This is a genomic window from Streptomyces sp. NPDC094147, from assembly GCF_044764265.1.
In the GTDB taxonomy this organism is placed as follows: Bacteria; Actinomycetota; Actinomycetes; order Streptomycetales; family Streptomycetaceae; genus Streptomyces.
On record NZ_JBIWHT010000013.1, the window covers coordinates 115,151 to 172,038 of the forward strand.

A 56,888-nucleotide genomic window follows, 5' to 3' on the forward strand; every position below is an offset into this window, starting at 1 on the left:
CCGGACAGCCGGACAGCCGGACAGCCGGACAGCCGGACAGCCGGACAGCCGGACAGCCGGACAGCCGGACAGCCGGACAGCCGGACAGCCGGACAGGCTCACGGCGGCGCCCGTCTTCGGGCTCTCCCCCGAGTGGTTGCTGCACGACGGCATGCCCGTCGTGGACGCCATGGTTCTCTCGCACCCCGAGCAGCTGGACCGGTTGCGTGTCGCCTGTCCCGAGGCCGTTCCCGCCGCGGCGCTCGCGGGAGATCCCTGCTTCGACCGGATGCTGGCGGCCCGCCCGTACAGGGAGCGCTTCCGACGGGCGCTCGGCATGCGCCGGGGTCAGCGTCTGATTCTGCTGAACTCGACCTGGAACCCCGAGTCGCTCTTCGGCGACGGCGGCGCGGACGACGTCCTTCCGTCGCTGCTGCCCCGGCTCACCGCGGAACTGCCCGCCGATGAGTACCGGGTCGCCGCCGTGCTGCACCCCAACATCTGGCACGGCCACGGCCCCGGGCAGATCCGGGCCTGGCTCGACCGGGCGCTGCGCGGCGGGCTCACGCTCGTCGACCCCCTGCACGACTGGCGGCAGGCGCTGCTCGCGGCGGACGCGGTCATCGGCGACCACGGCTCGGTCAGCTACTACGCGGCTGCTCTGGGAACCCCCGTACTGCTCGGCGCGACCCCGCTGGACGGGCTCGACCCGAGCTCGCCGGTGGCCGAATTCGTACGGCACGCACCGCGGTTCGATCCGCATGCGCCGCTCGCCGCTCAACTGGACGACCTGGTAGCGAAGCACCGTCCGCTCCCGGGGCCGGCCCGTCTCACGACCTCCGCACCCGGCGGATCGGCGGTGCTGCTGCGCAGCCTCTTCTACCGGCTGATCGGCATCCCCGAGCCGCAGACGCCCGCACTCCTCGAACGCCTTCGGCTGCCCCCGTACCAACACCCGTCCCTCACCGCACCGTTGCGAGTCCTCACCCGGGTGAGGACCGACCCGGACGAGGTCTCCGTCACCCGGTACGCCGACCCGCGGTACGAGCCGGACGGTGACGGGTACGCCCACATTGCCGTCCACGAGGACACCCGCGACCCCGGTCAACTCGCCCTGGCCGACGTCCTGTTGCAGGACGGAGCAGCGGACGACCTCCGGTACGGAACACCCGCGCGGTGGACGGCGGAGGTGCTGGACCGCCACCCGCACGCGTCGCTCGCCGCGTACATCACGGGCCCTGGCGAATGCACGGCGCGCCTGCGCGGCGGGACGCCGATGCGCCTCGTCGGCGATCCGGAGGGGGCCGACCCGGCCGCCTCGGCCTCGGCCCTGCACGCCTGGCTGGCGGCGGGCCGGACCGTCGAGCAGGCAGCCCGACACGGGCTGGTCGTCCGTTCGGGAGACACCGTGCACCGGGTGACGGTCACCGGCTGACCGGTTTGCTGGTGGGATCAGGCGACCAGTTCGCTGATTTCGAAGAGGTGTCCGTCGGGGTCGCGGAAGAATGCCCGGATCTCGTAGCCGCGGTCCACGGGCGGAGTGAGGAAATGCGCCCCACGCGTCCGGAGGGTTTCATACGCGCCGCGGCAGTCGCGTACCCGAAAGATCAGCTCGGCGCTGACCCGGTCGGCGTCCTCGGGCGGCGCCATCGTCACGGTGGGCTTGTCCTCGGTCGGGCCACCAGCCGCGACCAGGAGCAGCCAGCCGCCCAGCAGGCTCAGCACGCACGCGGACTCGTACTCGCTGTGGACGTGCGCCCCCAGCACCTCCTCGTACCACTGCCGCGAAGCCGCGACGTCGGAAACGACGAGCAACCGAGTCATTTCCATGTCCTCAGCCGGGAACACGCTCACAGCGACGACACCTCCTCGGGACGGATCCCCGCCGCTCGGGGGTGGCCCTTCTCTCCCATCGTCGGGTTTTGTGCCCGTCGCGCCACCGGAGCCGCATGCGCCTGCCGAGTCGCCGGGGGTGCGAAGGAGAGCCAGTATGGGCAGGCGACCCGTGATCCACCGTCGTCCGTTCGATCCGTGGAGGTCCGATTCCGTCATGGCCGCAGACACAGCGCACGAGCCAGGACGTGGGCCCGTCAGAGTCCTCGTCTTCGGGGCCTCGCTGCGCGCCGATTCCCTCAACGGCCGCCTTGCCTCACTCGTCGCCCGGCTGGTGGAACGCGCGGACACGACAGTCGACCTCGCCCATATGCGGGAGTTCGCCATGCCGGTCTACGACGGGGACGTCGAGACGACCGAGGGACTGCCGCCGGGCGCACTGGCCCTGCACGGGCGCCTGGCGGCGTGCGACGCGTTCGTGATCTCCGCTCCCGAGTACAACGCGTCGGTGCCCGGGGTACTGAAGAACGCCGTCGACTGGGTCTCGCGTGTCCGGCCCCAGCCCTTCAAGGACAAGCACGCGCTGCTCGTCTCGGCCTCGCCCTCCATGGTCGGAGGGAACCGGGGACTGTGGGCGCTCCGGGTCCCGCTGGAACACCTCGGCACCCGCGTCTATCCCGACATGTTCAGTCTCGCCAAGGCACACGAGGGCTTCACCGAGAGTGGCGACTTGGCCGACTCCGGCCTCCAGGAGCGCCTGGCGGACGCGGTGGACTCCTTCCTGCGGCTGGTGGAGGCCGACACCCGTTACGTATGCCTGCGACGTCGCTGGTACGAGTTCCTGGGCGACGGCACGGACGCCCCGGTCACCCAGCGCACCCAGGACTGAGGTGGCGAGCGGACGCCGGAGCCGGTGGCGCTGCCGCGGGCGGGCGTCCCTACTTCAGCCGTTCGGGACGTCCCAAGTCGCAGGTCAGGGGCTTGGGACGGTGGTGGGACGGTGCGGGGGAGGGTCTGGTTGATGTTCGGAGGGCACTCCGCTGCATACGGTTGTACGGAGCGCTGGCCGACCACCAGCGGTCCACCCCCTCGTGCCTGGCCGCCGGCTGAGCAGCGGCGTGCGTACGGCCGAGCGGGAACACCTCACGCGACATCAAAGGGGAGTTGTCATGTCACGTCTGCGTTTCGCAGGAACCGCATCCGCCGCGCTGGCCGTGGTGGCCGGAGCGATGCTCTTTGCCGCGCCGTCGGCTAGTGCGGCGACCAACTGCCACACCTGGACCGCCAACAACGGAAACGGCATCGGCTGGTGCGACAGCGGCAACGGCCGCTGGAAGGTCCACGGCAGCTGTGCCAACGTCGGTGGCGTTCACACGGGCATGGAGGGCTCGGAGGGCGGCCGTTCCATGGGTCAGGAGTGGGCCTCGGTCCTGAACTGCTCGGCGGGCGGCGGCGGGGCCCTCGACATGTGGATCGAGACCTACGGCTGACACGTCTGGATCATCTGATGTGCAGGCCTTCGGGCCTCAGGGGGGCGCAGTCAATTGGCTGCGCCCCCTCAGTTCCCCGGACGGCGTGACATCCGTCCGCACACGGGCCCGACCCCCGCCGACTACTGCATCTCCCCCACGCACCGCTCCCGCAGCGCCCTCAGATGGATCAGGTGGTACTCCGCCTGCTCGTTCCGCAGGGCCTCCGTCGCCTCGTCGATCAGCGGCAGTGCATCCGAGGGGCGTCCGCTCGCGTCGTAGGTCTCGGCGAGGTCGGTGAGCGTGCGGGCCGTGTTGTAGGCCTCGCCCGTGCTCCGGAAGAAGGCGAGAGCGCTCTCCAGCCGGGTCTCGGCCTCCTCCCACTGCCCCAGGCCCCGCAGCGCGCGGCCCCGGTGGCGTTCCAACAGGGCGCGGGCGCGCGGCAGATCGCGGCTGCCTTCGCCGTCGGCGGTGATGCCGTCGAGGATGCGGTCCGCCGTCTCGAAGCAGTCGTACGCCTCCTGGAAGCGCCACTCGCGCAGGCGCAGCAGCCCGAGGGATTCGACGGCGGTGGCGTGGCCCCGGGTGTGTCCGGCGGCCCGTTCGGCGCGGGCGGCCGAGGTGAAAGCGCTCTCGGCCTCGGTGTACTGGCGGAGTTCGGTGAGGTTGAGGCCCAGCAGGGTGTGCATGCGGGCGGCCTCCCGGCTGTCGGGGTCACGGGCCTCGGTGGCTCGCACGCCGGCCCGCAGCGCGGGGAGCAGTTCGTCGTGGCAGCCCATCTTGAGCTGTACCGGCCACAGCGCCTGGTTCAGCCGGAAGACGGCGTCCGGATCGCCCAACTCCTCTGCGGCTTCGATGGATTGGAGCAGATTGCCGAGTTCGTCGTGCAGGGCCGTCAGCGCCTCGCCCGGGTCGGCGCAACGGTCCCGCTCCGGCGTCGGCTCCCTCGGTTCGCCCAGGCGCCAGCCCTGGCGGAGCGCGGCCGCGCTCGCGGGCTCCGCGAAGGTGACACACCACCGGATCGCGAGGCGCACGGCCTCCTCGGTGGCGGCCAGCCCGTCCTCGCGCAGGGCCTCCGTCGCGGCGTACTCGCGGATCAGGGGTCTGATGCAGTACCTGCCGCTGGTGGCGCTCTCCACGAGGCTGCTGTGGGCCAGCTCCGCCAGGAGGCGTTCGGCTTCCGGTTCGTCGAGGCCGAGCGCGGCCGCGGCCATCGGCACGCCGATGGCGGGCCAGTCGCGCTGGGCGAGCAGCCGCAGGGCACGCGCCGTGTCCGCGTCGAGGGCGCGGACGGAGTCGGCGACCGCCGTGCGGGCCGCGTCGCCGCCCGGGTGCGTCTCCTGCCGCCAGTGCCGCGCGGTCAGGCGGGCCGCGGCGGCGCGCAGCGCGAAGGGGGAACCGGCGCAGCGGGCGAGCACGGCGGGCAGCGCGGCCCGGTCCAGCGTCATGTTGCCCGCCTTGGCGACCTCGGCGAGCAGCCGCCGCGCGTCCTTGTCGGCGAGCGGCCCGACCGGGATGCCCACCGCGTCCAGGCCGGGCAGCGGATGCCGGGCCACCACGATGACGAACACGCCGGGCGCGGAGGTGAGTACGGGAAGGATCTGTGCGGCGGACCGGGCGTGGTCGAGGACGATGAGCAGCCGCCGGTCCGCCGTGCACGCGCGCAGCAGCGCCTGGCGGTCGTCGTGGCCGGGCGGGATCTCGGCGGCCGGGACGCCGAACTGCCCGAGCAGCAGGCGCAGTACGGTCGACGGGTCGGGGCCCGAGGGGAGGCCGGTGCCGCGGAGGTCGAGGTACAGCTGACCGTCGGGGAAGCGGCGCAGTTGGGTGCAGCCCCAGTGGAGGGCGAGGGCGCTGGTGCCGATGCCCTGCGGGCCGTGCAGCACGGCCACCCGGGGCCGGCCGTCCGCCTTGCGGAAGGCCTCGCGGCTCAGGGTCCTGCGCTCGCTGTCGCGGTCGGTGAAGAAGCGGGTGGAGGCGTGCAGGGCGGGCACCCGGCTGGGGTGGCCGGGGCGTGGGGCGGTGCGCGCGAAGGCGGTCCAGGCGCGGGCGAGGGCGGGGTCACGGCGTACGGCGTCGTGCACCTGCTGGGCGACGCCCTCCAGTTCGTCGCGTCCGCGCGGGGCGCGGACCTCGCCGCCGACGATGCGCCGGACCAGGCCGCCGGCCGTCTCCCAGGCCCATTTGCCCGCTTCGTTGGCGAGTCCCGAGCCGACCGCTCCGAGTACGGCGACGATGGCCGCCTCCGACGTGGGATCCAGCATGTCCCGCCCCCCGATTCGCCTACCGTCCCGCCTGCCGCGGCAACGCTAGCAACATCCTTTGCGGCAGGCCGTGTTGGCCGGGGTTTGGCCGAAACGGTTCGGTCCGGACGCCGCCGGAGAGGCGCTGGAGGGTGTCCGGCGGGTCCCGCTAGCCGGTCGGCACCACGCTGAGGTGGGCGCGGCCGCGCCGGGCCGGGGCTGGTTCGGTCTCGCGCAGCACCAGGGTCAGCCGGCGCAGCCCGGCCGACGCCAGCGTGCGCGGGGATTCGCAGACCAGTCGGCAGCCGCTGCGGCCGCGCTCCGGGTGGCGCACGTGCCGCAGCGCTCCGTCGTGGTGCACGGCGGCGTCGCCCACCATCCTGACCCAGTGCGGCAGGCCGAGGCGGAAGGCCGCGTCCATGATCGGGTCGTCGGCGATCTCGCGGCGGATGTCGCGCAGCCCGGGAGCGCTCTCGTCCTCGGCGTACGCCTCGGCGAACTGGGCCAGCATCGGCAGGCACCAGGCGGTCTCGTGCTCGGCGAGCACGTCGGCCGCGTCCGGGTGGAACAGGACGAAGCGCAGGAAGTTGTGGCCCGGCATGGCGGTGGGGTGCGGGCCGACGCCGCCGAAGAGCGCGTCGTACGCCGGATTGGCGTGGGCCACGCCCCAGCCCCGGTCGAGGACGACGGACGGGAAGGGCAGCGCGTCCGTCATCGCGAAGTAGTCGTGGACGTAGGCCGCGAGCTCGGGGTCGCCCGGCAGCTCCGGAGTGCCGGCTCTCACGGTCGTCGTGTCGTCGGCGGCCCGCTCCCCCGCGGCCGTCTGCTGTTCGGCGGACTCCTGGACCAGGGCGAACGGGCGCCCCACCACCAGGGCGTGCACTGCCGGAACCTTCGTCACCGAATCCTTCGCCACCGATTCTTCCGCCATCGAGTACGCGACTCCTCTTGCTGGCCCGCGAGTGCGGCGGCCGGCCTTCGGGCCCGCCTCGGGCTCGGAGGGCGATCTTCACCCCGCGTTGCGATCCTGATACCGCCGCTACGATGATGTCAAGCATTGTGGCATTCCGGCCCCCCTAAGCTTCAATTGCGCCACAGATGTGGCAAGTTCTGGTTGTTGTTGCCGGGACCCGCTAGCCTCCGGAGCATCCACTGTTGTGCCCACCGACCTCGCATGATCTAGGAGAACTACTGGTGACGGACGGCTTCTTGGTTCCGGGACCGGCGGCCACGGGCCCCCTCGCGGCCGTCGTCGCCCGGGTGGCCGAGCTCGCCGGAAAGCTCGGAATGAGTCCCGCGGAGGTCTTCGACATCCACCGGCTCTCCGAGGCCTCGGGCGTTCCGGCCGAGGTGGTGGGCGCGCTGCTCGAAGGCCGGCCGGCCGGTGAACCCGATCTGCAGGCCCGCTTCTTGCAGCGCTTCGGTCTGCTGCGCAGCACACGGCGCAAGCCCAACGGCCGCCCGCACACCCAGCAGGAGATCGCCGACGGCGCGGGCATGTCGCGCCAGCAGGCGGGCGCGCTGATCAACGGCGACCGGCGCCCGACGATGGAGCACTGCGACGCGATCCAGCGGTTCTTCGGCGTCCACGCCGGATTCCTGACCGCGGATGACACCGACGCGCTGGGCGGCGCGCTGCTGCGCACCGAGCAGGAGCTGCTCCAGCAACTCGCGGGCCGCGAGCGCGAGGTGACGCTCACCGGCGCGCCGGGCGGCGACGCGCTGGAGCGGCTGCTCCAGGACCACGGGGTGCGCGGCATCGCCTGGCGGGCCGCCCAACTCCCCACCGACAAGCACCGCGACAAGGTCACCGAGTGGCTCGACATGCTCCTGGAGAGCGTCAAGCGGTCGGAGTCCTGACATGGCCCTGCCCTCGGCGCGGCGGCGCTCCGCCGCACCCTCACGCAGGTCCGGCCGTCGCCGCCCGGTCGTTTTCGGCCTGGGAATGATGCCGAGTTCAACGAACTCCGGCTCAATGTTGACTGGATCTATCCGGCACGGCTCGGCAGAGTGCTGGACAGTGACGGGCTGCTCGACGAAGTGCTGCTCCATGAACGGCTGGCGGGGAGAACGGTGGGCATAGGCAAGGAGATGCGCCGGCTGTGCGGCGAGCTGGTCGCGGGAATCACGGTCCCCGCCCCGGCGGAGCCGCCCGCTCTGTACGCCGCCCTGTGCGAGGGCATGAGCAAACGCCGGGGCCGCCCCGTCGAGTTCCGCATGGCGGCGTTCCCGCCCGGCACCGCCAGCGGGCTGTGGCTGGACATGGCCGACCGCGACCTCGTCGTCTTGGAGGAACGCACCGCTCCCGACCATCAACTGGTCATCCTCGGGCATGAGTTGTGGCACATGAACGCGGGCCACAGCAGCCATCACGTCGAGGGCGCCGCGGTCGCCGCCCGGCTCCTCGCGGAGGGAGCCGACCTGCACGCGGCGGTGCGCAAAGTGGCGGCGCGCACCCGCTCCCACCTCTCCGAGGAGATGGACGCGGAGAGCTTCGGCCTGCTGCTCGGCAGCAAGTGCCGTCCCTGGCTCACGGGTTCGGGCATGCGCGGTCCGGTACGCCGCGACATCCTCGCCGGCCGCATCGAGGCCTCGCTGGGGTACCGCGGGCCGCAGGGCTGAGGCGTGCAGGGGTCGAGCTACTACATACCGGCCGCGGCGATGGGGGTCGCCCTCGCCTTCAAGGCTCCCTCGCTGGTGCGGGCCTGGACCGATCCGCTGCTGCGGGCGGTCTGCGCGCTGCTCGCGCTGGCCGGTCTGGTGTTCTTCTTCGCCGCGCCTCCGACGATCGCCGAGGTCAATCGGCTCACCGGCGTCGCCAACTTCTCGGCCCCGCTGGTCTATTCGCTGCTCAGCGCGTTCAGCGCGTCCTGTCTCGTCCTGATCGTCAACTGGCGGGGCGGTCCGGCGGAGGAGATCCGCCGCACCTCCCGCCGGTGGTGCGTCGGCTTCAGCGTGCTCATCGTGGCGCTCGTGACGCTGTTCGTCCTCGGGGACGCCCCCGTCGAGCGGTTGCGCGACCTGGATACGTACTACGCCACCACGCCGTACATCCGCGAGATGATCGTGCTGTACCTCATGGGCATCACCATGTCCGGCGTCACGATGAACTACCTGTGTCTGCGCTGGGCGCTCCAGGTGCACGGCTGGCTCCGGGTCGGACTGCTGATCATCGTGGTCGGCTATTCGTTCAACACCCTGTACGCCATCACCAAGTTCGCCGCCGTCTTCGCCCGGTGGGGCGGTACCGACTGGGACGGGCTGAGCACCAACACCGCGCCGATCCTGGCCTCCTGCGGCGCCCAGGTCAGCGCGGTGGGGTTCTGTCTGCCCCTGGTCTGCCAACGGCTCGCGGACAGCTGGCACACCTGGGCCACCTACCGCCAACTGGGCCCGTTGTGGCGCGAGTTGAACAAGGTGAGCCCCCGCAACGCCCGCTCGGTGCGCATCCCTTGGTGGTCGTCGGCCGAACTGTCCCTGACCCGGCGCGAGTCCGACATACACGACGGTCTGCTCGCCCTGCACCCCTACTTCGACCCGGAAGTCCACTCGCGCACCCGCGCCGCGGCCGTCGCGGCCGGGGCCGATCCCGAGCAGGCTCAGGCCGTGGCCGACGCGGCGATGGTGACGACAGCGGTCCGGGCCCGCACCGCCGACCCGGAGGGCACGGTCCTCGACGCGGCCCAGGACGCCGAGCCCGCCGCCACCGAGGGCACTCGTGATCTGGTACGGATCTCCCTCGTCCTGCGTCAGCCACCCCACACCGCGGCGGCCCCCGGGCACGCGGCCAGGCCAGAGAGCGAAGTTCATGAGCGAATGCGTTAGCCCCCGCAGAGGTCCCACCCGTCGTGCCGTGGTGATCGGCGGTGGGCTGGCCGGGATGCTGGCCGCCGCCGCGCTGAGCGGGTACGCAGACGAGATCACCGTCGTCGAACGTGACGGGCTGCCGGACGGGCCGGTGCCCCGCAAGGGGCTTCCGCAGGCCCACCACGCCCATTTGCTGTGGTCCGGCGGGGCCCGCGCCATGGAGGAGCTGCTGCCCGGGGTCAACAAGCGGTGGCTGGCGGCGGGGGCGCGGCGCATCGCGCTGCCGACCGGTCTGGTCTCCATGCAGTCGCAGGGCTGGCTGCGCCGCTGGCCCGAGATGCAGTTCATGATCGCCTGCAGCCGCGATCTGCTCGACTGGGTGGTACGCGAGCAGGTCACCGCCGACGCCCGGGTGAAGGTGCTGCACCACACCGAGCTGCTCTCCTTGGAGGGTGGCGCGGCGCGGGTCACGGGCGTACGCGTGCGGACGGCCGACGGCGAGGAACGGGGCCTCGAAGCCGACCTGGTGGTGGACGCGTCGGGGCGCGGTTCGCGGGCCCCCCTCTGGCTGCGCGGACTGGGTGTCAACCAGCCGCGCGAGGAGAAGGTCGACTCGGGCCTCGCCTACGCCAGCCGGATGTTCAGCGCTCCGGCGGGCGCCTCGGACTTTCCGCTCGTCAATGTGCAGTCGGACGCCCGCGAGCCGATTCCGGGCCGCACCACCACGATCGTGCCCATCGAGGGCGGCCGCTGGCTGGTGACGCTGTCGGGTACCCGCGGCGGCCAGCCGACCGGCGCCGCCGAGGAGTTCGAGGCCTTCGCCCGTTCGGTGCGGCATCCCGTGGTCGGGGAGCTGATCGCGGATGCCGAACCCCTCAGCGATGTGGTGGTCTCGCGCAGCACCGTCAATCGGCGGTACTTCTTCGAGAAGGTCAAGAACTGGCCCGACGGCTTCGTCGTGCTCGGCGACGCCGTGGCCACCTACAACCCGGTCTACGGGCACGGCATGTCGGTGGCCGCGCAGGGCGCTCTGGCGCTGCGCGGAAACCTGGCGGCCCACGGCCTCGGCACTCCCGGGCTCGCGCGCCGGGTCCAGCGCGCCGTCGCCCGCCCCGTCTCCCTCGCCTGGGACCTCGCCGTCGGGCAGGACATCCTCTACCCCGGCGCGATCGGCAAGCAGCCGGGCCCCACCGCACGACTGCTGCGGCGGTACGTGGACCGACTGCTGCTCACCGCGACCGGGCACCCCGTGGTCACCAGGTCGCTCTTCGAGGTGATGACGCTGTCGGCCCCCCTAGCGGCGCTCGCCAGGCCTCGTGTCGTCCTGGCGGTCCTGCGCGGCCCCGTACTGCCGAAACTGACGGTCCCTCCGCTGACGGACCGTGAACTGGCCTTGGTGCGGAGCCCGCAGAAGACGCCGTAGCGGGGGCCGCGGACCCTCGCCGGGTCCCGGGATTTGGGGCCTCGTTCGATCTTCCATAAGATCCGGCGATGATCACCAGAAAACGGCTGGCGGCCGGAGTGTGCGCGCTGGTCGCCACCTTCGCCACCGGCATCCTCCCGGCCGTGGACACGGCCCCGGCCTCCGCGGCCGGCCGCCCCGACGGGCAGTCCGCCGAGAAGGCGGCGCCCAAGGTCGACCTCGTCCTCGATGTCTCGGGTTCCATGCGGACCACCGACATCGACGGCAAGTCCCGGATGGCCGCCGCCAAGCAGGCGTTCAACGAGGTTCTCGACGCGGTCCCGCCGGAGGTCCAGCTCGGCATACGCACCCTGGGGGCCAACTACCCCGGCGAGGACCGCAAGGTGGGCTGCAAGGACACCCGCGCGCTCTACCCGGTCGGGCCGCTGGACCGTACCGAGGCGAAGACCGCCGTCGCCACCCTCGTGCCCACCGGCTGGACCCCCATCGGCCCGGCGCTGCAGGGCGCCGCCGAGGACCTCAAGGGCGGTGACACCACCCGCCGCATCGTGCTCATCACCGACGGCGAGGACACCTGCCAGCCCCTCGACCCCTGCGAGGTGGCCCGCGACATCGCCGCCCAGGGCATCCACCTCACCATCGACACCCTCGGCCTGATCCCGGACGACAAGACCCGCCAGCAGCTCACCTGCATCGCGGAGGCCACCGGCGGCACCTACACCTCGGTGCAGCACAGCGACCAACTCACCGGCAAGGTCAAGCAGTTGGTGGACCGGGCGGCCGACCCGGTCGCCGTGCCCGTCGCCACCACCGGCACCGCGAGCTGCGAGAACGCCCCGCAGCTCAAGCCCGGCCTGTACGCGGACCGCGAGAAGTTCGCCGAGCACCGCGCCTACAAGGTGGACGTGCTGCCCGGCCAGGAGCTGCGCGCCTCCGTCAGCGTCGGCGCCGACCGGCAGGTCAACCCGGACTACGGCGTGCTGCTGCGGGCGGTGACCGCGAGCGGCCGGGAGATCGTGCGGGGTTCGGAGGCGGGTGACGGCCGCACCGACCTCATCTCCACGGGGCTGCGCTACCCCAAGGCCCCAGCCGGCGACTCGGCGGGCAAGTCGACACCCGAGTCCGTGTGCCTCCAGGTCTCCAACTCCTTCTCGGCGGCGCCCTCCGTCAAGACCGACCCGGGTCTGCCGGTCGAGCTCGCCATCGACGTGGTGGACGGACCGGACCGCGCCTCGGACGTCGCCTCCTTCGGCCTCGGCCGGGGCTGGTGGCTGCTCGGCGCCCTCGCGCTGACGGGCCTGGTCGCCGGTCTGGTGTGGGGCTGGATCTCGCGCTGGCGCATCGCGGTCTGGCGGACCCGCTGATGCCGAAGAACACATCTCACTCCGGGGGCCAACTGATGCGTACCGTACGGATGTTGACGGCGGTGGCGCTGCTGGGCGCGGCGCTCGTCGGCGGCGCGACGCCCGCGCTCGCCGACTCTCCGTCGCCGAGCCCCTCCGCGTCCAAGAGCGGCGCGGCGCCCACCGAGGCCGGTACCGCGTTCCGTACCGCGGTCGCCGTCCAGCAGGGCCAGCGGGCGACCGCATCCGCGTCGACCGGTGACTACCTGTACTGGGTGTTCCCGGCCGACGCCGGGCAGCGCCCGACGGTCACGGCCAAGGTCACGCTCCCCGAGGCGGCCACCCGGCACGGCGACGCCACCTGGCGCGTCGACGTGTACGACGGGCTGCGCCGCCGCCAGCCCTGCATGTACGGGACGCAGTCCCGGTCCGCGGCCCAGGACGCGGCCACCGTCGAGCTCTCCTGCACGCTGCGGCCGACCGTGGCCTATGCCGACACCTGGTCGAACGACCCGCTGCCGGGCAGCTACTACATCCGGCTGACGGCCGTCTCGCTGCCCGACGCCGACCGGGGCCTGCCGTTCAAGGCGGAGGTCGAGCCGACGGTCCTGGACACCGGCGGCGCCCATGCCGTGGACGGAAAGCTGGCCACGCCGCTCGGCGCGAAGTCCGCGGTCCGGCCGGACGGCGGCTGGGCCTCGGGCTGGTGGACCGACCGCTGGGTGTGGACGGGCGCGGGCGGCCTCCTTGCCGCACTCGCGGGCGTGGGCGGCTACGCCCTGACCCGCGGCCGCGGCCGCCCCTCGCACGTGCCGCGCGGGGTGTGAGCGCGCCCTCGCCCCGCTTCCCTGCCCACCGCCCCACCCCAGGGGCGGTGGGCAGCCGCATATTCCGGCGCGGCCCTGCACCCCCGCACCACCCCGTCCGTACGAGACTCGGAGGTACGCGACCGAGCGCCACCACCCGCAAGGAGTCCATCGTGTCCTCAGTTTCGAGCACGCCCACCGTCGCCGTACTCGGCACCGGCCTCATGGGGTCCGGCATGGCCCGCAGTCTGCTGCGGGCCGGGCTGCCCGTGCGGGTCTGGAACCGGACCCCGGCCAAGGCGCAGGCGCTGGCCGACGACGGGGCGAGTGTGCACACGGGCGCCGACGAGGCGGTGCGCGGCGCCGACGTGGTGCTCACCGCACTGAACGACGGCCCGTCCGTCGCCGCCGCCCTCAGCGCGGCCTCCACCGGCCTGCGCCCGGGTCAGCTGTGGCTCCAGACCGCCACCGTCGGACCGGACGCCACGCTAGAACTGGCCGCACGGGCAGCTGAGTTGGGGGTGGTCTACTTCGACTCCCCGGTCCTCGGCACCCGGCAGCCGGCCGAGGAGGGCCGGCTGACGGTCTTCGTCTCCGGCCCTCCCGAAGCGCGCGAGCGCCTCGCGCCGGTGCTCGACGCGATCGGGCGGCGGACCGTCTGGGTGAGCCACGACCCGGGCGGGGCGTCGCGTCTCAAGCTCGTCGCCAACACCTGGGTGATCAATCTGGTCGGCGCCGTCGCCGAGTGCCTCGGCCTCGCCGAGGGACTCCACGTGGACCCCCGCCTGTTCCTCGACGCGATCGCCGGCGGCCCGCTGGACACCGCCTACCTGCACACCAAGGCCGCCGCCGTGCTCACCGGCGACCTGACGCCCAGCTTCACCCTCACCACGGCCCTGAAGGACACCCGGCTGATCCTGGAAGCGGCCCAACAGGCGGGCGTACGGCTCGACTTGACGGCGGCCTCGGCCGAGCGGTTCAGCCGGGCCGAGGCGTCCGGCCACGGCGGCGAGGACATGATCGCGAGCTACTTCGCGGGCCGCGCCTAGGGGGTGTCCGGACAGCGAGGGCGGGGTTACGGCGCGCGGAAGGTGTAGAAGCCGCGGCCGAAGGTCGCCGCCACCAGGCGGTGGTTCGTACGGTCGTAGGCGAGGTCGCAGACCGGGACCAGCGGCAGCCCGCCGCCGAGCCGGAGCCAGTGGCCCCGCCCGTCGGCCCCGCCCGACCCGTACCGCGCGCCGACGAACACACCCTGGTCGGTGGCGACGTACAGCACTCCCCCGGCGCCGGGCACCACGTCGTTCACCGGCGCCTGCGGCAGGTTGCCCGACAGGTCGGTCCAGCTCGCGCCCGCGTTGTCGGTGCGCAGCAGATGGGGCTGGGCGGAGCCCGCGCGGTAGCCGGAGAGGGAGACGTACGCCGTGGCCGGGTCGGCGGGGTCGACCGCGACGCGGGTCACCCAGGGCTGTCCGGCGAGGACTTGGGTCCAGTGTCCGCCGAGGTCCCTGGTGAGCCACACCCGGCCGTCGTCGGTGCCGGCCCACACGGTCTTTCCGTCGCGGGCGGCGGCGACGGTCGTGATGGTTCCGTACGGGTAGCCGTCGTGCCCCGGACCGCCGGTGAGGTCGGGGCTGATGGGCTGCCAGGTGGCGCCGTCGTCGGTGGAGCGGTTGAGCCGGTTGCCGCCGTAGTAAAGGGTGTTGGGGTGAACCGGGTCGAACTGAACGGGTGTCAGCCAGTTGCGGCGGTCGGCGGTGGTGGAGTCGGTGTACTCGGTCAGGGTGGTGCCGCCGTCGGTGGAGCGGAAGCAACTCCCGTACTGGTAACAGGCGTACACCTTGTTCGGGTCGCTCGGGTCGATCAGGTTCTGCAGCCCGTCGCCGCCGAGGTACTCGTTGAAGCGGGGGCCGCCCCAGGAGCGGACGGAGCCGTTGTCCTGGGCGCCGCCGGAGATCCGGGTGGTGTCCTGCGGGGTGGCGGCCACGGTGTAGAGCTGCGTCCACGGCTCGTACACGGCCTTCGTCCAGCCGCCGTCGCCGCGCGCGTCGGAGCGGTAGACGCCGCCGTCGTTGCCGAGGTAGAGGCGGCCCGGGTGGCGGGGGTCCCAGATCATGGCGTGCTGGTCGGCGTGGACGGCGTTCTCCTCGGCCGTCCAGGTCGTACCGCCGTCCTTGGTGGTCATCAGGGCGACTCCGGCCACGTGCACATGGCGGGCGTCGGCGGGGTCGACCCAGACCTTGCCGAACCACCAGGAGTAGCTGGACTGGGAGTCGGTGAGCGCCGGGTTGGCGGGCAGCCGGGACCAGGTGTCGCCGCCGTCGGCCGAGGTGAGGAAGCCGCCGAAGGTGCCGTCGGTGGCGCCGACCATCGCGTACAGGCGGCCGGGTTCGGAGCGGGCGATGCCGAGTCCGATCCGGCCGGAGTCGGCGGTGGGGAGGCCGCCGCCGAGCCGGCGCCAGTGGGCGCCGCCGTCGTCGGAGCGGAAGACCCCGGAGCCGGTGCCGCCGTAAGTGCGCTGGTCCGGTACGCGCCGGTGGTCCCACAGGACGGCGTAGACGCGCTCGGGGTTCGCGGGGTCGCGCTGCACGTCGACGGCGCCGGTGTATCCGTTGGGTACGTCGAGCACCCGCCGCCAGGAGGAGCCCGCGTCGTCCGACAGGTAGACGCCCCGGTCGCCGCCCGCGGTGTAGAGCGAGCCGGTGGCCGCGGCGAGGACCCGGCGCGGCCTGCGCGGGTCCACGTCGATGGCGCCCACCGCCCCGGAGTCGCGCAGCCCGGCCGGCTGCCAGTTCCGGCCGTGGTCGGTGGAGCGGTAGATCCCGGTGCCTTCGTAGGTGATGCTGCCGCCGCCGGGGTTCGGTTCACCGGTGCCCGCGTAGAGGGTGCCGTCCGGGGCGGCGGCGATCGCGCCCATGGCCTGGGTCTGCCGGTCGGGCCAGAGGGGTTCGAAGTTCTTTCCGGCGTCGTCCGAGCGCCAGAGGCCGCCGCTGGCGGCGGCCGCGTACACGGTGTCGGGGCGGTCCGGGTCGAGGGCCAGCGAGACGACCCGGCCGCCGATGTTGGTGGGTCCGGCCGGCTGCCAGGTGCCGGGGGTGGCGTGCAGCGCGGCCGCCTGGGCCGCCGCGGTGTCGTAGGCGTGCCGGGGCAGCGGCTGCCCGGGGACCGCCTTCTGTACGTAGCTGTACTCGGCGGGCGCCGCGGGCCCGCCGTCCGCGTCGTCCTCCTGGGTTCCGGCGCCGGCCGCGTGGGCCCCCGGGACCAGTAGTCCGGCAATCGCGAGGGCCAGGGCGGCGGTGACCCGCGCTCCGCCCGATCTCCAAGCACGCATGGCCTGCTCCTTCCGCGTCCGGCGGGGCCGGAGCACGTCGACTGGAAGAGCTTTCCGACGGCTTCCGATGGCCTTCGCCGCTTGTCACGCGACGGGCGCACCGGGGAGAGAGTGTTCATCAACTGCCGCAGTGGCACCAGTGGTTGAGAAGCCGAACTGTCGCGTTCACGCCACGACGGCGACCCCGGCCCCCGCTGCGGGCGGATGGGCCGGATCCGCCGCGCGGTGCTGCCGACCCGTCCGGCGCCGCACCCGCAAAACTCCGGCGAGCGGGGCTCGGCCGGTTCGATAGCATGGCTGCGTCCACCGGTCGGGGCGTCATCAGGCGTGATCCTCTTCTCGGGGGCCTCCCGACCTGGGTTCGCCGTGGCCTCGCCGCGGTGCCGTACGCACGAACAAAGAGGAGCATCCGAGGATGTCTCGACACCTGATCACCAGCGCGCTGCCGTACATCAACGGGATCAAGCACCTGGGCAACATGGTCGGGTCGATGCTTCCGGCGGACGTGTACGCGCGCTACCTCCGCCAGCGCGGACACGAGGTCCTCTACATCTGCGCCACCGACGAGCACGGCACCCCCGCCGAGCTGGCCGCGAAGGAGGCCGGGCTCTCCGTCGCCGAGTTCTGCGCGCAGGCGCACGACACCCAGAAGGCGATCTACGACGGCTTCCAGCTGGCCTTCGACTACTTCGGCCGCAGCTCCTCGCAGCAGAACGTGGAGATCACCCAGCACTTCGCGCGGAAGCTGAAGGAGAACGGCTTCATCGAGGAGCGGGCCATCCGCCAGGTCTTCTCGATCGCCGACGACCGCTTCCTGCCGGACCGCTACATCGTCGGCACCTGCCCGCACTGCGGCTACGACAAGGCGCGCGGCGACCAGTGCGAGAACTGCACCCGTGTCCTGGACCCGACCGACCTCCTCGACGCCCGCTCCGCGATCAGCGGCAGCAGCGACCTGGAGGTCCGCGAGACCCGGCACCTGTTCCTGCTCCAGTCGAAGCTCCAGAGCGAGGTCGAGGAGTGGATCGACCGGGTCGGCGGGGAGTGGCCGCAGCTCGCGTCGTCCATCGCCCGCAAGTGGCTGACCGAGGGGCTGCACGACCGCGCGATCACGCGTGACCTGGAGTGGGGCGTGCCGGTCCCGGCCGACACGTGGCCGGAGCTGGCCGCCGAGGGCAAGGTCTTCTACGTCTGGTTCGACGCTCCGATCGAGTACATCGGCGCGACGAAGGAGTGGTCCGACCTGGACCCGGCGAACCGCGACTGGAAGTCGTGGTGGTACCAGGCCGACGCGACCGTCCGCTACACCGAGTTCATGGGCAAGGACAACGTCCCGTTCCACACCGTGATGTTCCCGGCGACCGAGCTGGGGGTGCGCGAGCCGTGGAAGAAGGTCGACTACGTCAAGGCCTTCAACTGGCTCAACTACTACGGCGGCAAGTTCTCCACCTCGCAGCGCCGCGGCGTCTTCACGCACGACGCCCTGGAGATCCTGCCCGCCGACTACTGGCGCTACTTCATGATGGCGAACGCCCCGGAGTCCGACGACACGTCGTTCACCTGGGAGCACTTCACCGCCACGGTCAACAAGGACCTCGCGGACACGCTCGGCAACTTCGTGAACCGGGTCCTGTCGTTCTCGCGCAAGCGGTTCGGCGACGACGTCCCGGCGGGCGCCGCGGCCGGGCCCGCTGAGGCGAAGCTGGGCGAGGAGATCGCCGGTCTGCTCGCCGAGTACGAGGGCCACATGGAGGCGCTCCAGTTCCGCAAGGCGGCCGCTTCGCTGCGTGCGCTGTGGTCCGCGGGCAACTCCTACCTGGAGGAGAAGGCCCCCTGGCTGGAGATCAAGACCGACCCGGAGGCCGCGGCGCTGACGCTGCGCACGGCGATGAACCTGATCCACCTCTACTCGGTGGTCTCCGAGCCGTTCATCCCGGCCTCGGCGCAGGCCATGCGCTCCGCCTTCGCGCTGACCGATGACACCGCGACGTGGGTGACCCCGGAGCAGGCCAGGGCCCTGGACGCGGTTCCGGCCGGTACGGCCTTCACGGTCCCGCCGGTCCTCTTCGCGAAGATCACGGAGGAGGACCTGGAGTCCTACCGTGAGCGCTTCGGCGGCGCCGACGAGGCCTGAGCCGCAGACGAACCGAGGGCCCTGCCGGACATCCGGCAGGGCCCTCGCTCTTTCAGGCGGTGATGATCAGGCCGTGATCAGCGCCGGGTCGCTCACACCCGTCGCGCCCGTCTCGACGTGTCCGGCGAACCGGCGCAGGAAGGCGGCGTCGGCGACGGAGGTCACCGACACGTCGTACCAGCTCTTGCTGCCGCGCAGGTCCAAGGTGTGCTTGACGGTCGCGCCGGCGGCCACGGTGAAGGTCTGCGTCCCGCCTCCGTAGACGCTCGCGTTCGCGACCTTCAGGTGGACGGTGGCCCTGCCCGCGTTGGTCATGGTCAGGTCGAGGTTGCCGGTGTGCGCGTTGTGGCGGGCGGTGACCTCGGGGCCCGCGGTCTTTCCGGGGCCCTTGAACGTCCTCAGGAAGCCGTTGGGGCCGAACACGCTGAGGTCGGTGACCCCGCCCGAATAGGCCGTGTTCCAGGTGTCGGAGATCGTCTTGCCCGCCTCCGTCGTGTACGTCCACGGCCCGTCCGTACGGTTGGCCGAGGTGACGAGGAACTGGGCTCCGGCCGAGGCGCCGCCGCCGAAGGTGAGCGTGAACTTGCCGGCGCTCACGTTCGCCGCACCGTCCACCACGGGCGCGTACCGCAGCGGCCGGGTGCGGCGGGCGCCCCGCTCCTGCTTGGGGAGCGTGCCGGTCGCGGGCGGTGTCGGCACGAAGTCGGGGTGCCGGTTGTGGTCCGGCGGAATGTACGCGGCGGTCGAAGGCAGCGCGGGGGCCGAGGCGTTCGTACGGCCGAAGTCGAAGGCCGAGGTGAGGTCGCCGCAGATCGCGCGCCGCCAGGGCGAGATGTTCGGCTCGTGCACACCGAAGCGGCTCTCCATGAACCGGATGATCGAGGTGTGGTCGAAGGTCTCGGAGCAGGTGTAGCCGCCGGTGCTCCACGGCGACACGACGAGCATCGGCACCCGCTGGCCGAGCCCGTACGGCCCGGCCGCGTAGCCCGCCTTGCCCGGGAAGTAGTCGGGTCCCGTCGCGACCGTGGAGAGGCCCTGGGAGGCGCCCGAGGGCACGAACGGCGGGACCACGTGGTCGAAGAAGCCGTCGTTCTCGTCGTAGGTGATGAACAGCGCCGTCTTGGCCCACACCGCCGGGTTGGAGGTGAGCGCGTCCAGGACCTGCGAGATGTACCAGGCGCCGTAGTTCGCGGGCCAGTTGGGGTGCTCGGTGAAGGCCTCGGGCGAGGCGATCCAGGAGACCTTGGGCAGGGTGCCGGCCTTGACGTCGGCCCTGAGGTGGTCGAAGAACCCGTCGCCGTTCTTGGCGTTGGTGCCGGTACGGGCCTTGTCGTACAGCGGGTCGCCGGGCTTGGCGTTGCGGTAGTTGTTGAAGTACAGCAGGGAGTTGTCGCCGTAGTTGCCCCGGTAGGCGTCGTTGATCCAGCCCCAGCCGCCGGCCGCGTCGAGCCCGTCGCCCACGTCCTGGTAGATCTTCCAGGACACCCCGGCCTTCTCCAGGCGCTCGGGGTATGTGGTCCAGCCGTACCCCTTCTCGTCATTGCCGAGGACCGGCCCGCCGCCCGTGGAGTCGTTGCCCGTGTAGCCGGTCCACATGTAGTAGCGGTTCGGGTCGGTGGAGCCGATGAACGAGCAGTGGTAGGCGTCGCAGATGGTGAACGTGTCGGCGAGCGCGTAGTGGAACGGGATGTCCTCGCGGGTGAGGTAGGCCATCGTCGTGGCCGTCTTCGCCGGGATCCACTGGTCGTACTTGCCGTTGTTGAACGCCTTGTGGCTGCCGGTCCAGTCGTGGTTGAGGTCCTGGATGAACTGGAGGCCCAGGTTGTCCGCCTTGGGGCGGAACGGCAGCACCTCCTTGGCGCCGTCCGTCTGGTGGAACACCGACTTGCCGCTGGGCAGGGTGACGGGCCGCGGGTCACCGAAGCCGCGCACGCCCTTCAGGGAACCGAAGTAGTGGTCGAAGGACCGGTTCTCCTGCATCAGGACGACGATGTGCTCGACGTCCTGGATGGTGCCGGTCTTGCCCGCGGCCGGGATGGCGGCGGCCCGCGCGATGCTCTGCGACAGCGCGGCGAAGGCGGCGGTGCCGCCCGCGAGCTGCATGAACCGGCGCCGGTTGAGTTCAGCCATGAGTGGGGGCCTCTGCAAGCGTGAGGGGACAGGGGGCGAAAGGGATGTAACAAGAACACCCAGGGATGCGAAAGCCCCCATGCCGTCACTGTGACGCTTCGGTGTACGGGAAGCGAATAGAAACCCCATGTGTCGCGCGGGCGCTCTCGGGTCGGCCGGCGGCCGGGTTCCGCCGCTACGCCATCCAGAAGAAGACCGCGGTCATCCGCTTGTCCTCGATGGTGCTGCCGCAGTAACCGGTGGCACTGTGCATGGTGTTGGCGGTGTAGAGCAGCAGCCGGTTGTAGCGGTGCGCGACCCGCACGTCCTCGGTGAAGGAGTCCGGCGGCACGAACCGGGTACCGAGCGCCTCCACGAGATTGTTGTGCGGCGCGGTGACCATGTTGCCGCCCAGGACGCCGCCGGGCAGGCTCTGCCGGAAGAAACTCGTCCCGCAGTCCTTGGGCGCCTGCGGATTGAGGTAGAGCACCGCCGCGTACCGGCACAGCGCCCGCGAATCGGTGTGCGGGCGCGGTTCGCTCTCACCGGCGCCGACGACCTGGATGCAGTTGTGGTTGAGGGTCGCGCCGCCGGGGGCGGTGGCCTGCCACAGCTCCTTGGCGCCGGTGTGCTGCTTGACCAGGCGCTCGACCCGGGCCAGTTCGGCGGGCGCGAGGCCCGGCATGGTGCGCAGGCCCGGCCAGGACTCGGGCTTGTGCGGGTAGCCCTCCACCCAGTCGTCCTTGGCCACGCAGCGTGCCCTGACCTCGTCCACATTGGGCAGTACGTCGTCCAACACCCAGTAGTCCCGGCCGAGTTTGGGCTTGCGATAGGGGAGGACCGGGAGCACCGGACGGTTGGGGGGCATGCGGCCGACCATACTGGCGGGTCGCGTTTCCACTCTCCAATGAAAGGGTCAACCTTTCACCAACGGAGGGGAATTGGTCCTGGCCACGGGGCGAGCGGGGGCGGTCGCGCGGTCAGTGGTGGCCTTCGCCCCGGTTGAGTTCCAGGTACTCCTCGGCCGTCGGCTTGGGGATCTGGCCGCCCGGACCGTACATGGCCTTCGACAGCCGGGCCCGCAGCCGGTCGGAGCGGCGGAACTTCCGCACGACACCGTTGGCGTCGACGGCTGGACCCAGCTCGTACGGCCGGGGCTGCTCGTGCGCCGTGAGCGTGTACAACTCGCCCTGGGTGAGCGGGTTGTGGACCTCCACGTACTCGCCGTGCGGCAGGAGTTTGACGATCCCCGACTCCCGGCCGTGCAGGGCCTTTTCGCGGTCGCGGCGCTGGAGCCCCAGGCAGAACCGCCGGGTGACGACGAAGGCGATGGCGGGGCCGACGAAGACCGAGATCCGTACGAACCAGGTGATCGCGTTGATCGACACCTGGAAGTGGGTGGCCCACAGGTCGTTCCCGCCGCCGATGAGCAGTACCGCGTACAGGGTCAGCCAGGCCACGCCGATCCCGGTGCGGGTCGGCGCGTTCCGCGGCCGTTCGGCGATGTGGTGCTCGCGTCTGTCGCCGGTGACCCACGCCTCGAAGAACGGGTAGACGGCGATCGCCAGCATGATCAGCGGGAAGAGGGTGAAGGGGATGAAGACGCCGAGCTGGAGGGTGTGCCCCCAGGCGTTGATCTCCCAGCCGGGCATGACCCGGATCAGCCCCTCGGAGAAGCCGAGGTACCAGTCGGGCTGGGCGCCGGTGGACACCATGTCGGGGCGGTAGGGGCCGATCGCCCACAGCGGGTTGATGGTGGCGACCGCGCCCATCACCGCGAGCACCCCGAACACCAGGAAGAAGAAGCCGCCGGCCTTGGCGATGTAGATGGGCAGGAAGGGCGCGCCGACCACGTTGTTCTCGGTCTTTCCCGGCCCGGCGAACTGGGTGTGCTTGTGGTAGAAGACCAGGATCAGATGGACCACGACCAGGCCGAGCATGATGCCGGGCAGCAGCAGGACGTGGACCGGGTAGAGCCGCGAGATGATGTCGTGGCCGGGGAACTCGCCGCCGAAGAGGAAGAACGAGAGGTACGTTCCGATCACGGGCACGGACAGGATCGCGCCCTGTGCGAAGCGGATTCCGGTGCCGGAGAGCATGTCGTCGGGGAGCGAGTAGCCGGTGAGTCCGGTGATCAGGGCGAGCATCAGGATCGTCCAGCCGAACAGCCAGTTCACCTCGCGCGGTTTGCGGAACGCGCCGGTGAAGAACACCCGCATCATGTGCACGAGGAGTCCGGCGACGAAGACGATCGCCGCCCAGTGGTGGATCTGCCGGATGAGCAGCCCGCCGCGCACGTCCAGGCTGATGTCCACCGCGGACTCGTACGCCCGCGTCATCCGGATGCCGTTCAGCGGCACGTACGAGCCGTGGTAGACGACTTCGACGCCGCTCGGCTCGAAGAACAGGGTCAGATAGACGCCGGTCAGGATGAGGATGAGGAAGCTGTAGAGGCAGATCTCACCGAACATGAACGACCAGTGGTCCGGGAAGATCTTGCGCATCTGGGCCTTGGCCAGCGTGTGGAGCCCCAGGCGGCCGTCCGCCCAGTCGGCCAGCCGCTCGCCCTTGCCGGGCTCGCCCGGCCGTCCGCTGGTCCGGGTGCGCTCGATGCGTCCGCTCATGCGTCTCCCCCTCAGGCGGATACCAGGGTAGACATGGCACCCCGTGGTGGCCAACAGGGCCTGCTGCAAAGGCATATGAGCAATCGTCAGAAAATGGCGTGCGGGATCCGGGCGGCACGTGTGGTGCGTGCTGCTCCCGCGACGGTCCCCGGCTGCCGCGCCGGCCGACACCGCTGCCATTCCCGCTCTTTCGCGCACGCGTCGGCGACAATGCCGTTCCGCAGTCTTGACGGGCTCGCTCAACAGACGGGACTCGGCACATGACCGAAATCGAAGCGGATCACAGGGCACCGGAGGCGTTCGCGGCGGGGTTCCGGCTGCGCGAGATGGTGGTACGCGAGCTCGAAGCGCGTCGGCCGACGGGATCGGCCCTGGTCGACGAGGCGTGTCGGCATGCGCTGCTGCCGCCGGGGAAGCTGTTCCGGCCCTGTCTGCTGCTCGCGAGCGCCCAGGCGGTCGGCGGCGACCCGATGAGCGTGCTTCCGGCGGCGGTCGCCGCCGAGTGCGGACATGTCGGCAGCCTGATCCACGACGACATCATCGACGCGGACGCGGTGCGCCGCGGCCGCCCCGCCGCCCATCGCAAATACGGCGTCAACGAGGCCATCGTCGCCGGTGACCTGCTGTTCTTCCAGCTCTTCGAGTGCCTGGCGGAGTGCCGCGACCGGGGTGTTCCGGCCGACCGCGTGGTGACGGCGGTGGCCGCGATCGCGCGGGCCGGGATGGATCTGTGCCGGGGCCAGAGCCTGGAGTCGCAGCTCACCGGGGGCCGGGTGTTCGAAGTCGGCCCGTATCTGGAGATGATCCGCCTGAAGACGGCGGCGCTGTTCCGGGCGGCCTGCGAGGTGGGAGGCGTTCTCGGCGGGGGCGGTCCGGGCGAGCTCGCCGCCCTGGTCTCGTACGCGGACCATCTGGGCGTCGCCTTCCAGGTCCACGACGATCTGCTCGCCTACACCAGCGACGCGGACAGCGCGGGCAAGGCGCCGACGAGCGACATCAGGAACGGGCGGCTCGTGCTGCCGGTCATCCTCGCGCATCGCGACGCCTGCGGGCCGACCCGCCGCGAGATCGAGTCGTGCCTCGACGGAGGTGCCGATCCGGCGCAGGCGCTGGCCGCCATGACCGCGATTCTGCGTACGTCCGGGGCGATCGGCGAGGCGCTCGCGCTGGCGGACCGGCATGCGCGCTCGGCGGTCGAGGCGCTGGACACGCTGCCGTCCGGCGAAGGGCGGGAACTGCTCGCCGAGTTCGTGACACGGGCGCTGGAGGCGCTGGCCGCCGCACCGGGCCCGGCCAGGAGCACCGCCGGGACCCAGCCGGGCTGAGCCATCGGACACCCCCTACGGGGGTCACAGCCCTCAGCGGGCCTTCACCCCGCGGGGACCTCGTCGGCGGTCGGGTAGGACTCCTGCGCACCCCTTCTGGTGACAGCGGCCGCGCCGACCCGCACCGCGAACGCGGCCGCCGCGGCGAGTTCCTCGCCGAGGCCCAGGCGCCAGGCCAGCGCCGCGGTGAAGGCGTCGCCGGCGCCGGTGGTGTCGACCGCCTCGACCCGCGGGCTCGGCACCCGTACGCAGTCGTCCCCGCGCCCGTCGGCGACGAGCGCCCCGGACTCGCCCAGGGTGACGACCACGGAGCGCGGGCCGAGCGCGCGCAGCGCCCGCGCCCAGTCCCCTGGGGTGTCCCCCGCCGATGCGCCGAGAATGAACCGGGCCTCGTGCTCATTGACGATCAACGGGTCGCAGACCGCGAGGACTTGGACGGGCAGCGGCGCGGGCGGCGAGGGGTTCAGCACGAGCCGGGCGCGGGGCGCCAGGACGCGCGCGACTTCGGTGACGGTCTCCAGGGGGATCTCCAGTTGCACCGAGACGACCGGGGCGCGTGCGAACAGCCCCCGGGCGGCGCGGATGTCGTCGGGGGTGAGGCGCCCGTTGGCGCCCGGGGAGACGACGATGCTGTTGTCACCGGAGGGGTCCACGGTGATCAGGGCGACTCCGGTGGGCGTCCTGTCCACGAGGACGGCGTCGGTGTCGACCCCGGCTTCGCGCAGCGAGGCGAGCAGCAGGCGTCCGTGGTCGTCGTCGCCGACCTTGGCGAGCAGGGCCGTGCGCGCTCCGAGCCGGGCGGCGGCGACCGCCTGGTTCGCGCCCTTGCCGCCCGGGTGGACGGCGAGGTCGGAGCCGAGCACGGTCTCGCCGGGCGCGGGCCGCCGTTCGACGCCGACGACCAGATCGGCATTGGCCGACCCGACGACAAGGAGGCCGTAGTCGTGCATGAGTGCTTCCTGCTTTCCGTACGACGGCGGCTTGTTGACGGTTTGTCAGAAGCTTGCGGCATTCTTCTGGGTGACGACCTTGACCGGCACCATCACCGTGCTGTCGGCCTTCTTGCCCTGGGCCGCCCGGACGGCGTTCCGCACGGCCATCCGGCCGAGCTCCTTGGGCTGCTGGGCCACCGACGCGTAGAGGGTGCCCGCCCCAACTGCCGTGATTCCGTCGGGAGTTCCGTCGAATCCGACGACGGCCACGGAGCTGCCCGCCCGGCTGCCCAGTGCCTTGACTGCGCCGAGCGCCATCTCGTCGTTCTCGGCGAAGACGCCGGTGGCGTCGGGGTGGGACTGGAGGAGGTTGGTCATCACGTCGAGGCCCTTGGTGCGGTCGAAGTCGGCCGGCTGCCGGGCGACGACCTCGATGCCGGGGTACGCCTTGAGGCCTTCGGCGAAGCCCGCGCCGCGCTCCCGGCTGGCGGAGGTGCCCGCGGTGCCCTGCAGAATGACGATCTTTCCCTTGCCGCCGAGCTTCTCGGCCAGCGTCTGTGCGGCGAGCCGGCCACCGGCGGCGTTGTCGGAGGCGACCAGCGTCGCGGTCTGCGCCTTGTTGACCCCGCGGTCGGCGGCGACCACCGGGATGTCCGCCTTGTTGGCGGCGCGCACGGCGGGCCCCACCGCGTCCGAGTCCACCGGGTTGACGATGATCGACTTCAGGCCGGATCCGGTGAAGTTCTGTATCTGGTTGGCCTGTTGGGAGGCGTCGTTCTGGGCGTCGGTGACGGTGAGGTCGATGCCCTCGGCCTTGGCCTCCGCCTGCGCGCCCTCCTTCATCTGCACGAAGAAGGGGTTGTTGAGGGTGGAGAGCGACAGGCCGACCTTGGTGGTGGTGCCGGACGAGCCGGGGTTCAGCAGGTACCCGCCGCCCACGACGGCCGCCAGGCACACCGCGGCGACGGCGAGTTTCACCGCTCCCGGCCCGCGGCCCGACACCCCGGCCCGGCCCGACGGGGCACCCGGGGCGGCGCCGGCCCGGCGGCGCAGCGAGTCGAGGAGGACCGCGAGGGCGATCACGACGCCGATGACGACCTGCTGCCAGAACGCCGACACGGAAAGGAGGTTGAGCCCGTTGCGGAGCACCGCGAGGATGAGCGCGCCGATCAGGGTGCCGGACGCCTTGCCGACGCCGCCCGACAGGCTGGCCCCGCCGATGACGACCGCGGCGATCGCGTCGAGTTCGTACCCCTGCGCGGCCTGCGGCTGCGCGGAGACCAGGCGGGCGGCGAGGACGATGCCCGCGACGGCGGCGAAGAGCCCGGACAGCGCGTAGATGGCGAGCTTCTGCCGCTTCACCCGCAGCCCGGAGAGCCGGGCCGCCTCCTCGTTGCCGCCGATCGCGTACATCGAGCGGCCGAGGTAGGTACGGGACAGGACGAGCGCCGTGACGAGCCCGGCGGCGATCATCACCAGGACCGGCACGGGCAGCCGGCCCCCGAGCGTGTCGCCGAGGACGGCGACCGAGTCGGGGAAGGCGATGGGGCTGCCCTGGGAGATCACCAGGGACAGCCCGCGGCCGACGGACAGCATGGCCAGGGTGGCGATGAACGGCGGCAGTTTGCCGTACGCGACGAGCACGCCGTTGACGAGTCCACAGGCGATGCCGGTAGCGACGGCCATCAGGACGGCGAGCCACACCGGCACGCCCTGGGACGTCGCCGACCAGGCGAGCACGGTCGCCGACAGTGCGGCCACCGAGCCCACCGACAGGTCGATGCCGGCCGAGACGATGACGAAGGTGACGCCGAACGCGAGGATCGCGGTGACCGCCGCCTGGACGCCGACGTTCAGCAGGTTCTGGGTGGTGAGGAAGTCGCCGGAGAGCAGCGCCATCGCCACCAGAAGCACCACCAGGGCACTGAGCGCGCCGTTGTCGAGCAGCAGGCGGCGCACGGCCGCGGCCCCGCTCGCGCCCGTACGGTTGTTGAGCGTGTCAGTGGCCACGGGAGCCCTCCACTTCTTCTGTGTCGTGTGTCGCGGGCGGGGTGCTGACGGCGAGGGCCATCACGGCGTCCTGGGTGGCTTCGTGCGCGGGGAGTTCGCCGGCGATGCAGCCCTGGGCCATGACGAGCACCCGGTCGCTCATGCCGAGCACCTCGGGCAGATCGCTGGAGATCATCAGGACGGCGTGGCCGGAAGCCGTGAGCTCGTTGATGAGCTGGTAGATCTCGACCTTGGCCCCGACGTCGATGCCCCGGGTCGGCTCGTCGAGGATCAGGACCTTGCTGTCGGCGAGCAGCCACTTGCCGATGACGACCTTCTGCTGGTTGCCGCCGGACAGGGTGCGGACCTGCTGGTCGAGTCCGGCCATGCGGACGCCGAGCTGCCCGGCGATGCGGGCGGCGGCCGCGCGCTGCCCCTTGAGGTCGACCAGTCCCGCGCGGGTGGCGGACCGCAGCGTGACCAGGCCGAGGTTCTCCTGCACGGAGGCGTCCAGGACAAGCCCCTGCCCCTTGCGGTCCTCGGGCACCAGACCGACCCCGGCCACCATGGCGGCGTTCACATCGCCCTTGGCGACATGTGCGCCCCGCACATGGACGGAGCCCGCGTCGTAGGGGTCGGCACCGAACACCGCGCGGGCGACCTCGGTGCGGCCCGCACCGACGAGCCCGGCGAGGCCGACCACCTCTCCGGCCCGCACCTCGAAGCTGACGTCGTGGAAGACGCCGTGCCGGGTCAGCCCGCGCACCTGGAGCAACTGCCGCCCGGGATCGGGGCGTTCACGCGGATACTGCTGCTCGATGCTGCGGCCCACCATCAGTCGTACGAGCTCGTCCTCGGCCGTGGCGGCGGGCACCTGGTCGACGCTGCGGCCGTCGCGCAGCACGGTGACCCGGTCGCCGAGCGCCGCGATCTCTTCGAGGTGGTGGGTGATGAAGACGATGCCCACACCGTCGTCGCGCAGACCGCGCACGATCCGGAAGAGCTTGTCCACCTCCTCGGAGGTGAGCACGGCGGTCGGCTCGTCCATGATCAGTACGCGGGCGTCCAGGCTGAGCGCCTTGGCTATCTCCACCATCTGGAGCCGGGCGATGCCGAGTTCGCGCACCTTGGCCCTGGGCGAGACGTCGACGCCGACCCGCGTGAGGAGCGCTTGGGCCGCTGTCTCCATCGCCCGGCGGTCGATCATCCCGAAGCGCCGGGGCTGGCGGCCGAGGAAGATGTTCTCGGCGACGGTCAGTTCGGGCACCAGGTTGAACTCCTGGTAGATCGTGGCGATCCCCAGGCGCTCGGCGTCCTGCGCGCTGTGGATGCGCACCTCACGTCCTTCGGCGAGGATGCGCCCGCTGTCCGGCCGGTGGGCGCCGGACAGCAACTTGACGAGGGTGCTCTTGCCGGCTCCGTTCTCGCCGAGCAGGACGTGCACTTCACCGCGCCGCAGGTCGAAGTCGACGCCGTCGAGGGCGACCACGCCGGGGAAGGACTTGCGGATGCCTTCGATGCGCAGCAACTCGCCTGCATCTCCCAGGAGTTGTTCCTCCGGCTCGCTCACGCGTCGCTCCTCCGGCCCGGGGCGGTCTCGCCGCAGGAGCCGCGTACGACGAGACGGGCGGGGAGGGTGACGGACTGCGGGGCGCGGCCCTCGATGAGGTCGGCGAGCGCGCGCACGGCGGCCCGGCCGAGCTCGCCGGTCGGCTGGGCGATCGCGGTGATGGGAGGGTCGGTGTGCACGAACCACGGGATGTCGTCGAAGGCGGCGAGCGCGATGTCCTGTCCGATGCGCAGTCCGTGGGCGCGCAGGGCGTCGAGGGCGCCGAGCGTCATCAGGTTGTCGGCGGCGAACACGGCGTCGGGCGGCTCGGGCAGGGCCAGGAACCGCTCGGTGGCCCGGCGTCCGCTGGCCGCCTGGAAGTCGCCCTGGCCCACGTAGTGGTCGGGGAGCGGGATTCCGTACGCGCCGAGCGCCGCGCGGAACGCCTCGACGCGCTCGCTGCCGGTGGTGGTGGCCGCCGGGCCCGCGATGATGGCGAGCCTGCGGCGGCCGAGCCGGTGCAGATGGGCGACGAGGTCACCGATGGCGGCCCGCCCGTCGGCGCGCACCACGGGAACGTCGATGCCGGGGATCCACCGGTCCACGAAGACCATGGGGGTGCCGCCGCGCGCGGCCTCCAGCATGAGCGGCGAGCCGCCGTCGGTGGGCGAGACGAGCAGCCCGTCGATCCGCCGGTCCAGGAGCGTGCGCACATGGTGGTCCTGGAGCTCGGGCCGCTCGTCGGCGTTGCCGATGATGACGCTGTAGCCGAGCGCTCGGGCCGCCTCCTCGACGGAGCGCGCGAGCTCGGTGAAGTACGGGTTCAGCACATCGCTGATGACCAGGCCCAGCGTGCGCGTCTGGTCCGTACGCAGCGAGCGGGCCACTGCGTTGGGCCGGTAGCCGAGCGCGTCGACGGCCGCAAGCACCCGGGCCCGCGCCGCCTCGCTGACCGACGGATGACCGTTGAGCACCCGCGACACCGTGGCGACGGACACCCCCGCCTCGGCCGCGACATCCTTGATGCCCGCCATCGCCGGACCACCTCCTCGTGGAACCTCGACCGCCGATTCCACCGGGTCGCACCCGGCGCGTGGAATCGATTACACGCAGGCATTGGAATCGATTACACGGGTGGGAGGCAAGACCTGGACGGGGTAGCGAGACCGGATCGTGACAGAGGGAGGCGCTGCGCGCGGGGAGACACCGGAATCACGTCGTACCGGGACGGGGAAGCGGGTGCGGCGGCGCGGCGCGGCGCGGCGCGGCGCGGCGCGTGAACATGGCCCAACTCCCCTTCTATTCACCGGACATGAGGTGCGCGGCGCTCGTTCTTCGGCAGCGCGTCGCATGGCGAGTACAGGGAGCGGGGCGGGCGCGGGGCATGTGGTTTTCCGGCCGCCCGCCCCGCCTTCCACTCCTTCTGCTGCTTCCGGTCGGCCATCAGGCGCCGAGGCGGCGCGGCGCCGCCTGCTGGAGACCGTCGAGCTGGGTGGGAATCAGGAAAACCGCGATGCGCGCCTGCTGGGGTCGGCAGGATGAGGGCATGGGTCATGGCGATGTGGATCCGGTTCGGATGCGACGGATCGTGGTGCGGTATCCGGAGGATCCGGTGGAGGCGGTCGTGGAGGCCGACGCACTGGACGCCGCGCTGGATGTCGAGGCGCTGCTGGTGCGGGGCCCGCTGTTCGGGGTGGCCGCGCAGGATGTCGGGGAGGCACCGGGGTGGCGGGTGCTGGTCGCGGTGGCGGCCGGCTGTCCGCAGGAGGCCCGCGACAGCCTCTGCTCATTCCTGTGGTTCCGGGCGAAGGACGATGCAGAGAGCAGGGCGGAGCGGCGTGCCCTGCTGGCCGCGGTCGCCCGGCTGGAGAGCGAACCCGTTGATGAACTCACCGTGCTGGAGACCCGCTACCGGATCGTGCGTGCCGAGGAGTACGCCGGTATGGGGCGGGACGGCATCGAGCAGCCCCGGCCGACCGACCCCGAGCCGGCCGTTCCGAACTGGGACCGCGGCTCGCGGGAGCCGGGGATCGACGACGGTCTGGTGCTGGACCCGGATGCACCGGTCACGCCCCTTCAGGCCGCGGAACGGCTGGCACTGCGTGGTCTGGCCTACGCCGGATCCCGGTTCCCCGAGAACGTGCGCAGTGACTCCCGGCGGGCGGTGGGGACCCATCCCGACGTGATGCTGCTGCCTGCGGCGTTCAGGGTCGTGGAGCGGAACGGTCCCGGGTGGAAGATCGGCAGTGGCCTGCACGCCAGCGCGCACGAAACCCGCAAGACGCTGGACTTCGCCCTCACCTGGTTCCAGCCGCGCGAGCGGGGCCTGATTCCCTGGGATGTCGACGGCCGGGAGGTCGACGCCCGTACCGTGTCGGCCGAGGGCACCGATCCTGCGGCTGGAGCGCTGGCCGAGTACGCCCGCTCCGCCGACCGGCTCCGGGCCGAGCGTGCCAATCAGGTCGAGGTCGGCGGCACTGTCCACCGGATCTGCCGGGCCCGCCGACTGCTGCGCTGGGGCCCTGACGGGCCCGAGGGGCCACGCCCGTCCGACACCGACAGCCACCCTCCCGAGCGGATTCGCCCCATCCTCGACGAGGACGGCAACATTCACTACGACCACGGGAACGACGAAGTCTGAGTGTGTGTCAGACGCTGTCCGGCGCTGCTCTTCGCTGCTCGCCGCTCGCTTCTTCGGCAGGTCACCGTACTCCGTGCAGGCCTTTCAGGCGGCCCCGTTCGCCGCCCGAGTGGGGGCCGCTGCTCCGTCGGCCGCGGGGCGGTGCTTGCGGGTGCCGGTGGGGCGCCGGTGGAGCAGGCCGACGGTGATGGCCGCTGCGGCTGATACCCCGCCGCCCAGGGCGAGTGCGGCCCGCGGGCCCGCGGTCTGGGCGAGCCATCCGATACAGGGGGCGACCAGGGGTGTGGTGCCGAGGGAGGCGAGGACGTAGAGGCTCATCACCCGGCCCCGCATGTCCTCGCTGACGCCCAGTTGGAGCCGGGCCTTGGCCGCGGTGAGGAACACCAGCAGCGCGATGCCGGTGGGTACGAGCAGCAGCAGGAAGCTGAGTTCGCCCGGCATGAAGCTGCTCGCGGTCTCCAGCAGCCCGAAGGTGAGGGCGGCGGCTGCCAGTTGATGGCTGCTCGTCCGCTGATGGCGCGCGGCGAGCAGCGAGCCGATCACGGAGCCGGCGGCCAGCGCGGTGTTGCCGAGCCCGAAGGCGGATGCGGGGGCCTGGTAGACCTGGGTGGCCATGAGCGCGGTGGTGATCTGGAAGTTCATGCCGAACGCGGCGACGATCGCGACGAGGGCGAGGGTGCGGGCGAGGTCGGGGTGACCGGCGACGTATCGCAGTCCTGCCCGTACTTGTCCCGCAGCGCGGGCGACGGGCGGGGCCGGGTGCAGGGCGCGTGGGTCCATGCGCCGCAGGCATACGACGACCGTCACATAGGACAGCGCGTTGGCCAGGAAGGCGGGGCCGGGGCCGAACAGGACGATGAGGGGCCCGGCCAACGCGGGCCCCGCCATGCGGGCGAGGTTGAGGACCGTACTGTTGAAGGCAAGTGCGCTGACGAGCTGAGTGGGTTCGACGGATTCCGCGATGAACGCCTGCAGCGCCGGTTTCTCGACGACCATGGTGAGCCCGAGCGCCAGGGCCAGGAGGTAGAGGGCGCCCAGCCGCGCCGTTCCGGTCAGGACGAGGACGGCGGGGACGAGGGCGAGGACCGCCATCACCGACTGGGTGGCCAGCAGGGTCCGACGCCGGGAGTAGCGGTCCACGAGGACGCCGCCGTACGGGCCCAGCAGAAGGAGCGGCAGGAACTGCAGGGCGGTGATGATGCCCAGGACGGTGCCGTCTCCGTGGGACAGTTCCAGCGCAAGCCAGTCCTGGGCCACCTTCTGCATCCACGTACCGGTGTTGGATGCCGTCTGGCCGAGTGCGAAGAGCCGGAAGTTGGGGCTGCGCAGCAGCGGCCGGCGGCACTTCACGGCGGGGCTTTCCGCGGGCTCTTCGCTGGTGGTCACCGGGCGACCGGTGCGGGCCGGTCCGTGCGGCTGAGGCGGGCGTGGCAGGCGGCCAGCAGGGCGGGAGTGATGCGGTGGTCCATCTGTTCGTGCCAGCCGACGTTGGCGTTGACCTCACAGATGGTGAAGCCGCCGCCCGGGGTGAAGAGCAGGTCGACTCCCGCGATGCCCAGGCCCAGCACGTCGGCTGCGCGCATGGCGAGTTCCTCACCGTGGGGGTAGCGCCCGGCGCACGGGGTCGCCGTCCCGCCCAGCGCCAGGTTGGAGCGGAAGTCCCCGTCGACCGCCGTACGGACCTGCGTCGCGACCGCCCGGCCGTCCACGACGACGACCCGCAGATCCCGCCCGTGGGAGTGCGCGACGTACTCCTGGAACAAGTACGGGGCATCCTGGTCGAGGCTGCCCTGGATGCCCCGGAGCATGGCTGTGTCCGGGGCCAGGAACACCTGCTCGCCGCGGTGCCCCCGCACGGCCTTCACCACGCACGGCTGCGGCAGCCCCGTGCCGATGGCCGCATTCAGCGGGGCATTGGCATAGGTCTGGGTGTCGGGCACCGCGAGCCCCGCGAGCGCCAACTGCTGAAGGTGCCAGAACTTGTTGAGGCAGGCCAGCACCGCGTCGACCGGGTTCAGCAGGACGGTTCCCATCGCCTCCAGATGACGCAGCAGCGTGATCTCGCGATCCGTGCTCACCGCGGGAGTCCACACCCTGGCGTACGCGACTCTCGGCGCGGCCAGCTCGCAGCCGTCCAGATCGTGCAGGGTCAGCCGTCCCCCGCGCACACCCAGCAGCAGCTCCTCACTGCCCACCACGGCGCAGCGGTCCCCGAACTCCCCGGCGAACGCGTCTGACAGACGCCCCGTCAACGGTCGCCCGTGAACGCCCGCCCCCAGCACGAACCAGAACTCGACGGTACGAGTCCCGAGACACGTACGGCTTCCCACGACATCCGTCACAGACATGGACTCCCGTCGATCACCGGGCAGCGGATGCTCCGCCCGCCCCGACCACCATCACCCGCCGCACGGCAGGAACCCGGAACGACAGTCCGCCGCCACACCCGATCGGCCCCGGCTGCTGCCCATGGGAAGGTGGACAACGCCCGCAACCGGCAGGATTTGCCTCGCCGGGGAATGAACAAGCTGGTCCCGGGGTGGTCGTCCGGAACCAGCTCGTCGGCCTGGGTGGCGGGTCAGCCGGCGTGCGGCCCGCTGGGCTGGGCGGTCCCGTCGGGAGTGGCGTCCTCGTCCTGCTCGAAGCGGGCGACTTCCTGGCGGATCAGCTTCATCGTGTCGATGCCGGCCGGGGCGCCCGCGTACACGGCGCATTGCAGGGCCACTTCGGCCAGTTCCTCCGGGGTGCAGCCGTTGCGCAGCGCGCCCCCGATGTGGAGCTTCAGTTCGGCGGGGCGGTTCAGGCCGGTGAGCAGGGCCACCAGGAGCAGGCTGCGGGTGCGCCGGTCGAGTCCCTCGCGGGACCAGGTGAAGCCCCAGGAGTACTCGGTGACGAGTTCAAGGAGCGGCTTGGCCGGATCCCAGTCGCGCAGCATGGTGTTGACGTATTCGTCGCCGAGCACTTCGCGGCGGATCTTGTCGCCCTCCGCGTGACGTTCGGACGGGTGCATGAGGACCTTTCACAGGGCGGGAGTTGGGGGTTTCGGGAGGTCAGGCGGACTGCGTGGTGAGTCTGTCGCAGCCGCCGGACGGGGTGGCCGCCGGGGTCGGGCCGGGGCGTCCGGAGCCGTCGAGGCCCAGCAGGTCCCGGGCGATCGCGTCGGCATCGCCGAGGATCACCGAGTCCACGCCGGGGCGGATGCCCGCGGCGGTCGCCCAGTGCACCCCTTCGGTGGGGACGCCGAACGCGTGCAGGCCGGTGTGCGGACGCCCGTCCCGCGCGATGACCCGGTACGGGGTGTCGGTCACCTCCAGGGCGCCGGTGTGGTGCTCCTCGTCGGCCTTGGTGAGGGCGTGGCGCCGCGCGATGCCCTCGTCCACGAGGCGGCTGATCAGCGGATCGTCGGCGCCCGCGATGCCGGCCGCGGGCAGCCGGGCCTCGATGAGCACGGTGGCCTCGCGGCGACTGCCGGGAACGAGCGGGGAGCGGGCCACGAACCGGCCGGACTCGTCGGCGCGTATCTCGATGTCGGGCCCGAGGACGTCGAGGACACCGGCCTCGATGAGGGCGGTCATCTCCTCGATGCGGCTGGCCGGGGGGCCGATGGAGACGAATCCGTTGAGCGGGGTGTAGAAGCGGGTGACGTGGTCGCGGTAGGAGTCGGCGGCCACCCGGCCGTGGTCGATGACCTGGCGGACCTCGTTGCGCAGATCGCGCATCGCGTCGAGGGCGGCCTTGACGGGGTTGTCGAGGTTGCCGCCGCGGCTGTTCTCCAGGTCCTCGCGGAGGTGACCGAGCAGCCAGGTGGTGAACTCCCCGTGGTCGCCGAACCGTTCGCCCTGCCAGGGCTGCCCGATGCGCTCCCAGGACCACCGGTCACCTGCGGCGATGCCGTGCCGGGCGAGTACCTCGGCCAGCCCCGGGGCATCGGGCCACTCGGCCAGTTCGTCGGCGAGCCGGGCCGCGCCCGTGCTCTGGCCGCGCTGCCGCAGCAGGGTCGTGTAGTACGCCAGCTCCACCTCACGGGTCACCAGGGGCCACACGTCCCGCAGGAAGTCGAGTCCGCCGGTGGTGTCCGCGTGCCGCTGGAGCTGCGCGATGGCCTCGGCGGTGAGGTACCGCGGCTCGTGTCGGCCACTGACGCCCTTCTGGTTGGCGCCGCGCGCGTGGTACGGGATGCCCCGCCGCGAACCCGCGTACAGCCGCGGCTCCTGCCCCGACGGAACGTACGCCAAGCGGCCGTCGCGGCGCTCGAAGCGGCCGCCGCGGCCCTCGGTGAGCAGGCTCAGATAGTCGAAGAAGTTCAGTCCGAGGCCGCGCATGATGACTTCGCGGCCCGGTTCGATACCGCGGATGTCGACGTCGGCCGGGTTGGCCGGCGGGATGTAGCGGAGCCCGTGCTCGGCGGCGAACACGAGCATCAGCCGCTCCTTGTTGTGCAGCGCGCCCGGCAGATGGCCGAGGGCCAGCACCGTGCGGTCCGCGACGATCGGCTCGGGCTCGTCGATCAGGTCGATCTGGTAGCGCTCGCCGGCCAGCGGGGTGACCCCGGTGACCCGCGAGATGTGCAGCCGTACGGTCACCCCGGCCGGGGCGCCGGTCATCGCCCGGTCGAACACCCACTGGAGGTAGTGGCCGTACAAGGCCCGGCTGGGGTAGTCGTCCGGGCCCAACGTGCGGGCGTGCTCGGCGAGTTCGTCCCCGAGCTGGCTGCCCAGGGTGTCCTGCGGCAGCTCGCGCAGCCATTCGTACAGGCTCGGACCCGGCACGATCGGGCCGCGGCAGCTGACGCTCGGGTCGGTGTACATCGTGACCTGGGAGGCCACGGTGTTCATGAGGAGGTGCCTGGACTGGGTCGGTCTCCACACGTTTCCGGAGCCCGGTGCGTGGGAGTCGATGGCGTGGACGAGCACGGTGCGCCCGGGGTTGGCGCGGGCGTTCTCCATCACGCGTTCCAGAACGGATAACCCGCGCGGGCCGAGCCCGACTATGGCGAGGGTGACGTCGGGGACGGCGGCGAGCGGCTGGGGACCGGCGTGGACGGGGGTGTGGGACATGCGGGGTTTCTCCCTGTGAGGACTGCGGGTGGTGAGCGGGCTCAGGCGGGTGCGGAGAGCTGGGCGGCGCGGCTCTCCTCCCAGAGGGTGCGGGTGATCTCGGCGGCCGGCGCGCGGCGTGCGAGGCGGTGGCTCGCACCGGCCCACAGGTGGAGCCGCTCGGCGTCCCCCGCCTCGGCGGCGGCCGCGCGCAGACCGCGGGTCAGGTGGTGCACCTGCGGGTACGCGCTGGGCGCCGCGGCGTCGTACGCGTCGATGAAGTGGTTGCGCAGCCCCCGGGCCGGGCGCCCCGAGAACGCCCGGGTGACGGCCGTCGCGTCGAAGCGCTCGTCGACGAGGGCGTCCTGGTGCGTCTGCGAGGCGCCCGATTCGTCGGCGCGCAGGTAGAGGGTGCCGAGCTGGGCCGCGCAGGCTCCGGCGCGCAGGACGGCGGCGACGTCCTCGCCGGTGCCGAGCCCCCCGGCGGCGATGAGCGGCAGCCGTACGCGTTCGCGCACCGAAGCCAGCAGATCGAGAAGGGGCATGTTCTCCGGCTGCGCCGCGATGTCGTGCGTGGCGCGGTGGCCGCCGGCCTGAGGCCCCTGGACGCAGAGCGAGTCCACACCAGCGGCCTGTGCCGCCTCGGCCTCGGCGACCGTGGTGACGGTGGCCACGGTGTGGCTGCCCGCGCGGCGCAGGGCCTCGACGACACCGGGCGAGGGCAGCCCGAAGGTGAAGGAGACGACCGGCGCGGGCTCGCGCAGCAGTGCCTCGATCTTTGCGTCCCACGCGTCGTCGTCGGGTACGTCGTCGGGTACGGGGAGCGTGAGGCCGAACCGGTCCGCCTCTGCGCGCAGTTCATCGCGGTACTCGCCGACGGCCTCGGCGGCGCCCGGATCCGGCGCGCCCGGCACGAAGAGGTTGACGCCGAACGGCCGCGAGGTCAGCTCACGGGTGCGGGCGAGCTGCTGCCGCATGCCCTCCGCGGTGCGGTAGCCCGCGGCCAGGAATCCCATGGCCCCGGCGCTGTTGACGGCGGCGACCAGCTCGGGGGTGGAAGCGCCGCCCGCCATGGGCGACTGGACGATCGGTACGGTCAACTGGTCGAAGTGGAAGAACATGCGGACTTCTCCAGGGTGTCGGGGGGGGTCGCGAAGAGCGGCGCGGCCGTCAGGCCTGCGCGGGTCTGGCCGTGCGGCGCATGAGGGGCGCGGCACACAGGGCGGCGGCGAGGAGCACCGCTCCGCTGATGGCGAGGGCCGGGCGGTAGCCGTGCGAGAGAACCGGCTGGACGGCGAGCGGGCCCACGACCTGTCCCAGTCCGTATCCGGCGGTGAGCAGGGCCACGGTGCGAGGCGTGCCCAGGGCCGTGCCGGTGGCGAGCGACAGCTGGGTGATGGCCATGAACGTACCGCCGAAGCAGATGGCCGAGACGACGGCCGGGCCCGTGCCGCCGAGGACGGCCGGCAGCGCGACTGCCCCGGCCTGGACCGCCAGGGCGGCGGGGAGCAGCACGGTGCGCGGGATGCGCAGGCTGAGCGCCGTCCACAGGACGCAGGAGGGGAGGGCGGCCAGGCCGACGATCACCCAGGCGCCGGTGCCGAGCCACGACGGGGCCGTGTCGGCGGAGAGGGCGGCCACCAGGAAGGTGGCGGCGACGATGTAACCGACGCCCTCCAGGAAGTAGCTGACGGAGAGCCAGGCCAGCGGGCCCCGGGCGGGGTCCTGACCTGCGGCGGGACCGGAGGCGGCCGGCGCCCCGGAACGGGGCTCGCGGGCGATGAACAGGGCGGTCGCGGCGGAGACGGCGGCGGCCACCCACCATGCCTCCCGCCAGGTACCGGTCCGGTTGATGAAGAGGACCGCCAAGCCGGTGACGGCGATGCCCGCGCCGACACCGCCGTAGACCCAGCCGATGAGCTGAGGGCGGTCGCGCAGTGCGGACTGGGCGCTGCGCGCGGTGCCGACGAAGACGAGGGCGCTGGCGGCTCCGGCGACGAACCGCAGGACCAGCCACACCGGCACCGCCGTGGACAGCGGCATGGCGGCCAGCGTGGCCACCAGCGCCGCGAGGCAGAGCGGCAGGGTGGCCCGGGAACGTATCAGTGCCGGTATGAATCCCGCGGCGAGCGCGCCGAGGAGATAGCCGAGGTAGTTCGCGGTGGCGATGGACGCTCCGTCGGAGGCGGTGACCTGGGCCTGGTGCTCCATCATCGGCAGGATCGGCGTGAAGACGAACCGCCCCACCCCCATGGCCACGGCCATCGCCAGCGCACTGCGCAGCACCACTCCCCGGTGTCCCCGAGGCTGTTCGGCTCGCGCCTCGCGGCTCCGTCTCAACTGCTCCGTCTGATCCACTGACATGCGGGCAAACCCCCCGTAGTTGGGCGTCCTACGGGAATGGAGTCAAGCACGCCGAACATACCGGGCGGAAATGCCTTCGAAAGCGCATCTATGCTGTGCGGACATGGATGTTGAACTCAGGCACCTGCGCGCCTTCTTAGCCGTGGCCCGGCACGCTTCTTTCACCCGGGCGGCAAGTGAACTTCATGTGACGCAGCCCTCGTTGTCCCGTTCCATTCAGCGCCTGGAGGGGGCGCTCGGCACCCGTCTCATCCACCGCACCTCGCGCTCGGTCACCCTCACGCCGGCCGGTGAGTACGCCCAGGAACGGCTGGGGCGGCTGATCCCCGCGCTCGACGGCACGCTGAACGCGATCCGCGACAGCGGCACGGTCCGGCTCGGCTTCTCCTGGCTGCTGCCCGACCCGTGGACGCAGCGCGCCATCGCCCGCTTCGAGAGCGGCACCCGCGGCACCGTCGAGCTCCAGCGCCTCGACAACCCGGCGGCGGCCATCGACCTGGGCGAGGTGGACGTCGCCGTGATGCGGGGCGCCCCGCCCGGGGGGAACGTCATATCGGTCCCCTTCCTTGAGGAGCGCCGCGTCGCCGCCGTCTCCACCGCGTCGCCGCTCGCCGAGCGGGACCGGCTTGGCTGGCACGAGTTCCGGGACTGGCCGCTCGTGGTGAACACGGTCAACGGCTCCACCACACCGGCGGACTGGGCGGACGGCCAAGGTCCCCAATCCGTCGTGACCTGCGGAAACTACGACGAGTGGCTCGAACTCGTCGCCGCCGCCCGCGGCGTGGGCGTCGTCCCGGACAGCGCCGTACGCCGCAGTCCGCACTCGTGGATCCGCTTCCTGCCGATCGACGAGGCGCCCCCGATCCCCGTCCACCTCATCTACTCCCCCACCAGCCGCCACCCCCTCGTACGCGCCTTCATCGAGGCAGCGACGACCGAGGCACCCCCGGGTTCCCCGCGCAGCGACCCAACAGACTGACTCGGCGAGGAAAAAGGGTGGGGAGGGCTTGCCGTGGCGACGGACGCCAAGCGGAAGTGGCTTGGCGTCCGTCGGCGCAGGCGTTACTTCCAGACCTGGTACTGACCGCCATTGCAGGCAAGGGTGTACACGTCGCCGCCGGAGTTGCTGTCAAGGCACTGGCCGGTCTCCCGGTTCACCAGGTTGAAGCCGTTGCCGTTCCACTTCTCGTACCACTGCTCGTAGTAGTTGGCCGGGCTGGAGCACGGCTCGGTGTAGACCTGGCCCTGCCAGTAGGCCGTGAGGCACTCACCGTTGTCCGCCTTCTCGGTCCAGGCGCCATTGGAGTCCTGCAGGTTGTCCTGGCCGTCGTACCAGTCGCTCTTGAGGTGACCGATCGGGTCGAAACAGTGGACAAGACCCGGAGCGTCCGTGCTGACGCTGTGCTCCGCGCCAACGGTTGCCTCGGTGATCAGGCAGCCACCCGTCTTCCCGTTCCGCCAGTGAACCTGGCTATCGGCAAAGGCGCTCCCCGAGGTCGAAAGAATCAGAACGGGCGCCACAGCGGCGGCGGCCAGGTACGTAGTGATGCGCTTCTTGGACATGGACGTCTTCAACATGGGGAGACCATTTCTTGGAATAGAGGTGGTTGCCCGGACAAGCGCAGGCGGAAATGGCAACGATCAGATCTGTTGCACGCCGACGGGATCCGGTGCTGCAAGAACGTAGCGCGCAGACCTGCCCGCTCACGCATTGCGAGCTCGCTGGGACGTCCCCACTGCATCCCAACCTCCTGACCAGCACCTTGGGACATCTCCGGGACGCCTCGTGGGCCGCGCCGTCACCGGTTGCGAACACGCCGAGTCACTACCGCTCTTGTCGGAGTGGTGCGGTTCCGCACCAACGAGTACCGGCCTCGTGCCGCCAGTCCGCGAAATCCGTCACCTCAGTGCGTCGAGCGCGGTCAGGATGTCGGCCGGTTCGGCGCGGGTGACGTAGCCGGTGTCCACGAAGGACCAGCGGATGGTGGCATCGCGGTCGATGACGTACGTTGCGGGCAGCGGCAGTGTGCGGGGGTGGCCGCCGTTGACGCGCTGGAGGTCGAAGCCGAACTTGTCGTAGACAGCAGCGAGTTCATCGCTGAGGTCGAAGGCGAGGCCGTACCGCCTGGCGGTTTCCGAGCCGAGGTCGCTCAGCACCGCGAAGGCGAGGCCGTGCTTCTCGCTGAGGGTGAGTGACTCGTCGGAGCTCCGCGACTACGCCTTCACCGACCGGCCGTGGCTGGCGGCGGACCCGGTCCTCGGCGGACATCGACCGACTCCTGGCTGCGGCGTGGTGGGACTGGCCGCTCCAGCATCACCGACCACATCCGCACCATCATGTCCGGCAGCATCGACGACCTCGTGAAGGCCGCAGCCGAACTGGCGAAGCAACCACGCCTGGCGCCCGCCTCGGCCATCCCCGTGGGTGTCGACGAACCCCTGCGCTGGATGCGCCGGTACAACCGCACCGCCGCCCAGCCGGTGCACTTCGCCGGAATCGACATCCCCGCGGCGGGCGGCTCCCTGCTCCCCGCCCTGGCTCCGGTCGCCGACCATCTGCGCCAGATCGACTCCGAGTCCCTGCCCGCCATCCGGGACGCCATGCGGATCACCGAATCGTTCGCCGGTCCTCCGCGGCCGCAGCCGCGCCGAGGTGGGCCCGCCTGGACGCCGCCGAACAGGACGCCCTCAGCGCGCTCCTGGCGCGCCTGCTGATCCGATTCCGCTCCGTCAAACCGCTCTACGTCTCCCGTGGCGACCAGCGCCGTTACGACATCGCGGTGCGCCGCCTCGAAGTCGCATGTCACGCGGACTACTCCTTCCGCGCCATGGCCGACCTCTTCGCCGGACGCGGCCTCACCGCCGACCCCTCGGCCCGGGACCAGTCCATGGCCGAATCGCTCCTGTGGCACCTGGAGCACCGCGGAGCTGACACCCGCGTCGTACTGGCGGCTCACAACGCCCACATCCTGAAGTCTCCGATCTCCTTCAACGCTCGCCTCACGTCGCTGCCGATGGGGCAGCACCTGCACAGCGCCCTGGGCGAGGAGCATTTCGCCCTTGCCCTGACCAGCACCGCCGGGCACACCGCGGACTCATCAGAGCCCGCCCCGCTGCCACATCGCTTCACCAGGAGCTGCCCGGGCGGCGGGCCGGCAGCACATCAGGTCCGGTCCGCCGACCGACGTGTTGTTCGCCACGCTTGCGCCCTGTGCCAGGGGGCGCGGGCGTCAAGGTGCGGGCCATTTCGGACGTACCGCCGGTAGCGGTTGCGTACGAGTGGATCACGTGTGGTGGGATGAGGTGATGCGAACCCCCATACGCATGCACCCTCGCTACCGCAACCCCTATGACGAACTGGCGGCCCTGGCAGACCCCGAGCCCGACCCCCACCCGGCCGACGACTCCTGGGCCGGCCCCGGCTCCATAACTCAGGAGATACCGGGAGCAGTACCGCCGGGGCCACCGGCCTCCCCCGACCTCGCGTACACCCACCCCCACCTCGGCTCCATGGACACCGAGCTCGACGGGGACTTCTTCTCGTCCCCGCCCGACCATCGGCGGGTGGCGAACGGCCGCCGCGCCAGGCGCGGTCGACGACGCCGCAGGAGCCCGTTCGCCGCCCTGCCCCGCGTGGCCAAGCTGCTGTCCGCCCTGGTCGTGTGCGCGGGGTTCCTGGTCCTCGCGGACCGGTGCGCGGCGATGTACGCGGAGAAGAAGGCCCAGCAGGCGCTCCAGAACGAGCTCCACCTGGCGGCCGCGCCCCAGGTGGACATCCACGGGTTCCCCTTCCTCACCCAGGTCCTGGACAAGCACCTGCAGCGCGTGGACGTCACCGTGCCCCACGTGCCCGCGGACCGCGTGTCCCTCGCGAAGGTACGGGCCAGCGCACACGACATCGCGTTGACGGGCGACCTGCCGAGCGACATACGAAGCGCGGTCATCGGCAATCTGGACGGCGAGATCACGCTCTCCTTCGACGACATGAACCGTGAACTCGCCGCCTCCCAGGTCAAGTTCAGCCGCCGGAGCGACAACGCGGTCGGCGCGGACGGCAAGCTGACCATCGCCGGGCAGGAACTCCGCGTCAGCGCGGAGGCCCAGTTGCGGCTCGACGGCACCCGCGGCCTGTCCACGGACATCGACGGCATGAGCCTCGACATGCCCGGCATCGCCACCTACCGGCCGGGCCGGGACAGGGGCCTGACGCTGCACCGCGAGACCGCCGAACTCATCAGCCGGGACACGGCACGCATGAAGGCGCTGCTTTCGGTACCCGCCGTGGTGAAGCGGCTCGGAGTGCCGGACAAGGACGTCGAGCTGGCCCTGCACAGCGACGAGAAGCTCCACCAACTGGTGGGCACGCCCCGGTTCGTCGAGCAGCTGATGGGCGTCAATCTCGTGGACGTCGTGGCGGACCACCCCTGGCTGTTGTCGAAGATCGGCATCGACCCGAAACTGATCACCGGCCTGCTCGCCATGCGCCCCCCGGAGCTGTCCGACCGCCTGTCCTTCTCCTTCACGCTGCCCAAGGAGGCACAGGACCTGCGCCTGCGAGGTGTACGCGTGGAGAAGAACGGCATCGTGGCGACCATCTCCGGGACGGAACTCGCGGTGGGCAAGGACCGCTAGGGCTTCTCCTGTTGCGCCACGAGAACCTCGGCACTCGGCCGACGAATCCAGCGGACGCGTTCAGGCCATGGGCAGGTGGAGTGGAGTCCACTCGTGCCGCGAAGGGCGCCCGGCGTTGTCCGCCGATGCGATCGGCTATTGCGCGGCACCGACCGGCGCGGCGCTCTTCGGGCGACAGACCAGGCCCCGGATCCCGGCCGATCCCCGGGGCTTGGCGGCCTGTTGGCCGTCCCGGCAGTCGCCGTCCTCGGCCGCGTCGAGGCAGCCGGTGAGCCAGCGCTCGGGCGAGGCCTTGGCCTTGGCGCCGCCCTGTTCGGTGCGCCACTGCTCGCAGCCCCCGGCCTTGAGGAACTGCTGAGTGCGTCCGGTCGGGTCGGCCTTCATTCCGGCCAGGGCGACGACATAACCGCCCTCGTAGGCGACTTGGTCGTGGAAGAGCGGCTTGTCGTTGAAGGCCGAGACGGCGACGGCCCCGATGCCGAGACAGACCAGGATCCCGACAGCCAGGGCTATCAGGAGGTTCCGACGGGAGGGGCCCTGATGGGCGATGTATTCCGGTGCCTGATCGAGAAGAACCATGCAGATCACCCTGACACACGGCCCCGCCACCCCTTTATCGCCCCCTCCCATCACGGCTTTCATGTGGGCGGTAATAATGGGCAGTTGACGTTACGTCAGGAGCATGGCGTGGATGCCACTCGGCTCGCCCAGGCGGCCCTTCGCAGCCAGGGCATGTATCGAATGTGCTGGTCACAGCCACTCGCTGATGGCTGAGCCGGTCGGTGTGGCCTCGTAGCGGACAGCGAGTTTGCCGTACCCCGCACCCATACCCCCGTACCTCGTTCCTAGCTCCTCGCTCCTCGTTGCGACCGCACGGTGCCTCTTGAGCCGGTTGCTGCCGCACTCGACAGAGCGCCTCTGCTTGCAGATCTCGGACGAATATCGAAACCTACTGATAGCGGTTCGGCTCGGGATGGCCGAAACCCGGGACGTCGTGATCCACGAGCACCACAATGACGGTAACGGTCCGCTGTCGCCGTGACGGCTGCTCGTACAGGACGCCTCGTGGGTGAGCAAGGAGAAGGGGAAGACGTGAGTGAGAGCCAGCACCCGTCAGATGTGTTGGGCAGGCTGAATACCGGGGTCGCGCACAACGCGCGGGTATGGAACTACTGGATCGGCGGGAAGGACAACTACGAGGTCGACCAGCGGGTTGGTGACCAGGTCGCCACGATGTTCCCCGTGATCCGAGACGTGGCCCGCGCGGACCGCGCCTTCCTCGGCCGCGCGGTCCGGTTCCTGACCGCCGACTGCGCGGTGCGGCAGTTCCTGGACATCGGCACCGGACTGCCGACCCTGGACAACACCCACGAGATCGCCCAGCGGATCGCACCCGAGTCCCGGGTCGTCTACGTCGACAACGACCCCATCGTGCTCGTCCACGCCCGCAGCCTGCTGACCGGCACTCCCGAGGGAGTCACCGATTACATCGACGCCGACGTCCACCACCCGGACAGCGTCATCGCGGGCGCCGCGGCGACCCTCGACCTGGAGCGGCCGGTCGCGGTCATGATGCTGGGCATCCTCAACTTCGTCCTCGACACGGGCCAGGCACAGGACATCGTGCGCCGCATCATGGCATCGGTCCCGTCCGGCAGCTATCTCGTTCTGACACACCCCACCACCGACACCGACCTCGGTGGCGAGGGCAACGTGGAGGCCATGAAGTTCTGGAACGAAAACGCCACACCACCGATCACCGCCCGCAGCCGCGCAGAGATCAGCGCCTTCTTCGACGGCCTGGACCTGCTCGATCCAGGTCTCGTGTCGTGCTCGCTGTGGCGAGCCGAGTCCAACTCCGCTGTCGCACTCCCGCAGTTCGGCGCAGTCGCCGTAAAACCCTGACAGACGCCAGCTCGTCCACGCAGAAGGCGGCGCAGGACTGCCCCCTCCCCGGAGACCGATCCACGACCTTGAACAACCTCCCAAACACCCTCAGTACGAATCGTGGGCCTGCCAGAACGACCAGGCACCGCAGGGGCTGCCATAGCGTTCGCTCATGTAGTTGAGGCCCCACTTGATCTGCGTGGCCGGGTTGGTCTGCCAGTCGGCACCCGCGGAGCTCATCTTGGAGCCCGGCAGCGCCTGGACGAGGCCGTAGGCAGTGCCGTTGGTAGCCGTGTAGTTCCAGCTCGACTCGTTGTTCACGATGTTGCTGAAACACTGGAACTGGCCGGAGGGCACGATCTGACGGGCGATCGCCTGGACCTCGGAGATCGAGTAGGAGCTCTGGACCTGGAAAGTGCTCCTGCTCGCCGAGCGGCCGGCGGCCTGGGTCTCCAGGTCGCGGGCCTTGGCGTCCTTGTCGGCCTTGTCCTTGACCGCCGCGTCCTTCTTGGACTTGGCGGCCTGGGCGGCGTGGAGGCGCGCGGCCTCCTCGGCGGACTTCTTCGCCGCGGCACTGGCCTGTGCCGCCTGGGCATCCGCCTGCTGAGCCAGGGACGCGGTCTGCACCTGGGCCTGCTGGCCGGCGGGTATGTCGGCGAGAAGCGTCGTATCGGCTGCGGTCGCCTCGACGTTGTCGTTCGAAGCTGCGGCGGGGCTGCCTGCGGCAACGCCGACGACGGCGCCAACGGTGGTGACCGCAGTGGCAGACGCCACCGCGAACCCCCGGACCGAGATCCGGCTCACACGGTTTCCTTCCAGCAGCATCCGCACGAGTGACCTCGCGGACGCAAACGTTCCCCTGGCTCTCTCCTCCCAACTGCGGTCACGGAAGGAACTGACCCGATGGGCAACTCCCTTATGGGAAGTGCCGCGTGATGCGCGGGCGGCATACGGCGCAGCTGTTGAGTTGAGTGGGTACCGGAGTACCCGAGGTACAGGGGTGCCGTATGCGGGGCCTGACGGATGCAAAACTCTGCTGGAAGCCGATACCGCGAGGCAATTCCCCGATACGTGTGAAACCTCACACCCCGTTTAACTCAGTAGTTCTCCCCAATCACGTACACAAGAGGCTCCGCCCGGCTATAATGCCACGCTCGCGGACGGCACCAACTGGCGTGCACTGACTCGAATCTGCATATCCATCAGCATTTCGTCACCAGAGGCGGCGGCGAGCTGCGAACGCTCGGACCGGGTGAGTCGGACCGGGCGAAGGTGACCTCCTCAGTGACCTCGCCGTCGCTAACGGCGTGAAGTCGGGCGCGTTAGACGGACGTTGGCGGCTGGTGAAAGGCTCGGCACGGCCCTGCGGGAAGCGGGTGGGTGGGGAGGTTCATGCTCTAACGGGCGGTCAGGCAGGGGGGCACAGGGTGAGCAGGCCGGTGTAGGCGGGCGGGTGCACCGGTGTGTGTCAGGCCGGTGCACCCGTGGGTTCGGGTGAGACGCGAGGTTACTGAGGGATCCGAGGGGCTTCGGCGGTAACGTCGGCCGGACGTACTCGGGTCATGACGGCCGCCCGCCGAACTGCCAGTTGTGCACCTCGATATCGGCGTACCGGTCCGGGGTCAGGATGGCGCGTGCCGTGTCCGGGTCCGGCGCCCGGAGCAACGCCGCCGTGCCCAGCCAGGTGGCACCGTCGTCGGACAGCAGCGGCCCGTAGGCGATCAGCCCGTCCCGGTCGGGCGGCACCGCGAGGTCGGCGGCATCCCCCGTGCCGAGGCCGAGCACCAGGTACCGGTTGCCGCCGGTCCGGCCGCCGGGGAAGTCCCACATGGTGTGCCCCAGCGTGTTGCGCCACCGCCGCAGCAGCACGTCCCGGTAGACGCCGGCCTGGTAGTTCGGCTCGTCGAAGGCGAACGCGCGGGCGGCGACGGGATCGGGCAGGTCGACGATGTGCACGCTTCCGGTGGGTGTGTCGCCGTCGTCGGCGAGGGTCGGGCCCCGGGCGATCATCTCCTTCGCGTACCGGTCCATATATGACCAATGCTCTTCGAGCAGCTCGTCGCGCAGCGGCAGGGAGCCGGGCCGGTCGCGGTGGTAGCAGAGGAACTCCATGCCCATAGGGTCTCTTCAACGCCGTGACGAAGTCGAGCGGGTTTCACTGCGATGACCGCTCGGCAGCCTCACCCGGAAGCACGCGTGCCGAGTCCGCGTAGTGGATGGCCTTCTTCTCGTCGATGCCGAAGACGAGCGCGAGGTGGAGCGGATCGGCGCCGCGGGTGAGGGCGTCTTCGGGTTGTCGGTCGACGCGGAGCCGTTCGAGGGCGACGGTCTGGCCGCGAGGCGCCGCCGAGACGGAGACACCGCTGACGGGCGGACGAGGTGAGGACGCTTCAAGAATCCCGAAGTTGCGCCACAGAGCCGCAGAACACCCGAAGGAGGAACAACCCCCTGGCCACGGGTCCAGCGACTCAGCGAGGCTCAGGGGAACTCACGCGATGTCGCACACATGCGGGCGCGGAACGGACCGTCACCGAAAGGGGTGTTGACACGGCACGCCCCTCCGCACCCCCATCACCTCGCCAGGGTTTGCGATGCACATCACCCGATGACCGATGGGGGCAATTACCTCGGACCTCAGGGACTGCTTGAAGCGCTTCGGTGATTTCTTGATCCCACGAGAGCCCGCCGTGCGTCGAGGGGCTCTCATCGGTCGCAGCCGGGCTCGAAAGCAGCTACTTGCGTGGGCGCTGTTGGCGGATGCGTTCGGCGACTTCGCTGTCCTCGGTCTCCCACCAGGGGCGTAGGAGGTCTGGATCCGGGGCCTGCCCCGGTACGGGAGCGGCGGGAGCGAGTTCTCTCTTCAGGCGACGGTCCAGCGCCGCGCTCTGGGCGCGTTCGGCGCGGAACCACTGCATGAGGATCACAAGGAGGAAGGGGACCGCGACCAGTTCGGCGATGCTGAGCATGGCGCCGCCTCCGAGCTGCTGATCCTGGTGGACGTCGGGCGCCCAGGACGGCGCATGGTGGCGGTACCAGGCCCCGGCGATCAGAGCACTGTGGGTCATCACCGCGATGCCGGGCACGGCGTCGATGATCCCGTCGAGGAACACCAGTGCCGCCCGCACCGGGTGGGTGCACCAGGCGGGCAGTGCCTCCTCGCGGGTGAGGACCGGCACGACGAACAGACTGCCGGCGAGCAGCAGATGCAGATACATCACCTCGTGCAGCCAACGGTGGCCGAGAGCGGTTTCGAAGTACGGGGTGAAGTACACGGTCAGCTCGGTCGTGAGTACCAGTACGGTGCTGACCAGCGGGAACGTGAGCAGCCGCAGCAGGCGTCCGGCCATGGCCCGCCGCACCCGCCCCGCCCCGCGCTCCGGCAGGGCACGGACGGCCAGTTGCAGAGGGTCGCCCAGCGCCAGGCCGAGCGGGGCGATCAGGTCGAGGAGGACGTTCTGGACTGCGGCCGGCCAGAACAGCACACGGTCGTACACGGCGAGCGCGGACATCGTGGCCACGGTGAGCGTGCCGAGTCCGAGCAGCGCGAAGGCCGCGGTGCGGATGATCGGCCAGTGTTCACCCCGGTGCTTGAGCCGGAGCACGGCCCAGCCGTACAGCACGCCCAGCGTGATGACCAACACCAGTGCGGGGACGTCCAGTTGCCATGCGAACAGGCAGCGCCCCCAGGTCAGCTCCGGCAGACTCCCCGCCCCAGTTTCGCTCAGCGGCAGTGCAGGCATCCGCATCGTCCTCCTGATCGGTCCACGGCATCCGGTGAGCCGGCTTCACGCTAGCCCCGCGACCCGTGCGCCGCAGTCGCCCTCGCGCGCCGGAGGTCAGAATGCGGGCCGGGATTCGAGGAACTCCAGCCGGCTGCGGCCTGTCGAGAGCGTGGTCAGCGATCGCGGCCGGGAGCAGTCGCCTCGGGGCCCCTCCCCCGCGCCGAGTTGAACGTATGGCTGGCTTACGGGCAACTGGACTGGAAACGCCAGCAGTTGACGCAGCAGGCGGCGACTACCGCCCCGCACCTGGCCGAATTCGACGCCATCGCCACCCGAGGCCCGCTCGCCCCGCTGTTGGCGCGCCAACCGTACCGGCCCCTCTGCCGACGGCGAGCGGCCCGCACCAGCAACCTACGGCTTACGGCTGGGCACGCGAGTTGCGACGCATCCGGTGGGAGATCAGCGCGGCGATCGACGCCGCATGCACCGACCCGTACCTGCCCAGGTCAGCACACCGCTCAAGCACAGCCATGGACCGCCGACGGGGCGGTGACGCGCACCCAGTAGCCCTGCCCGGGGCGGATGGTCTGGCCACTGCAGCATCCGTGCGGCTGACTTCCGGTGACCGGACGGCCACTGAATGAACCGGCGGGCACCTGGCACACCCCCTGCACGGTTGCGAGTTCGGCCGACGACGGCATCGGAAACCCCAACTTGCTGGCAGATCTTGCTGCAAATTTCTGAATATCTTTACGTTGATCTCTTGACGAGCTATCGGCTGGGGCGGGATCGTCTTCACCGCACGACCGAGCCCCGCCACCCCGACGGGCCGAGTGCCCGACACCGGTGTTCCGGCCGACGACCGGCAGTGACACCCGGCAGGGACATCCGGCAGACCGCGCCGAGTCAAGGGACAGCCCGGCGCGGAGGGTTGGTCGTGCCGACCCGTGGCGTCGGCCGGCGCCACGGATCACCTCCCCGCAGCGCGATCGCGCCGGGCGGTCGGATTCCCCACGGCCTCCCCACGCCGATCGGCGCTGCCCCCACCACTTCAGGGAGCCGCCATGCCCGCACCATCCCGTCCAAGAACCCCGGTCGTGGGAGCGGCCGCGCGCCGCCGTGCCTCGGTCGGGCTGCTCGCCGCCGGTGCGCTGCTCGCCGGGGCCGCCCTGCCCATCGCCTTCCAGAGCACCGCGCACGCGGCCGCCGCCCCCAACGGCGGCGACGTGATCGCGAACCTCTTTGAGTGGAACTGGAATTCCGTCGCCCACGAGTGCACCACCGCGCTCGGCCCCAAGGGCTACGGAGCCGTCCAGGTGGCCCCGCCCGAGGACTCCATCCGCATCCCCGGCTCCTCCCATGCCTGGTGGGACGTCTACCAGCCGGTGGGATACGACCTCAACAGCCGGATGGGCACCGAAGCACAGTTCGCCGCGATGGTGACGACCTGTCACAACGCGGGCGTGAAGGTCTACGCCGACGCGGTGCTCAACCACACCGCCGGCTCCAACCAGACCAGCACCGATTCCTACGGCGGCGCGAGCTTCAACGCGGCGACCTACACCTACCCCGGCATCGGTTACGACCGTTCCAGTTTCCACGACTACCCGGCCAACTGCCCCAATGCCGGGAACGTCATCAACGACTGGAACAACGTGCAACAGGTCCAGGAATGCCAGCTGCTGTCATTGTCCGACCTGTACACCGAGAAGGACGACGTCCGCTCCAAGCTCGCCGGGTACCTCAACAAGCTGGAAGGGTACGGCGTCGACGGCTTCCGGCTCGACGCCGCCAAGCACATCGCCCAGGCCGACATGGCCGCCATCCTCGCCAAGGTCAACGACACCCAGTGGGGCGGCCGGCCCTACGTCTACCAGGAGGTCGTCCCGGGCGGCAGCGGGCAACTCGCGCCCAGCGCGTTCGAGGGCAACGGCAGCGTGCTGGAGTTCACCTACGCCACCAAGCTCAAGGACCAGTTCAACGGCAACATCGCCAACCTCCGTACGTTCGGGCCGAGTTGGGGTCTGGAGCCGAGCGACAAGTCCGCGGTCATGGTGACCAACCACGACCTGGAACGCGACAGGACCACGCTCACCTACAACGACGGCTCCAAGTACACCCTGGCCCACATCTTCGAACTCGCCTGGGGCTACGGCACCCCGCAGGTCTACTCCGGATTCCGCTTCGCCAACAAGGACGACTCCCCGCCCGCCGACGCGAACGGCTACGTCACCGACACCGACTGCGCCGCCACCGCCTGGACCTGTACCGACCGCGACCGGGGCATCGCCAACATGGTCGGCTGGCACAACGCCGCCAAGGGGCAGGCGATGGCCAACTGGTGGGACAACGCCAACAATGCCATCGCCTTCAGCCGCGGCAACACCGCCTGGGTGGCCATCAACAACAGTGGCAGCGCGATCACCCAGACCTTCACCACCGGGCTGGCGGCCGGGACCTACTGCGACGTCATCCACGGCGACCCGGCCGCGGGCGGCACCTGCACCGGCCCCGCCGTGACGGTCAACTCCTCGGGCCAGGCCACCGTCACGGTCAACGCGGGTGACGCCGTCGCGCTGTACACCACGGGCACCGCCTGCACCAGCGACTGCCCCACACCCACTCCCACCCCGACGACGCCCAGCACCGTCAACGAAACCTTCCACGAGAACAAGACCACCGTCTGGGGCCAGAACGTGTACGTGGTCGGCTCGATCCCGGCCCTGGGCAACTGGGCCCCCGGTTCAGCGATCCCGCTCTCCTCGGCGACCTATCCCGTCTGGTCCACCACCGTCAGTCTCCCGGCAAACACCCCCTTCGAGTACAAGTACATCGTCAAGGACGGTTCCGGGAACGTCACTTGGGAATCCGGCGGCAACCGCAGCCACACCACGGGCTCGTCCGGCTCGGAGACCCTCGACGACACCTGGAAGTAGACACACCGGTAGGAGACGGGTGGCACCGCCTACAGGGGCGGGGTGGCAATGCTGATCGGGAAGGAGCCCGCGGGGATGGTGGCGGTCACCGTGTTGGTCGTGGTGTCGACTGCTGAGACGGTGTTGTTGTTGGCATTGGCGACGTAGACGGCGGTGGGGGTGGCCGCCTGTGCGGGAGAGGCCAGCGTGACCAACCCGGCCATGAAGAGCACGGCCGCCGAGCACAGCGCCGTGCCCCGGTGGCGCGCTCTGCTGCTCGGCGGTCGGACGCGGGTGGGTATGCCCATCGCAAGTCTCTTTCGGTTCGTGCCCGGCGTCGAGGCCCAGCGGGCTTCTGCAACCACCCAGGCGCGGTATACCGCGGCGAACGGGACCGGCAGCCGGACCTTCACCGGACACGTGAGGTCCGCACACTCTGGGGAATCGCTCACGAATCGCTTACGTCGCAGGGCTGGACCCTGGCAGTCGTCTGTCAACTCACGCGATTGCTTCAAGGGGTGACAGGGGTGATCCACACGTCCTGCGTCGCCGCCCGGTCAGCCTGGCAGCTGGGGTTTGGGTGCGGCCAGGGACGAATGGGCCATTCCATAAACCGGCTCCGGCCAGGCCTCCGGCACACCTTGACCTATCGGGGCACGCAACGCCGATTCCTTCCAAGTTCAGCAGACCGGCTGCGGGGGCTGCCGAAGTGCAGACCACAGCGGGGCCCACCTCCCCTCAACCATGAGCGCTCTCATGGCCCGCCGCCTCACCCGGCCTCCGCGGGCACCCCGCACCGACCTCCCCGTCGAGCCGGTTGTTCGCAACGGCTCAGAGTCCGAGGCCCGTACGCATCCGCATCCGTACACCATCCGCCTCGCCTGGACGCCCTCCACTGAGCCGCATCGCACCATGAGCGACATCTCCGGCCGGAATACGCACCCGCATTAGACGAGCCCCTGATCAGGGGGAAGTCATGTCGGGCCCAAAGACCGAAGGCCCCATTGCGGAGCCACGAACGCGGTAACGGGGGAAGACTCGACCAGCTGCAGCTCTTGCCCGAACACCGCATCCTGGCCCTGCTTCGGACCGCACATGGCCTGCAACGGCGGGGACTGGCGTCACAGCCGACCGTTCGCGTGTCTGACGGCTCATCACAGGAGCAGGCGGGGGCACCCCACCGGCTACCCGGGATGCCCCGGGCAGCCATGACCGGTCCTTTAGGGAGCGGGCGCGCGTCGGGCGGAGAGGGGCGGCAGCTGGCCTGTAATGTCAGTTTTGTGACGGTCTGTCAGGTCTTCGATTACGGAGGTGCTTCGATGCGTGTGGTGTTGCGTGTACTGCCATCGGTGGCCGGGAGTGTGCTCGTGCTGTGCGCCCTTGCCTCGCCGGCAGCGGCCACTGGCCAAGGCAGCTCCGCGCTGTCCACTGCCAAGCCGTTCAAGAATGCCGCGACGGCGCGGTGCATGGACGGCAGCAGGCTCGGGCTGCGGGCTCTCGTCTGCAACAAGACCTCCTTTCAGCGGTGGAGCGTGATCGTGTCACCCGGCGGTTCACGGCAGCTCAAGAATGCCGCGACGGCACAATGCCTGGATGACGGCAGGCGCGGACTGCACCTGGCGGCCTGCAACAAGACCCGCTTCCAGCAGTGGACCGTGTCCACGGTGGGCGCACACGCACAGCAGCTCAAGAACGCCGCGACCCAACGGTGCCTGGACGACAGCAAATACGGGCTGCGCGCCATCCCCTGCAACAAGGCGGCTTTCCAGCGCTGGTCCTGACCGGAGCTGCTCACGCCTCGCGCGGGCGGCGCCCACAGGGCCCGCGAGGCGAGGATCCGTGATGTTGTCCAGCGGGCGTGCAAGGACATGGCCGTCCACGGGGTTCGTGCTGGCCTTTTTCGGAGGACGGTGTACGGGAGCGGGGTCTCGTGATCCTTCTGTCAGGCCCTGCTCCGTGTGCACCTTGCGGCCGCTCGGCATCGCGTGCGCAAGACCTTCATCCGCTGCGCACTCCGCGGCGCCCGGATCGCGTTCATCTACTCCGCAGCCAACAGCTCGAAGGACTGTCAGGCGAACCGCTGAGTTTGAATCAAGTCCAGGACCTGGGCGGTTGACCGTTCCATCATCGGGCTTTGTAGATGCTGGTGCCGCTGAACTGCTGTGCGGGTTGCCGGAACGAGGGAGGGCAGCCGCCCAGTACACGGAGGACAGTCTGACGTTTACGACTGCTGCCATGCCGCCGCCCGGGACGCAGGTCAACAGGAAGGATTCGTCCAGTGTTTCCACCTGTGGCCTGAGCAGCGACTACGCGAACAACTAGTCCTCAGCCCGCGGACACGGTTTTGATCAGCGGCGCGTCCCTCGTGAGCTCCCGGAACCCGACGCTGTAGTACAGCCCGCGCGCCTGGGGATGCCCCGGCGCACCCAGGCAGGCAACCGTCATATGAGTGGCCCTGGCCGCCCGCGCCCGGTGCATCCCGTGCAGAAGCATCGCCCTTGCCAGCCCCAGACGCCGGTAGTCCGGATGCGTTCCGACCGGTTCGAACTCTGCGGTCCTGTTCGCTTCGTCGAGCCACATGATTGTCGAGGATGCCATCGTTCCGTCCGGCGCCTCCACCAGGATGTGCAGGTCAGCGCGGTACGTCGCCGTCTGTTGGACACCCTGGTAGCCCTCGGCCGTGTACGTCGAGGGCGCCCAGGCGTCCATATGGGCCTGGACTGCGGCCTTCGGACCGGCCTCGTCTGCGGTGCGGAACCGGAATCCGTCTGGCAGTACCGGCTGTTCCACGTCGGTGAGGTCCCGCTCGTTGAGCTGTGTCCAGGACCCGGCGTCGCCGAGCGAGGCCAAGTCGGTCTCATAGCCGTGCGCCGCCCATCGCTTCAGGGCGAACTCATCGGCGGCGCTCGGCATCACCGTACGCTCGATGTCCGCCGCCGTACCGTCGTACCAGTCGATCACCTCGTCAACCAGTCCGGCGTGGTCGGGATGGACCTGGTACGCCAGATACGCGCCGGTGACGTCCTTCACCGACCCGTCGCTCCGCCTCACCCGGTGCGGAAGATGGGCCCAACCCCACGCCACCAGATCCCCGCCGGAGAACCACAGCCGACGCGGCCAGCTCGCGCCGTCACTGGCGTGCCCCTTGCCCCAGTTCCAGGCCAGCTCGCCGAACGACGCGTCGCTGTTCACCAGGTCCAGGCGAGTGGCGGTGACACGCTGGGCCAGACCCTGCATGAGCTGCACGTCCGCGGCGGTCACGACCTCGAAGTTCGCCATAGTGCACCACTGTGTCAGGACTCCGCAAAGCCGTCGAACCGTTTTCCGGGGCCGCCGATCGCGGCAGTCAACGGCACAACGCGCGAAGCCCATCTTCGACCTCACCCGCACCCCGAACCGCCACCTAGCATTCGGCCTGGGCCGCCCACCACTGGCTCGGAGCCGAACTCGTACGCCTGGAGGCCCCCATCGGCCTCCACACCCTGTTCCACGAACTCCCCGACCTGCGCCTGGCCATCGACGAAACCGCACTCACCTGGTCGGTCACCCCGGCGATCACTGGCGGACAGTGCGCGGCCGGCCATCAGCCGAAGTGCTCGAAGCCGCCAGCCCTGGGGTTGTGACCGCGCTTCCGCATGTTGTCGGCGATCTCCGTCCTGTGACCGCCGCAAGCACGCCATCGCGTGGTCTTGCAGGTTGAGAAGCCGCGGCCTGCCTGCCTCCAAGACGTCCAATGCGACCATGCTCGGTTGTTCCTCGCCCCTTGACCACGTTTTGCCGGACCGGCAACAGGAGTGGCATGGCCGGGAGGTTACGGGCGACGGTGGGTCCGTGACTGACAACATTGCAGCGGGATCGCCCGCGTCCGAGACCCCTTCGTCCGCCGATGGATACGTCGGGGATGCCGCGGTGCGGGCGGAGTGGGACAGCCGGTACGCCGACCGGCAACAGTTGTGGAGCGGCCAGCCCAACGGTGCGCTCGTGGCCGAGGTCGCCGGGCTCACACCGGGGCGGGTGCTCGACGTGGGCTGCGGCGAGGGCGCGGACGCCGTCTGGCTCGCGCGCGGCGGCTGGGAGGTGACCGCGATCGAGGTATCGGGCGTGGCGCTGGAGCGGGCGGCCGGGCACGCGCGGGACGCCGGTGTCGCCGTTCGCTGGGTACACGCCGCACTGACGCAGGCGGCGCTTCCGCCGGCCTCCTTCGATCTGGTCTCCGCGCAGTACCCGGCTCTGCTGCGCACTCCTGACGCCGCGGCCGAGCGCGCGCTGCTCGCGGCCGTCGCGCCCGGAGGTGTGCTGCTGCTCGTACACCACGCGGGGATGGACACCCAGGAGGCACACGACAGCGGCTTCGACCCCGCCGACTACGTCTGGCCCTCGATGGTCGCCGCTCTGCTCGACGACGACTGGGAGGTCGAGGTGGACGAACAGCGCCCACGCATGGCACCCGACGGCGGCGCCGGCGCGCACCACACCGACGACCTGGTGCTGCGCGCGCGACGACTGCGCTGAAACCCCTCCGCTCCCAGCAGGCCCGGCAGTTGGGCAGAGATGCGGGATCTAAGCCCGACATCACCGGAACGGTGAACGGCGGGCGCAAGTCGATGAAGCCGATGACCGCGCGGCTGGGCTGGGACTGCAACCGACAGGCCCTGGCCCCTTTCATCCCCCCAGCCCGTGGGGGGCCGCGCGCGTCCGGGCCGGTCCCGCGTGCCGGCCCGTCCCGCGTGGCGGATCCAGCCCGAGTATCGCCGAGGCGTCCATCCGGAACGAGCCGCCGCGAAGAAGTGTCCGGCGG

46 protein-coding genes and 1 pseudogene are annotated in these 56,888 nt (G+C 70.8%); 22 read left to right on the forward strand and 25 right to left on the reverse strand.

The annotated features are described in order from the left end of the window. Positions 1–1,414: hypothetical protein (locus tag ACIQ8J_RS20740; RefSeq protein WP_403273617.1), on the forward strand; the 1,414-nt coding region annotated here is incomplete at its 5' end. A gap of 17 nt (positions 1,415–1,431) precedes the next feature. On the opposite strand, the gene ACIQ8J_RS20745 is transcribed toward ACIQ8J_RS20740, so the two are convergent. Next, complete coding sequence (locus tag ACIQ8J_RS20745) at positions 1,432–1,833, reverse strand: VOC family protein (RefSeq protein ID WP_403273616.1); 402 nt, start codon at positions 1,831–1,833, stop codon at positions 1,432–1,434. 196 nt (positions 1,834–2,029) lie between these two features. Here ACIQ8J_RS20745 and ACIQ8J_RS20750 point away from each other — a divergent pair, with 196 nt between their 5' ends. Both ACIQ8J_RS20750 and ACIQ8J_RS20755 read left to right on the forward strand, forming a co-directional pair. Then, positions 2,030–2,701, forward strand: coding sequence for an NADPH-dependent FMN reductase (locus ACIQ8J_RS20750; RefSeq protein WP_403273615.1), 672 nt, complete (start codon positions 2,030–2,032; stop codon positions 2,699–2,701). A gap of 280 nt (positions 2,702–2,981) precedes the next feature. Then, positions 2,982–3,302 (forward strand): hypothetical protein, encoded by a 321-nt coding sequence (locus ACIQ8J_RS20755; RefSeq protein WP_403273613.1) that lies wholly within the window; start codon positions 2,982–2,984, stop codon positions 3,300–3,302. A 122-nt stretch (positions 3,303–3,424) separates the two neighbouring features. On the opposite strand, the gene ACIQ8J_RS20760 is transcribed toward ACIQ8J_RS20755, so the two are convergent. Next, on the reverse strand, positions 3,425–5,545 hold the full coding sequence (locus ACIQ8J_RS20760; protein WP_403273612.1) for a tetratricopeptide repeat protein: 2,121 nt from the start codon (positions 5,543–5,545) through the stop codon (positions 3,425–3,427). Positions 5,546–5,693: 148 nt separating this feature from the next. After that, entirely contained in the window at positions 5,694–6,455 is a 762-nt protein-coding gene (locus ACIQ8J_RS20765; RefSeq protein WP_403273610.1) for a hypothetical protein, read from the reverse strand. A gap of 263 nt (positions 6,456–6,718) precedes the next feature. On the opposite strand from ACIQ8J_RS20765, the gene ACIQ8J_RS20770 reads away from it, so the two are divergent. The 7 genes from ACIQ8J_RS20770 (at position 6,719) to ACIQ8J_RS20800 (ending at position 13,952) form a co-directional block, all read left to right on the forward strand. Beyond that, entirely contained in the window at positions 6,719–7,384 is a 666-nt protein-coding gene (locus tag ACIQ8J_RS20770) for a helix-turn-helix domain-containing protein (RefSeq protein WP_403273608.1), read from the forward strand. 231 nt (positions 7,385–7,615) lie between these two features. Beyond that, positions 7,616–8,146 carry a toxin-antitoxin system, toxin component gene (locus tag ACIQ8J_RS20775; protein WP_403273823.1) on the forward strand — a complete coding sequence of 177 codons (531 nt, stop codon included), beginning with the start codon at positions 7,616–7,618 and terminating at the stop codon, positions 8,144–8,146. A 3-nt stretch (positions 8,147–8,149) separates the two neighbouring features. Beyond that, the gene (locus ACIQ8J_RS20780) at positions 8,150–9,349 is read left to right on the forward strand and encodes an MAB_1171c family putative transporter (protein ID WP_403273607.1); all 1,200 of its coding nucleotides are present in this window, start codon (positions 8,150–8,152) and stop codon (positions 9,347–9,349) included. Beyond that, the gene (locus ACIQ8J_RS20785; RefSeq protein WP_403273606.1) at positions 9,333–10,754 is read left to right on the forward strand and encodes an FAD-dependent monooxygenase; all 1,422 of its coding nucleotides are present in this window, start codon (positions 9,333–9,335) and stop codon (positions 10,752–10,754) included. The genes ACIQ8J_RS20780 and ACIQ8J_RS20785 overlap by 17 nt, the downstream gene beginning before the upstream one ends. Before the next feature lie 68 nt (positions 10,755–10,822). Continuing rightward, a complete protein-coding gene (locus tag ACIQ8J_RS20790; RefSeq protein ID WP_403273604.1) occupies positions 10,823–12,118 on the forward strand; it encodes a VWA domain-containing protein in 1,296 nt (431 codons plus the stop codon). A 35-nt stretch (positions 12,119–12,153) separates the two neighbouring features. Then, positions 12,154–12,924, forward strand: coding sequence for a hypothetical protein (locus ACIQ8J_RS20795; RefSeq protein ID WP_403273601.1), 771 nt, complete (start codon positions 12,154–12,156; stop codon positions 12,922–12,924). Positions 12,925–13,076: 152 nt separating this feature from the next. Then, positions 13,077–13,952: an NAD(P)-dependent oxidoreductase gene (locus ACIQ8J_RS20800; RefSeq protein WP_403273599.1), complete on the forward strand. Its 876-nt coding sequence runs from the start codon at positions 13,077–13,079 to the stop codon at positions 13,950–13,952. Between the two features lie 26 nt (positions 13,953–13,978). Here ACIQ8J_RS20800 and ACIQ8J_RS20805 read toward each other — a convergent pair whose 3' ends face one another. Beyond that, the gene (locus ACIQ8J_RS20805; RefSeq protein ID WP_403273597.1) at positions 13,979–16,231 is read right to left on the reverse strand and encodes a glycosyl hydrolase; all 2,253 of its coding nucleotides are present in this window, start codon (positions 16,229–16,231) and stop codon (positions 13,979–13,981) included. Between the two features lie 355 nt (positions 16,232–16,586). Here ACIQ8J_RS20805 and metG point away from each other — a divergent pair, with 355 nt between their 5' ends. After that, entirely contained in the window at positions 16,587–18,365 is a 1,779-nt protein-coding gene (metG, locus tag ACIQ8J_RS20810; protein ID WP_403273820.1) for a methionine--tRNA ligase, read from the forward strand. A 66-nt stretch (positions 18,366–18,431) separates the two neighbouring features. On the opposite strand, the gene ACIQ8J_RS20815 is transcribed toward metG, so the two are convergent. The 3 genes from ACIQ8J_RS20815 to ACIQ8J_RS20825 form a co-directional block, all read right to left on the reverse strand. Continuing rightward, positions 18,432–20,495 (reverse strand): phosphocholine-specific phospholipase C, encoded by a 2,064-nt coding sequence (locus ACIQ8J_RS20815; protein ID WP_403273596.1) that lies wholly within the window; start codon positions 20,493–20,495, stop codon positions 18,432–18,434. Between the two features lie 175 nt (positions 20,496–20,670). Further along, positions 20,671–21,342 (reverse strand): DUF6445 family protein, encoded by a 672-nt coding sequence (locus ACIQ8J_RS20820; RefSeq protein ID WP_403273595.1) that lies wholly within the window; start codon positions 21,340–21,342, stop codon positions 20,671–20,673. Positions 21,343–21,454: 112 nt separating this feature from the next. Next, positions 21,455–23,098: a cytochrome bc complex cytochrome b subunit gene (locus ACIQ8J_RS20825; RefSeq protein WP_403273593.1), complete on the reverse strand. Its 1,644-nt coding sequence runs from the start codon at positions 23,096–23,098 to the stop codon at positions 21,455–21,457. 260 nt (positions 23,099–23,358) lie between these two features. Here ACIQ8J_RS20825 and ACIQ8J_RS20830 point away from each other — a divergent pair, with 260 nt between their 5' ends. Then, a complete protein-coding gene (locus tag ACIQ8J_RS20830) occupies positions 23,359–24,423 on the forward strand; it encodes a polyprenyl synthetase family protein (RefSeq protein ID WP_403273591.1) in 1,065 nt (354 codons plus the stop codon). A 44-nt stretch (positions 24,424–24,467) separates the two neighbouring features. Here the strand turns inward: ACIQ8J_RS20830 and ACIQ8J_RS20835 are convergent, their stop codons facing one another. The 4 genes from ACIQ8J_RS20835 to ACIQ8J_RS20850 are packed head-to-tail and all read right to left on the reverse strand — an operon-like array spanning position 24,468 to position 29,927. Further along, positions 24,468–25,373 carry a ribokinase gene (locus tag ACIQ8J_RS20835; RefSeq protein ID WP_403273589.1) on the reverse strand — a complete coding sequence of 302 codons (906 nt, stop codon included), beginning with the start codon at positions 25,371–25,373 and terminating at the stop codon, positions 24,468–24,470. 45 nt (positions 25,374–25,418) lie between these two features. Further along, positions 25,419–27,365: a substrate-binding domain-containing protein gene (locus ACIQ8J_RS20840; RefSeq protein WP_403273587.1), complete on the reverse strand. Its 1,947-nt coding sequence runs from the start codon at positions 27,363–27,365 to the stop codon at positions 25,419–25,421. Continuing rightward, positions 27,355–28,914, reverse strand: a complete 1,560-nt coding sequence (locus ACIQ8J_RS20845; protein WP_403273586.1) for a sugar ABC transporter ATP-binding protein — start codon at positions 28,912–28,914, stop codon at positions 27,355–27,357. Before ACIQ8J_RS20845 ends, ACIQ8J_RS20840 begins: the two co-directional genes overlap by 11 nt. Continuing rightward, positions 28,911–29,927 carry a LacI family DNA-binding transcriptional regulator gene (locus ACIQ8J_RS20850; protein ID WP_403273584.1) on the reverse strand — a complete coding sequence of 339 codons (1,017 nt, stop codon included), beginning with the start codon at positions 29,925–29,927 and terminating at the stop codon, positions 28,911–28,913. Before ACIQ8J_RS20850 ends, ACIQ8J_RS20845 begins: the two co-directional genes overlap by 4 nt. Positions 29,928–30,469: 542 nt before the next feature. Here ACIQ8J_RS20850 and ACIQ8J_RS20855 point away from each other — a divergent pair. Continuing rightward, entirely contained in the window at positions 30,470–31,534 is a 1,065-nt protein-coding gene (locus tag ACIQ8J_RS20855) for a DUF5954 family protein (RefSeq protein WP_403273582.1), read from the forward strand. 84 nt (positions 31,535–31,618) lie between these two features. On the opposite strand, the gene ACIQ8J_RS20860 is transcribed toward ACIQ8J_RS20855, so the two are convergent. From ACIQ8J_RS20860 to ACIQ8J_RS20885, 6 genes are all read right to left on the reverse strand, one after another. Further along, complete coding sequence (locus tag ACIQ8J_RS20860) at positions 31,619–32,920, reverse strand: MFS transporter (protein ID WP_403273581.1); 1,302 nt, start codon at positions 32,918–32,920, stop codon at positions 31,619–31,621. Beyond that, complete coding sequence (locus ACIQ8J_RS20865) at positions 32,917–33,732, reverse strand: RimK family alpha-L-glutamate ligase (protein ID WP_403273579.1); 816 nt, start codon at positions 33,730–33,732, stop codon at positions 32,917–32,919. The genes ACIQ8J_RS20860 and ACIQ8J_RS20865 overlap by 4 nt, the downstream gene beginning before the upstream one ends. Before the next feature lie 380 nt (positions 33,733–34,112). Continuing rightward, positions 34,113–34,544, reverse strand: a complete 432-nt coding sequence (locus ACIQ8J_RS20870) for a carboxymuconolactone decarboxylase family protein (RefSeq protein WP_403273578.1) — start codon at positions 34,542–34,544, stop codon at positions 34,113–34,115. Positions 34,545–34,584: 40 nt separating this feature from the next. Then, positions 34,585–36,591: an FAD/NAD(P)-binding protein gene (locus ACIQ8J_RS20875; RefSeq protein ID WP_403273577.1), complete on the reverse strand. Its 2,007-nt coding sequence runs from the start codon at positions 36,589–36,591 to the stop codon at positions 34,585–34,587. Between the two features lie 41 nt (positions 36,592–36,632). After that, positions 36,633–37,691 carry an NAD(P)H-dependent flavin oxidoreductase gene (locus tag ACIQ8J_RS20880; RefSeq protein ID WP_403273575.1) on the reverse strand — a complete coding sequence of 353 codons (1,059 nt, stop codon included), beginning with the start codon at positions 37,689–37,691 and terminating at the stop codon, positions 36,633–36,635. A gap of 49 nt (positions 37,692–37,740) precedes the next feature. Beyond that, positions 37,741–38,859 carry a YbfB/YjiJ family MFS transporter gene (locus ACIQ8J_RS20885; RefSeq protein WP_403607904.1) on the reverse strand — a complete coding sequence of 373 codons (1,119 nt, stop codon included), beginning with the start codon at positions 38,857–38,859 and terminating at the stop codon, positions 37,741–37,743. A gap of 178 nt (positions 38,860–39,037) precedes the next feature. On the opposite strand from ACIQ8J_RS20885, the gene ACIQ8J_RS20890 reads away from it, so the two are divergent. Continuing rightward, positions 39,038–39,913 carry a LysR family transcriptional regulator gene (locus ACIQ8J_RS20890; RefSeq protein WP_403607906.1) on the forward strand — a complete coding sequence of 292 codons (876 nt, stop codon included), beginning with the start codon at positions 39,038–39,040 and terminating at the stop codon, positions 39,911–39,913. A gap of 83 nt (positions 39,914–39,996) precedes the next feature. Here the strand turns inward: ACIQ8J_RS20890 and ACIQ8J_RS20895 are convergent, their stop codons facing one another. Next, entirely contained in the window at positions 39,997–40,512 is a 516-nt protein-coding gene (locus ACIQ8J_RS20895; protein ID WP_403273571.1) for an RICIN domain-containing protein, read from the reverse strand. Positions 40,513–40,833: 321 nt separating this feature from the next. Next, a pseudogene (locus tag ACIQ8J_RS20900) lies at positions 40,834–41,136 on the reverse strand (redoxin domain-containing protein); the annotation flags it as partial. Positions 41,137–41,271: 135 nt separating this feature from the next. On the opposite strand from ACIQ8J_RS20900, the gene ACIQ8J_RS20905 reads away from it, so the two are divergent. Genes ACIQ8J_RS20905 through ACIQ8J_RS20915 form a run of 3 tightly spaced genes read left to right on the forward strand, consistent with a single transcriptional unit; the run spans position 41,272 to position 43,566 of the window. Beyond that, complete coding sequence (locus tag ACIQ8J_RS20905; protein WP_403273570.1) at positions 41,272–41,649, forward strand: erythromycin esterase family protein; 378 nt, start codon at positions 41,272–41,274, stop codon at positions 41,647–41,649. Further along, complete coding sequence (locus tag ACIQ8J_RS20910) at positions 41,598–42,200, forward strand: erythromycin esterase family protein (RefSeq protein WP_403607912.1); 603 nt, start codon at positions 41,598–41,600, stop codon at positions 42,198–42,200. The genes ACIQ8J_RS20905 and ACIQ8J_RS20910 overlap by 52 nt, the downstream gene beginning before the upstream one ends. Before the next feature lie 40 nt (positions 42,201–42,240). Further along, positions 42,241–43,566, forward strand: coding sequence for a DUF2993 domain-containing protein (locus tag ACIQ8J_RS20915; RefSeq protein ID WP_403273569.1), 1,326 nt, complete (start codon positions 42,241–42,243; stop codon positions 43,564–43,566). A 135-nt stretch (positions 43,567–43,701) separates the two neighbouring features. On the opposite strand, the gene ACIQ8J_RS20920 is transcribed toward ACIQ8J_RS20915, so the two are convergent. After that, on the reverse strand, positions 43,702–44,145 hold the full coding sequence (locus tag ACIQ8J_RS20920; RefSeq protein ID WP_403273568.1) for a hypothetical protein: 444 nt from the start codon (positions 44,143–44,145) through the stop codon (positions 43,702–43,704). Positions 44,146–44,658: 513 nt separating this feature from the next. Here ACIQ8J_RS20920 and ACIQ8J_RS20925 point away from each other — a divergent pair. Further along, positions 44,659–45,471 carry an SAM-dependent methyltransferase gene (locus ACIQ8J_RS20925; protein WP_403273567.1) on the forward strand — a complete coding sequence of 271 codons (813 nt, stop codon included), beginning with the start codon at positions 44,659–44,661 and terminating at the stop codon, positions 45,469–45,471. 90 nt (positions 45,472–45,561) lie between these two features. On the opposite strand, the gene ACIQ8J_RS20930 is transcribed toward ACIQ8J_RS20925, so the two are convergent. Both ACIQ8J_RS20930 and ACIQ8J_RS20935 read right to left on the reverse strand, forming a co-directional pair. Continuing rightward, positions 45,562–46,257, reverse strand: a complete 696-nt coding sequence (locus ACIQ8J_RS20930) for a transglycosylase SLT domain-containing protein (protein WP_403273565.1) — start codon at positions 46,255–46,257, stop codon at positions 45,562–45,564. A 756-nt stretch (positions 46,258–47,013) separates the two neighbouring features. Next, positions 47,014–47,565, reverse strand: coding sequence for a YciI family protein (locus ACIQ8J_RS20935; protein WP_403273563.1), 552 nt, complete (start codon positions 47,563–47,565; stop codon positions 47,014–47,016). Positions 47,566–47,665: 100 nt separating this feature from the next. On the opposite strand from ACIQ8J_RS20935, the gene ACIQ8J_RS20940 reads away from it, so the two are divergent. Continuing rightward, positions 47,666–47,836: a hypothetical protein gene (locus tag ACIQ8J_RS20940; RefSeq protein ID WP_403273562.1), complete on the forward strand. Its 171-nt coding sequence runs from the start codon at positions 47,666–47,668 to the stop codon at positions 47,834–47,836. A gap of 349 nt (positions 47,837–48,185) precedes the next feature. Here the strand turns inward: ACIQ8J_RS20940 and ACIQ8J_RS20945 are convergent, their stop codons facing one another. Beyond that, positions 48,186–49,199 (reverse strand): cytochrome c oxidase assembly protein, encoded by a 1,014-nt coding sequence (locus ACIQ8J_RS20945; protein ID WP_403273560.1) that lies wholly within the window; start codon positions 49,197–49,199, stop codon positions 48,186–48,188. Between the two features lie 1,040 nt (positions 49,200–50,239). Here ACIQ8J_RS20945 and ACIQ8J_RS20950 point away from each other — a divergent pair. After that, positions 50,240–52,111 carry a carbohydrate-binding module family 20 domain-containing protein gene (locus ACIQ8J_RS20950; protein ID WP_403273559.1) on the forward strand — a complete coding sequence of 624 codons (1,872 nt, stop codon included), beginning with the start codon at positions 50,240–50,242 and terminating at the stop codon, positions 52,109–52,111. A 29-nt stretch (positions 52,112–52,140) separates the two neighbouring features. Here the strand turns inward: ACIQ8J_RS20950 and ACIQ8J_RS20955 are convergent, their stop codons facing one another. Then, a complete protein-coding gene (locus ACIQ8J_RS20955; RefSeq protein ID WP_403273558.1) occupies positions 52,141–52,398 on the reverse strand; it encodes a hypothetical protein in 258 nt (85 codons plus the stop codon). 972 nt (positions 52,399–53,370) lie between these two features. On the opposite strand from ACIQ8J_RS20955, the gene ACIQ8J_RS20960 reads away from it, so the two are divergent. After that, positions 53,371–53,871 (forward strand): RICIN domain-containing protein, encoded by a 501-nt coding sequence (locus ACIQ8J_RS20960; protein ID WP_403273557.1) that lies wholly within the window; start codon positions 53,371–53,373, stop codon positions 53,869–53,871. A 544-nt stretch (positions 53,872–54,415) separates the two neighbouring features. Here the strand turns inward: ACIQ8J_RS20960 and ACIQ8J_RS20965 are convergent. Continuing rightward, positions 54,416–55,369 (reverse strand): GNAT family N-acetyltransferase, encoded by a 954-nt coding sequence (locus ACIQ8J_RS20965; protein WP_403273556.1) that lies wholly within the window; start codon positions 55,367–55,369, stop codon positions 54,416–54,418. 552 nt (positions 55,370–55,921) lie between these two features. On the opposite strand from ACIQ8J_RS20965, the gene ACIQ8J_RS20970 reads away from it, so the two are divergent. Continuing rightward, positions 55,922–56,602: a class I SAM-dependent methyltransferase gene (locus ACIQ8J_RS20970; protein ID WP_403273555.1), complete on the forward strand. Its 681-nt coding sequence runs from the start codon at positions 55,922–55,924 to the stop codon at positions 56,600–56,602. Positions 56,603–56,888: the final 286 nt, after the last annotated feature.

Excerpts from the sequence above, each read along its gene's own strand:
- ACIQ8J_RS20750 (WP_403273615.1), top strand. The coding sequence starts at position 2,030 with ATGGCCGCAGACACAGCGCACGAGCCAGGACGTGGGCCCGTCAGAGTC.
- ACIQ8J_RS20755 (WP_403273613.1), top strand. The coding sequence starts at position 2,982 with ATGTCACGTCTGCGTTTCGCAGGAACCGCATCCGCCGCGCTGGCCGTG.
- ACIQ8J_RS20760 (WP_403273612.1), bottom strand. The coding sequence starts at position 5,545 with ATGCTGGATCCCACGTCGGAGGCGGCCATCGTCGCCGTACTCGGAGCG.
- ACIQ8J_RS20765 (WP_403273610.1), bottom strand. The coding sequence starts at position 6,455 with ATGGCGGAAGAATCGGTGGCGAAGGATTCGGTGACGAAGGTTCCGGCA.
- ACIQ8J_RS20775 (WP_403273823.1), top strand. The coding sequence starts at position 7,616 with ATGCGCCGGCTGTGCGGCGAGCTGGTCGCGGGAATCACGGTCCCCGCC.
- ACIQ8J_RS20785 (WP_403273606.1), top strand. The coding sequence starts at position 9,333 with ATGAGCGAATGCGTTAGCCCCCGCAGAGGTCCCACCCGTCGTGCCGTG.
- ACIQ8J_RS20790 (WP_403273604.1), top strand. The coding sequence starts at position 10,823 with ATGATCACCAGAAAACGGCTGGCGGCCGGAGTGTGCGCGCTGGTCGCC.
- ACIQ8J_RS20795 (WP_403273601.1), top strand. The coding sequence starts at position 12,154 with ATGCGTACCGTACGGATGTTGACGGCGGTGGCGCTGCTGGGCGCGGCG.
- ACIQ8J_RS20805 (WP_403273597.1), bottom strand. The coding sequence starts at position 16,231 with ATGCGTGCTTGGAGATCGGGCGGAGCGCGGGTCACCGCCGCCCTGGCC.
- ACIQ8J_RS20815 (WP_403273596.1), bottom strand. The coding sequence starts at position 20,495 with ATGGCTGAACTCAACCGGCGCCGGTTCATGCAGCTCGCGGGCGGCACC.
- ACIQ8J_RS20820 (WP_403273595.1), bottom strand. The coding sequence starts at position 21,342 with ATGCCCCCCAACCGTCCGGTGCTCCCGGTCCTCCCCTATCGCAAGCCC.
- ACIQ8J_RS20825 (WP_403273593.1), bottom strand. The coding sequence starts at position 23,098 with ATGAGCGGACGCATCGAGCGCACCCGGACCAGCGGACGGCCGGGCGAG.
- ACIQ8J_RS20830 (WP_403273591.1), top strand. The coding sequence starts at position 23,359 with ATGACCGAAATCGAAGCGGATCACAGGGCACCGGAGGCGTTCGCGGCG.
- ACIQ8J_RS20835 (WP_403273589.1), bottom strand. The coding sequence starts at position 25,373 with ATGCACGACTACGGCCTCCTTGTCGTCGGGTCGGCCAATGCCGATCTG.
- ACIQ8J_RS20850 (WP_403273584.1), bottom strand. The coding sequence starts at position 29,927 with ATGGCGGGCATCAAGGATGTCGCGGCCGAGGCGGGGGTGTCCGTCGCC.
- ACIQ8J_RS20855 (WP_403273582.1), top strand. The coding sequence starts at position 30,470 with ATGCGACGGATCGTGGTGCGGTATCCGGAGGATCCGGTGGAGGCGGTC.
- ACIQ8J_RS20870 (WP_403273578.1), bottom strand. The coding sequence starts at position 34,544 with ATGCACCCGTCCGAACGTCACGCGGAGGGCGACAAGATCCGCCGCGAA.
- ACIQ8J_RS20875 (WP_403273577.1), bottom strand. The coding sequence starts at position 36,591 with ATGTCCCACACCCCCGTCCACGCCGGTCCCCAGCCGCTCGCCGCCGTC.
- ACIQ8J_RS20880 (WP_403273575.1), bottom strand. The coding sequence starts at position 37,691 with ATGTTCTTCCACTTCGACCAGTTGACCGTACCGATCGTCCAGTCGCCC.
- ACIQ8J_RS20890 (WP_403607906.1), top strand. The coding sequence starts at position 39,038 with ATGGATGTTGAACTCAGGCACCTGCGCGCCTTCTTAGCCGTGGCCCGG.
- ACIQ8J_RS20895 (WP_403273571.1), bottom strand. The coding sequence starts at position 40,512 with ATGTTGAAGACGTCCATGTCCAAGAAGCGCATCACTACGTACCTGGCC.
- ACIQ8J_RS20905 (WP_403273570.1), top strand. The coding sequence starts at position 41,272 with ATGTCCGGCAGCATCGACGACCTCGTGAAGGCCGCAGCCGAACTGGCG.
- ACIQ8J_RS20915 (WP_403273569.1), top strand. The coding sequence starts at position 42,241 with ATGCGAACCCCCATACGCATGCACCCTCGCTACCGCAACCCCTATGAC.
- ACIQ8J_RS20920 (WP_403273568.1), bottom strand. The coding sequence starts at position 44,145 with ATGGTTCTTCTCGATCAGGCACCGGAATACATCGCCCATCAGGGCCCC.
- ACIQ8J_RS20935 (WP_403273563.1), bottom strand. The coding sequence starts at position 47,565 with ATGGAGTTCCTCTGCTACCACCGCGACCGGCCCGGCTCCCTGCCGCTG.
- ACIQ8J_RS20945 (WP_403273560.1), bottom strand. The coding sequence starts at position 49,199 with ATGCGGATGCCTGCACTGCCGCTGAGCGAAACTGGGGCGGGGAGTCTG.
- ACIQ8J_RS20950 (WP_403273559.1), top strand. The coding sequence starts at position 50,240 with ATGCCCGCACCATCCCGTCCAAGAACCCCGGTCGTGGGAGCGGCCGCG.
- ACIQ8J_RS20955 (WP_403273558.1), bottom strand. The coding sequence starts at position 52,398 with ATGGGCATACCCACCCGCGTCCGACCGCCGAGCAGCAGAGCGCGCCAC.
- ACIQ8J_RS20965 (WP_403273556.1), bottom strand. The coding sequence starts at position 55,369 with ATGGCGAACTTCGAGGTCGTGACCGCCGCGGACGTGCAGCTCATGCAG.